The organism is Paraflavisolibacter caeni, assembly GCF_025628885.1.
GTDB classification, from domain to species: domain Bacteria; phylum Bacteroidota; class Bacteroidia; order Chitinophagales; family Chitinophagaceae; genus Flavisolibacter; species Flavisolibacter caeni.
This window is the reverse complement of the sequence record NZ_JAOTIF010000013.1, coordinates 1-57671: the sequence shown is the minus strand read 5'-3', so window position 1 is coordinate 57671 and position 57671 is coordinate 1. Positions and strand designations below refer to the sequence as shown.

General features: G+C 41.3%; 45 protein-coding genes and 1 pseudogene (1 of these 46 running past the window's edge). 24 read left to right on the top strand and 22 right to left on the bottom strand.

Going from position 1 to position 57671, the window contains the following annotated elements; translation table 11 throughout:
• The 3 genes from ilvD to OCK74_RS15630 form a co-directional block, all read right to left on the bottom strand.
• On the bottom strand, positions 1–1571 hold the 5' portion of the coding sequence (ilvD, locus tag OCK74_RS15640) for a dihydroxy-acid dehydratase (protein WP_279297994.1). It extends 142 nt beyond the left edge of the window; 1571 of the gene's 1713 nt are visible here — the first part of the coding sequence; its start codon is at positions 1569–1571; the stop codon falls past the left edge of the window.
• 114 nt (positions 1572–1685) lie between these two features.
• Complete coding sequence (leuB, locus tag OCK74_RS15635; RefSeq protein ID WP_279297993.1) at positions 1686–2801, bottom strand: 3-isopropylmalate dehydrogenase; 1116 nt, start codon at positions 2799–2801, stop codon at positions 1686–1688.
• Between the two features lie 160 nt (positions 2802–2961).
• Complete coding sequence (locus tag OCK74_RS15630) at positions 2962–4131, bottom strand: 2-isopropylmalate synthase (RefSeq protein ID WP_279297992.1); 1170 nt, start codon at positions 4129–4131, stop codon at positions 2962–2964.
• A 251-nt stretch (positions 4132–4382) separates the two neighbouring features.
• On the opposite strand from OCK74_RS15630, the gene OCK74_RS15625 reads away from it, so the two are divergent.
• The 5 genes from OCK74_RS15625 (at position 4383) to OCK74_RS15605 (ending at position 13383) form a co-directional block, all read left to right on the top strand.
• Positions 4383–5948, top strand: coding sequence for a hypothetical protein (locus tag OCK74_RS15625; RefSeq protein WP_279297991.1), 1566 nt, complete (start codon positions 4383–4385; stop codon positions 5946–5948).
• 113 nt (positions 5949–6061) lie between these two features.
• Positions 6062–8218: a S9 family peptidase gene (locus OCK74_RS15620; protein ID WP_279297990.1), complete on the top strand. Its 2157-nt coding sequence runs from the start codon at positions 6062–6064 to the stop codon at positions 8216–8218.
• A gap of 184 nt (positions 8219–8402) precedes the next feature.
• Positions 8403–9290: an alpha/beta hydrolase gene (locus tag OCK74_RS15615; RefSeq protein ID WP_279297989.1), complete on the top strand. Its 888-nt coding sequence runs from the start codon at positions 8403–8405 to the stop codon at positions 9288–9290.
• 43 nt (positions 9291–9333) lie between these two features.
• Positions 9334–10935 carry an arylsulfatase gene (locus OCK74_RS15610; RefSeq protein ID WP_279297988.1) on the top strand — a complete coding sequence of 534 codons (1602 nt, stop codon included), beginning with the start codon at positions 9334–9336 and terminating at the stop codon, positions 10933–10935.
• A gap of 183 nt (positions 10936–11118) precedes the next feature.
• Positions 11119–13383: a PAS domain S-box protein gene (locus tag OCK74_RS15605; RefSeq protein ID WP_279297987.1), complete on the top strand. Its 2265-nt coding sequence runs from the start codon at positions 11119–11121 to the stop codon at positions 13381–13383.
• On the opposite strand, the gene OCK74_RS15600 is transcribed toward OCK74_RS15605, so the two are convergent.
• Positions 13380–13928, bottom strand: coding sequence for a DUF6702 family protein (locus OCK74_RS15600; protein WP_279297986.1), 549 nt, complete (start codon positions 13926–13928; stop codon positions 13380–13382). The two genes, OCK74_RS15605 and OCK74_RS15600, sit on opposite strands and share 4 nt — an antisense overlap.
• Before the next feature lie 79 nt (positions 13929–14007).
• On the opposite strand from OCK74_RS15600, the gene OCK74_RS15595 reads away from it, so the two are divergent.
• The 4 genes from OCK74_RS15595 (at position 14008) to corA (ending at position 18977) form a co-directional block, all read left to right on the top strand.
• Positions 14008–14580, top strand: coding sequence for a HupE/UreJ family protein (locus OCK74_RS15595; RefSeq protein ID WP_279297985.1), 573 nt, complete (start codon positions 14008–14010; stop codon positions 14578–14580).
• A gap of 33 nt (positions 14581–14613) precedes the next feature.
• The gene (locus OCK74_RS15590) at positions 14614–16989 is read left to right on the top strand and encodes a M1 family metallopeptidase (RefSeq protein ID WP_279297984.1); all 2376 of its coding nucleotides are present in this window, start codon (positions 14614–14616) and stop codon (positions 16987–16989) included.
• Between the two features lie 187 nt (positions 16990–17176).
• On the top strand, positions 17177–17725 hold the full coding sequence (locus OCK74_RS15585; RefSeq protein WP_279297983.1) for a hypothetical protein: 549 nt from the start codon (positions 17177–17179) through the stop codon (positions 17723–17725).
• A 274-nt stretch (positions 17726–17999) separates the two neighbouring features.
• On the top strand, positions 18000–18977 hold the full coding sequence (gene corA, locus OCK74_RS15580) for a magnesium/cobalt transporter CorA (protein WP_279297982.1): 978 nt from the start codon (positions 18000–18002) through the stop codon (positions 18975–18977).
• 7 nt (positions 18978–18984) lie between these two features.
• On the opposite strand, the gene OCK74_RS15575 is transcribed toward corA, so the two are convergent.
• Both OCK74_RS15575 and OCK74_RS15570 read right to left on the bottom strand, forming a co-directional pair.
• Positions 18985–19872, bottom strand: a complete 888-nt coding sequence (locus OCK74_RS15575; RefSeq protein WP_279297981.1) for an EamA family transporter — start codon at positions 19870–19872, stop codon at positions 18985–18987.
• 97 nt (positions 19873–19969) lie between these two features.
• The gene (locus OCK74_RS15570; protein WP_279297980.1) at positions 19970–21229 is read right to left on the bottom strand and encodes an aminotransferase class I/II-fold pyridoxal phosphate-dependent enzyme; all 1260 of its coding nucleotides are present in this window, start codon (positions 21227–21229) and stop codon (positions 19970–19972) included.
• A gap of 249 nt (positions 21230–21478) precedes the next feature.
• Between OCK74_RS15570 and OCK74_RS15565 the strand changes: the two genes are divergently transcribed.
• The 3 genes from OCK74_RS15565 to OCK74_RS15555 all read left to right on the top strand — a co-directional run bounded on the left by OCK74_RS15565 (position 21479) and on the right by OCK74_RS15555 (position 25844).
• Positions 21479–22078 carry a hypothetical protein gene (locus tag OCK74_RS15565; RefSeq protein ID WP_279297979.1) on the top strand — a complete coding sequence of 200 codons (600 nt, stop codon included), beginning with the start codon at positions 21479–21481 and terminating at the stop codon, positions 22076–22078.
• A 107-nt stretch (positions 22079–22185) separates the two neighbouring features.
• Entirely contained in the window at positions 22186–25446 is a 3261-nt protein-coding gene (locus OCK74_RS15560; RefSeq protein ID WP_279297978.1) for a PAS domain-containing protein, read from the top strand.
• Positions 25443–25844: a response regulator gene (locus OCK74_RS15555; RefSeq protein WP_279297977.1), complete on the top strand. Its 402-nt coding sequence runs from the start codon at positions 25443–25445 to the stop codon at positions 25842–25844. The genes OCK74_RS15560 and OCK74_RS15555 overlap by 4 nt, the downstream gene beginning before the upstream one ends.
• Here the strand turns inward: OCK74_RS15555 and OCK74_RS15550 are convergent.
• Positions 25836–26834, bottom strand: a complete 999-nt coding sequence (locus OCK74_RS15550) for a LuxE/PaaK family acyltransferase (protein WP_279297976.1) — start codon at positions 26832–26834, stop codon at positions 25836–25838. The genes OCK74_RS15555 and OCK74_RS15550 overlap by 9 nt on opposite strands.
• A 54-nt stretch (positions 26835–26888) precedes the next feature.
• Here OCK74_RS15550 and OCK74_RS15545 point away from each other — a divergent pair, with 54 nt between their 5' ends.
• The 5 genes from OCK74_RS15545 (at position 26889) to OCK74_RS15525 (ending at position 31554) form a co-directional block, all read left to right on the top strand.
• A complete protein-coding gene (locus OCK74_RS15545; protein WP_279297975.1) occupies positions 26889–27353 on the top strand; it encodes a hypothetical protein in 465 nt (154 codons plus the stop codon).
• A gap of 15 nt (positions 27354–27368) precedes the next feature.
• Complete coding sequence (locus OCK74_RS15540; protein ID WP_279297974.1) at positions 27369–28223, top strand: UbiA family prenyltransferase; 855 nt, start codon at positions 27369–27371, stop codon at positions 28221–28223.
• A 97-nt stretch (positions 28224–28320) separates the two neighbouring features.
• Positions 28321–29445 carry a M42 family metallopeptidase gene (locus OCK74_RS15535; protein WP_279297973.1) on the top strand — a complete coding sequence of 375 codons (1125 nt, stop codon included), beginning with the start codon at positions 28321–28323 and terminating at the stop codon, positions 29443–29445.
• 114 nt (positions 29446–29559) lie between these two features.
• A complete protein-coding gene (locus OCK74_RS15530; protein ID WP_279297972.1) occupies positions 29560–30447 on the top strand; it encodes an alpha/beta hydrolase in 888 nt (295 codons plus the stop codon).
• Between the two features lie 180 nt (positions 30448–30627).
• Positions 30628–31554 carry a c-type cytochrome gene (locus tag OCK74_RS15525; RefSeq protein ID WP_279297971.1) on the top strand — a complete coding sequence of 309 codons (927 nt, stop codon included), beginning with the start codon at positions 30628–30630 and terminating at the stop codon, positions 31552–31554.
• A gap of 43 nt (positions 31555–31597) precedes the next feature.
• Here the strand turns inward: OCK74_RS15525 and OCK74_RS15520 are convergent, their stop codons facing one another.
• Entirely contained in the window at positions 31598–32026 is a 429-nt protein-coding gene (locus OCK74_RS15520; protein ID WP_279297970.1) for a cytochrome d ubiquinol oxidase subunit II, read from the bottom strand.
• A 99-nt stretch (positions 32027–32125) separates the two neighbouring features.
• Between OCK74_RS15520 and OCK74_RS15515 the strand changes: the two genes are divergently transcribed.
• A complete protein-coding gene (locus OCK74_RS15515) occupies positions 32126–32641 on the top strand; it encodes a DUF2911 domain-containing protein (protein WP_279297969.1) in 516 nt (171 codons plus the stop codon).
• Between the two features lie 75 nt (positions 32642–32716).
• Positions 32717–34090 (top strand): aldehyde dehydrogenase family protein, encoded by a 1374-nt coding sequence (locus OCK74_RS15510; protein ID WP_279297968.1) that lies wholly within the window; start codon positions 32717–32719, stop codon positions 34088–34090.
• 8 nt (positions 34091–34098) lie between these two features.
• On the opposite strand, the gene OCK74_RS15505 is transcribed toward OCK74_RS15510, so the two are convergent.
• Entirely contained in the window at positions 34099–34695 is a 597-nt protein-coding gene (locus OCK74_RS15505) for a GNAT family N-acetyltransferase (protein ID WP_279297967.1), read from the bottom strand.
• A gap of 446 nt (positions 34696–35141) precedes the next feature.
• Here OCK74_RS15505 and OCK74_RS15500 point away from each other — a divergent pair, with 446 nt between their 5' ends.
• Positions 35142–38687: a trifunctional glycosyltransferase/class I SAM-dependent methyltransferase/polysaccharide deacetylase gene (locus OCK74_RS15500; RefSeq protein WP_279297966.1), complete on the top strand. Its 3546-nt coding sequence runs from the start codon at positions 35142–35144 to the stop codon at positions 38685–38687.
• 39 nt (positions 38688–38726) lie between these two features.
• On the opposite strand, the gene OCK74_RS15495 is transcribed toward OCK74_RS15500, so the two are convergent.
• Together OCK74_RS15495 and OCK74_RS15490 are read right to left on the bottom strand one after the other, a co-directional pair.
• Positions 38727–39242, bottom strand: a complete 516-nt coding sequence (locus tag OCK74_RS15495; RefSeq protein WP_279297965.1) for a GNAT family N-acetyltransferase — start codon at positions 39240–39242, stop codon at positions 38727–38729.
• 153 nt (positions 39243–39395) lie between these two features.
• Positions 39396–39605 carry a hypothetical protein gene (locus OCK74_RS15490; protein ID WP_279297964.1) on the bottom strand — a complete coding sequence of 70 codons (210 nt, stop codon included), beginning with the start codon at positions 39603–39605 and terminating at the stop codon, positions 39396–39398.
• Between the two features lie 100 nt (positions 39606–39705).
• On the opposite strand from OCK74_RS15490, the gene OCK74_RS15485 reads away from it, so the two are divergent.
• The 3 genes from OCK74_RS15485 to OCK74_RS15475 are packed head-to-tail and all read left to right on the top strand — an operon-like array spanning position 39706 to position 42856.
• Entirely contained in the window at positions 39706–40782 is a 1077-nt protein-coding gene (locus OCK74_RS15485; RefSeq protein WP_279297963.1) for a YihY/virulence factor BrkB family protein, read from the top strand.
• A 39-nt stretch (positions 40783–40821) separates the two neighbouring features.
• Positions 40822–42261, top strand: coding sequence for a glycine--tRNA ligase (locus tag OCK74_RS15480; protein ID WP_279297962.1), 1440 nt, complete (start codon positions 40822–40824; stop codon positions 42259–42261).
• A 55-nt stretch (positions 42262–42316) separates the two neighbouring features.
• Complete coding sequence (locus OCK74_RS15475; protein WP_279297961.1) at positions 42317–42856, top strand: hypothetical protein; 540 nt, start codon at positions 42317–42319, stop codon at positions 42854–42856.
• A 65-nt stretch (positions 42857–42921) separates the two neighbouring features.
• Here OCK74_RS15475 and OCK74_RS15470 read toward each other — a convergent pair whose 3' ends face one another.
• Positions 42922–43662 carry a ferredoxin--NADP reductase gene (locus OCK74_RS15470; RefSeq protein WP_279297960.1) on the bottom strand — a complete coding sequence of 247 codons (741 nt, stop codon included), beginning with the start codon at positions 43660–43662 and terminating at the stop codon, positions 42922–42924.
• Positions 43663–44685: 1023 nt separating this feature from the next.
• On the opposite strand from OCK74_RS15470, the gene OCK74_RS15465 reads away from it, so the two are divergent.
• A complete protein-coding gene (locus OCK74_RS15465) occupies positions 44686–47385 on the top strand; it encodes an Ig-like domain-containing protein (RefSeq protein ID WP_279297959.1) in 2700 nt (899 codons plus the stop codon).
• A gap of 89 nt (positions 47386–47474) precedes the next feature.
• Here the strand turns inward: OCK74_RS15465 and OCK74_RS15460 are convergent, their stop codons facing one another.
• From OCK74_RS15460 to OCK74_RS15415, 10 genes and pseudogenes are all read right to left on the bottom strand, one after another.
• Positions 47475–47966, bottom strand: a complete 492-nt coding sequence (locus OCK74_RS15460; RefSeq protein ID WP_279297958.1) for an RrF2 family transcriptional regulator — start codon at positions 47964–47966, stop codon at positions 47475–47477.
• Positions 47967–48029: 63 nt separating this feature from the next.
• Positions 48030–48341, bottom strand: a complete 312-nt coding sequence (locus OCK74_RS15455; protein ID WP_279297957.1) for an iron-sulfur cluster assembly protein — start codon at positions 48339–48341, stop codon at positions 48030–48032.
• A gap of 114 nt (positions 48342–48455) precedes the next feature.
• A complete protein-coding gene (locus tag OCK74_RS15450; RefSeq protein ID WP_279297956.1) occupies positions 48456–48896 on the bottom strand; it encodes a SufE family protein in 441 nt (146 codons plus the stop codon).
• Positions 48896–50140: an aminotransferase class V-fold PLP-dependent enzyme gene (locus OCK74_RS15445; protein WP_279297955.1), complete on the bottom strand. Its 1245-nt coding sequence runs from the start codon at positions 50138–50140 to the stop codon at positions 48896–48898. The genes OCK74_RS15450 and OCK74_RS15445 overlap by 1 nt, the downstream gene beginning before the upstream one ends.
• An 18-nt stretch (positions 50141–50158) precedes the next feature.
• Complete coding sequence (gene sufD / locus OCK74_RS15440) at positions 50159–51460, bottom strand: Fe-S cluster assembly protein SufD (protein WP_279297954.1); 1302 nt, start codon at positions 51458–51460, stop codon at positions 50159–50161.
• 63 nt (positions 51461–51523) lie between these two features.
• Complete coding sequence (gene sufC, locus OCK74_RS15435; protein WP_279297953.1) at positions 51524–52288, bottom strand: Fe-S cluster assembly ATPase SufC; 765 nt, start codon at positions 52286–52288, stop codon at positions 51524–51526.
• A 134-nt stretch (positions 52289–52422) separates the two neighbouring features.
• Positions 52423–53868: a Fe-S cluster assembly protein SufB gene (gene sufB, locus OCK74_RS15430; RefSeq protein ID WP_279297952.1), complete on the bottom strand. Its 1446-nt coding sequence runs from the start codon at positions 53866–53868 to the stop codon at positions 52423–52425.
• 1278 nt (positions 53869–55146) lie between these two features.
• The gene (locus tag OCK74_RS15425; protein WP_279297951.1) at positions 55147–55995 is read right to left on the bottom strand and encodes an endonuclease/exonuclease/phosphatase family protein; all 849 of its coding nucleotides are present in this window, start codon (positions 55993–55995) and stop codon (positions 55147–55149) included.
• Between the two features lie 79 nt (positions 55996–56074).
• On the bottom strand, positions 56075–57070 hold the full coding sequence (locus tag OCK74_RS15420; protein ID WP_279297950.1) for an ROK family protein: 996 nt from the start codon (positions 57068–57070) through the stop codon (positions 56075–56077).
• Between the two features lie 53 nt (positions 57071–57123).
• Positions 57124–57671: pseudogene (locus OCK74_RS15415) on the bottom strand (MFS transporter); the annotation flags it as partial.

The following is a 57671-nucleotide window of genomic DNA, read 5'->3' as shown; positions in this document are numbered from 1 at the left end:
CGCCGGGCTATTTCTTCATCAGCCACTTTGAGGATGATGGTATTGTTAACTGCATCGAGTTCAATCACATCTTCATCTTGTACAAAGGCAATCAAACCGCCTTCGAAAGCTTCCGGCGCAATGTGTCCGACGACGAATCCATGTGTACCGCCGCTGAAACGTCCGTCAGTAATCAAAGCAACTGATTTGCCTAAACCTGCACCAATGATTGCGGAAGTCGGTTTCAACATTTCAGGCATACCAGGACCGCCTTTAGGACCGACGTAGCGGATGACGACAACATCACCTGGTTTTACTTTTCCGCTGCTGATACCTGCAATCAGTTCAAATTCTCCGTCAAATACACGGGCAGGACCTTCAAAGCGTTCTCCTTCTTTACCACTGATTTTTGCAACACTGCCTTCTTCTGCAAGGTTGCCATAAAGGATTTGTAAATGGCCTGTTTTCTTGATTGCTCTTTCCAAAGGATGGATGATGTTTTGGTTTTCAAAATCCAGGTCTGGAACATTCGCTAAGTTTTCGGCTAGCGTCTTGCCGGTAACTGTCAAACAATCGCCATGTAACAGGCCATTTTGCAGGAGATACTTCATTACAGCAGGAATACCACCATGTGTGTGCAGATCCTGCATTAAATATTTTCCACTGGGCTTAAAGTCAGCCAGCACCGGTATCCTGTCACTGATTGCCTGGAAGTCGTCTTGTGTAAGATCGATATCCACGCTTTTTGCCATAGCCAAAAGGTGCAATACCGCATTGGTAGAGCCTCCGGTTGCCATGATCACCACGATAGCATTTTCAAATGCCTTACGGGTCATGATGTCTTTAGGCTTGATATCTTTTTCAAGCAGAACGCGAATTGCTTTTCCTGCTTCCTGGCACTCTTGTTTCTTTTCTTCACTGGTCGCAGGGTTGGAAGAAGAATAAGGTAAGCTCATCCCCAAAGCTTCAATAGCTGCAGCCATGGTATTAGCAGTATACATACCACCACAGGCTCCGGCTCCGGGACAGGCTCCTTTAACAACACATCTGAAGTCTTCTTCTGTAATAGTTCCTGCTATTTTTTGGCCTAATGCTTCAAAAGCAGATACAATATTCAGGTCTTGTCCGTTGTAATGGCCAGGGGCAATTGTTCCTCCATAAACCATTATAGAAGGACGGTTCAGCCTGCCCATTGCGATTAGAGATCCGGGCATGTTTTTGTCACATCCCGGCAATGCGATCAGGCCATCATAATATTGGGCACCACAAACAGTTTCAATGGAATCAGCAATTACATCACGGCTCACCAGCGAATAGCGCATGCCGTCAGTGCCGTTGCTCATGCCGTCACTAACGCCTATAGTGTTGAAGATCAATCCAACCAGTTCATTATCCCAGACCGATTGTTTCACGATCTTTGCCAGGTCATTAAGGTGCATATTACAGGTATTGCCATCATAGCCCATACTTACCACACCAACCTGTGCTTTTTTCAGATCTTCATCAGTCAGACCGATGCCGTACAACATCGCTTGTGCTGCTGGCTGTGTTTCATCTTGCGTTAGTATTTTACTGTATTTGTTAAGTTCCATGCCTTATTATGTTCTGTTTATGTAAATTATCTTTTATTGAATAATTATAAATGACAAGCAACGCTCATTACTTTCAAACCCTTCCCTCAATTCGTCATTCGAATCACTCGTCACTCAAATGATGGTCGACTTTCTCAATTCAATATTGTTCCTGTTCACATCTGTTGTGATCTTATTTTGCACAAAGTCAGAGATGAGTTCACCTATGGTGGATGTGAAATAATAATTGACGGGATCAATATCTTTTGTAACAAAGCCATTTCCTAAAGCCCATGCTACACCTGAGCGTATAAGAGAGGCTTCCTCCGTTAACTGGAAATATTCCAACATCATGGCTGCGGAAAGAATTGAACCAATAGGATTTGCAATATCTTTTCCTGCTGCTTGCGGGTAAGAACCATGAATGGGTTCAAATAATGAAGTAGATACGCCTACTGAAGCTGATGGTAATAAACCAATAGATCCGCCAATAGTGGCTGCTACATCAGAAATAAAGTCACCTAACAGGTTTTCCGTTAAAATGACATCAAATTGTTTGGGGTTTATAATAATTTGCACAGCTGCATTATCTGCATACAAATATTCAACCTTCACATCTTTATACTGATGTGAAAGATCCTTCACTACTTTTCGCCAGAGTCGGGAAGTAGCCAGCACATTGGCTTTATCAATCAGCGTAAGTTTCTTTTTTCTTTGTTTCGCCGATTGAAAGGCCAGGTGTGCAATACGTTCTATTTCACTTCTGGTATAAATGCATAGATCAGAGGCTTCTGTGTAGGTTTCATTGATTTTCTTTTCGCCAAAGTAAATGCCTCCGGTCAGTTCCCGGTATACTACAAAATCAACATCTTCCAGATACTTACTTTTCAATGGCGATAAATGAAAAAGTGCTGGATCAGTACTTACCGGCCTGATGTTGGCAAATAACTGCAGTTCCTGGCGTAACTTCAATAAGCCTTGTTCGGGACGCACATCGGCAGTTGGGTCGTTGTCAAAGCGGGGGTGACCTATAGCTCCAAATAATATCGCATCACTTTTCTTGCAGATCTCCAATGTCTCACTGGGCAAAGGATTTCCTGTCTTTTCAATCGCTCCGGCACCCATCAGGCAGTAAGTATAATTGAACTGATGCCTGAATTGTTCAGCAATAGCATTCAGCACTCTGATTGCCTGTTGGGTTACTTCCGGTCCAATTCCATCTCCCAATATGACTGCTATATTTTTAACCATTGATCGCCGTAAATTAAGGATGGTGTCCCATCACTATTAAAGATTATTCTTTCATATCGTTTAGTTGCTGCTACGCTCAAATTTCTTAACGATATGCCCGATTATGCTCGCCTATTGCTTACTTTTTTGATTAAGGGTGAAGCCTGCCACAGGTATACTATTAAGCAACGGTTGCTTCTAATTGATATTGCTTGGCCATTTCCATCAGGTCTTCTTCTACTACTTCTTTTTTAGCATCTGCAATCTTCAGGAACATGCCGTACAATACATCAATATCATTGCGGTTAAATTGGAAACCAAGCTTTTGCAGGCGGTAAGCTAATGCACTGCGACCGCTGCGTGCAGTTAAAACAATTTTACTTTGTTCTGCACCCACTTCCTCAGGGTTGATGATTTCGTAGGTAATGGCATCCTTTAAAAAGCCATCCTGGTGAATGCCGGAAGAGTGTGAGAAAGCATTGGCCCCAACAATTGCTTTGTTAGGCTGAACCGGCATACGCATGGTTTCTGAAACAAGACGGCTGATCGGATTCAGCATTTTACTGTTCACATTAGTATATAGACCAAGACCCTTGTGTTGTTTTAGGATCATGACGACTTCTTCCAGGGCCGTATTACCAGCTCTTTCACCAAGACCGTTGATCGTGCACTCAATTTGGCGCGCTCCGTTGATAACTCCCGATATGGAATTCGCGGTAGCCAGGCCAAGATCATTATGACAGTGACATGAAATCACCGCTTTATCTATATTCTTTACATTATTAATTAAATATGCTATTTTTTCTCCATATTGATGAGGGAGACAATAGCCTGTCGTATCAGGAATATTTACCGTAGTAGCTCCGGCTGCAATCACTGCTTCAATCACCTGCGCCAGGTAATCGTTATCAGTTCTTCCGGCATCTTCAGCATAAAACTCAACATCATCGGTAAAGTTTCTGGCCCACTTTACACACTGGATAGCCCGCTGTAAAATATCTTCTCTTCTAGAATTAAACTTTCCTTTAATGTGATAATCGGAAGTTCCAATGCCAGTATGGATCCTTGGCCTTTGGGCTCCTTTAAGCGCTTCTCCAGCTACTTCAATATCTTTTTGTACTGCACGGCTGAGCCCGCAAACAGTAGCATTTTTGATTATGCCTGCAATTTTACTTACAGATTCAAAATCGCCGGGGCTGGAAATAGGAAAACCAGCTTCTATAATATCTACCCCTAGATGCTCCAACTGTAAAGCCAATTCAATCTTTTCAGATGTATTTAGTTTACAGCCAGGGACCTGCTCGCCATCTCTAAGTGTTGTGTCAAAAATAAATACTCTGTTATCAGCCATATATTAAAAAATTCATTAAATGATTTAAGTGCCTAAAGTGTCGGTCTGGTTAAAGCGGTGATTCTATAAAAAAGCAGGCTGTTCTAAAACGATTGCTTGCTAATAAATACAAAAACAGCCTGCCGGACTGTAAAGTAGTTTCATAAAAAAAGTTGGAGAAAACAAAATATCGGTTACTTTACGGTGGTAAAACAAGGTGTAAAATAGCTAAAATCCTTCATAGATAAGGGTTTCAAGAAAAAAGAATTACGATGCCTAACCGTTCCGCTGATGCTCTGTTTCAACTCGTCCATTCGCTCCAAAAGTGGGAAAAACGCAATTTTAAGCTCTATGTGAAAAAAACTTCTTCCAGTGAAGAGCTGAAATTCCTCCAACTTTTTGATGCTCTTGACAAGATGAGTGAATATGATGAGGCGGTTCTGTTAAAAAAGGCTCCTTCCATCACGAAACAACAGTTATCAAATATAAAAGCTCACTTATATAAGCAGATTCTTGGTAGTCTTAGGATGTTGGAAAATGAAACGGATATCGATATTCAATTGCATGAACAACTGGATTACGCCCATATTTTATATAAAAAAGGCCTGTACCACCAAAGTTTGAAACTTTTGGATAAAATAAAAGATACCGCTAAGTCTCACAATCAGATGAGCTTGCTCGTACAGGTAATTTTCCTGGAAAAAAAAATCGAGTCACTTCACATTACCCGTAGTATGCAGGACCGGGCTACCCAGCTGACTACCGAGGCTAATACGGTAAATGAGCGTTTGATCATGATCACTCGTCTTTCCAACCTGGCCCTCGAACTCTACAGCTGGTATATCCAACATGGGCATGCCCGCAATGAAAAAGATGAGGCGGATCTGATTAATTTCTTCCGGCAAAACCTGCCTGAAGGCGCCAAACATGGAACTGGCTTTTACGAGCGGATGTACCTTTACCAAAGCTATTGTTGGTATGCATTCATTCGCCATGATTTTTTAATGTATTACCGGAATTGCCAGAGGTGGGTAGATATTTTCCATGCCGAGCCTTTTATGATCGAGATTGACACCGCTAATTATATTAAAGGTATGCACAACCTCATCAGTGCTCATTTCGACCTTCAGAATTACCTGAAATTCGAAGAATCATTGAACCGTTTCGAGGAGTTTGCAGAAAGCAAGATCGTGACAGGGAATGAAAACAACCGCATACAAGTGTTCGTATACCTGAATATCGCCCGGATTAATAAGCATTTTATGGAAGGCACTTTTGAAGAAGGTCTGAAATTGGTGCCACAGATTGAAGAAAAGTTGTCAGAATATACGCTCTACCTCGACAGGCACCGCGTCCTGGTATTCTACTACAAATTTGCGTCGCTTTACTTTGGCGGTGGTTATTATGATAAGTCTATCGACTACCTGCAAAAAATCATTAACTGGAAGACCGACCTGCGCAGCGATCTCCAGTGTTATGCCCGTCTGTTGCACCTGATCGCACATTATGAACTCGGAAACTTTGATATTCTGGAATACCTGGCTAAATCAGTTTACCGTTTCATGGCTAAAATGGAAAACATGAGTAGGGTAGAAGAGGAGATCATGAAATTTCTTCGTCAATCTTTACAAACACCCAAACATCAGATTAAGACCGAACTGGAAAAACTGCTACACCGCTTAAAAAGCCTCGAAAGGAGCCGTTTTGAAACCCGTGCCTTCCTTTACCTGGACATTATTTCCTGGCTGGAAAGTAAACTACGCAACGTGGCCGTTCAGGATATAATCCGCGAAAAGTTCCTGAAAAAAAGCGGAGCTGACAGTGTAGACGCAAGTTGATAAATAACTACATCAATCAAATCCCTCACTCATCATTATAAAATCATAATTCATCATTTGTCATTCTGATAATTCGTAATTCCCTCCCTACATTTACTGCTTAAAAAGTATACATGAGGAATTTTTTTATTGTACTGTTTTTCATCCCCCTTCTAACGCTTGCTCAAAAGAAACAAATTACCCTGGAAGACATTTACAAAAATGGAACCTTCCGGAGTGAATACTTTAGTGGCTTTGCCGGCCAGCCAGAGGATAGCCTTTTTGATCCTTTGAACGTGACCGATGAAACCGGCAAGCGCCTGGAAACTACCGATTTCGAATTAAGTGCCGATAAAAAACGCATTCTTTTCTTCAATGGACGGGAATACATCTACCGCCGTTCATCTAAATCAACGGTTTATCTCTACGATGTTGCAACCAAAAAAGCAATCCGCCTGCACCAGGGCAAGATCCTGCATCCAACCTTTTCTCCTGATGGCAATAAGCTTGCTTATGTGTTCGAAAATAATTTGTATATCTATGACATCCTGACTGGCAAAACCACGGCGGTGACCACAGACGGTAAATGGAACTATATTATTAATGGTAATTGCGACTGGGTGTATGAGGAGGAGTTTTCCTTTACCCGTGCATTTGAATGGAGCTCCAATGGAACTTATCTGGCTTATTACAAGTTTGATGAAAGCAAGGTAAAGGAATACAACATGACTTTGTACAACAATGGTTATAATGTTGATTACCGTTACAAATATCCTAAGGCTGGCGAAGAAAACTCCAAAGTGGAAATCCATCTTTACAATGTGGCCAATGGTCAGGATGTAAAAGCTCAATACGAACAGGGCGATATCTATATTCCACGCATCAAATGGACTCAGAACGACAGTAAGCTGGTCATATTCTGGATGAACCGCCTCCAGAATAACCTGAAGCTTTTGCAGACTGATGCAGTAACAGGCTCAGTTAGCCCAATTTATGAGGAGACAAATAAATACTATGTTGATATTACAGATGATTGGTGGTTTCTGAAAGATGGCAGGAATTTCCTTTTTGCAAGCGAAATGAATGGTTACAATCAATTGTACCTCTATAGCCTGGATGGCAAAAGGAAAATACAATTGACCAAAATGAAATATGACGTTGCTGAAGTAAATGGGGTAGACGAAGCCAATAGGCTGGTTTATTATACCGTTGCATATCCTACCCCTATGGATCGCAACTTGTTTGTTTCTGACTTTGAAGGAAAATCCACCAGGCAACTGACTTCCGGTAGTGGCTGGCATAGGATTGAATTTAATGGTAAGTTCACTCAGTATTACGATTATTATTCAAATATTAATACGCCACAAACTGTAGCTCTGTTCAATATCACGCGCAAAAGCAATAGTATTTCTGTTGATAAAAGCAAGACTGTTAGTGAAAACGCTAAATTAAAAAGCGTTTTAGCGCAGTATGATCTTGGAGGAGGCGAATTCATCCGGATTCCTAATTCAAAAGGTGATACTTTAAATGGTTGGATGCTGAAACCTGCCGATTTTGACGCTTCAAGGAAGTATCCTGTTTTGTTTTGTAACTATGGTGGGCCCGGTTCCCAGCAGGTGGCCAATCGCTTTGGAGCTGTAAGCTTTTGGCATCAGCTTTTGGCGCAAAATGGTTTTATTGTCGTGAGCGTAGATAATACCGGCACTGGTTATCGTGGCGAGGAGTTTAAAAAGAAAACTTACCTGCATTTGGGAGATCTGGAGATCCAGGACCAGATAGATGCAGCTAAATACTTGGGTAAGCTTCCTTACATCGACAAAAATCGAATTGGGCATTGGGGATGGAGCTATGGAGGCTTTATGAGCTCGTTGGCTATTACCAAAGGCGCAGATGTTTTTAAAGCAGCAATTGCGGTAGCACCTGTTACATCATGGAGGCTCTACGACAATATTTATACAGAGCGCTTTATGCGCACGCCCCAGGAAAATCCCAAAGGATATGATGAGGGCTCTCCTCTAAACTACGTTGACAAGATCAAGGGCAAGTTCCTGATTATTCACGGTACTGGTGATGATAATGTGCACTTCCAAAACAGTGTACTCATGGTGGAAGCTATGATTCAGAAAAATATTGATTTTGAAAGCGGTTATTATCCAAATAAAGCCCATGGCATAGTAGGGGGCAACTCCACTTTGCATATCTACCGGAAAATGACCGAATGGTTGAAAGAAAACCTGAGAGATAACAACACTCCTGTAGGGCAGGTAGCTGATAGCAGGAGAGGATTTTAAAGTTTTAAATTGATCTGAAATTAGTTTACAAAGACCTATATGATTTCTGAAATTCATATAGGTCTTTTGCTTTATGCTAATGCCGTCTCTTAAAATAATAGTGATCTTTCTCAGATTATTAAAGTGCTTGGTTCTCCCTATTTTTACCTGCATGAAAAGGATTTCACTCTTAATTTCGATTTTTATGCTATCTCAGTTTGTCAGTGAAGCTCAGGATGAAAGAATACCCCTCTATCCAGCCAATGCGATCCCTAATTTTCAGAAAACTTCAGAAGTTGAAAAAAGAGATACTACAGGAACTCTGCGTATTAGCCTTGTGCAGCAACCAGACATCACTGTTTACTTGCCCACCAGAGGAATTGCCACTGGCCAGGCTGTAGTGATATGCCCGGGTGGCGGTTATGGCATACTTGCTTATGACAAAGAAGGGACCGACTTTGCCAAATGGCTCAATGCAAAAGGCATTGCAGGAATTATCCTCAAATACCGCTTACCAAATTCAAAAAGCAATTTGGTGCCCCACCAATCTCCCCTGCTCGATGCAAAAAGAGCCATTCGTTTGGTAAGAGCTAATGCTTCAAAATGGAACATCCATCCAAATAAAGTTGGCATCATGGGCTTTTCAGCCGGTGGTCATCTGGCTTCTACGCTTGGTACCCATTTCGATGCAGGCGACCCTTCTGCGAAAGATGCCGTTGAACGCATAAGTTCTCGACCCGATTTTATGATATTGGCTTACCCGGTGATCACCATGAGCAAACCCAATACACACGAAGGTTCAAGGAATAACCTGATTGGTACCAACCCAACCGAGGAAATGGTAAAATTATATTCCAATGAACTTCAGGTAACCAAAGAAACACCTCCAACCTTCATTGTGCATGCTACCGATGACAAAGGCGTGCCGGTAGAAAATTCTTTATCATTTTACCAGGCATTGAAAACAAATGGTGTCCCTGCTGAAATGCACCTTTATCCAAAAGGTGGACATGGCTTTGGACTTGCCACAGGTCAGGGTTATTTGGAAACATGGCCAGACCGTTTAGCAGACTGGCTGAAGTCAATCAAATAATTAGTCAATCAATTATTAATAATCTTTCTATTCAAATCATTTCATGGCCCGCTCATTTTTAATCATTTTCTTACATATTTTAACTGCTGTTTGTCTTGCGCAAGCACCTGTGCAGAAAAAGAAACCGAATATTATTATCATCCTGGCCGATGATATGGGTTATTCTGATATAGGTTGTTTTGGGTCGGAAATCCAGACGCCTCAATTGGATGGTTTAGCCAAAGAAGGTCTTCGAATGACCCAGTTTTACAATGCTGCTCGTTGCTGTCCTACCAGGGCTTCTTTGCTAACAGGCATATACCAGCATCAGGCCGGTGTGGGCCACATGGTAAATGAAAGACCGATTCCTGCTTACCAGGGATTTCTGAGCGAGAACTGTGTTACAATAGCTGAAGTTTTGAAAGAAAATGGTTATAAAACTTATATGGCAGGTAAATGGCACGTTGGCGAGAAGCGTCCACATTGGCCTCTCGACCGTGGCTTCGACCGCTATTTTGGTTTGATCAATGGAGCCAATAGTTATTTTGGCCTCCGTCCTTATCGTCCGAATCAAAAGCTGACAATTGCTTTGGACAATGAACCTGTCCAGCCAGGTGAAGGTTATTATGCTACAGATGCCTATACGGATTATGCCATGAAGTTCATGGATGAAAACAAAGGCAGTGGAAAACCTTTCTTTTTATACCTGGCGTTTCAGGCGCCACACTGGCCATTACATGCATTAAAAGATGATATTGCTAGGTATAAAGATCGCTACAAAGAAGGATGGGATAAGATCAGGGAAGAACGTTTCAATCGCATGAAAGAAATAGGTATTCTGGGTAATAACGCTAAACTATCTGAAAGAAATGAAAAAGTACCGGCATGGAACACGCTTGCTCAAACGGATAAGGATAGATGGGCAGATAAAATGGCTGTATATGCTGCCATGGTCGACCGCATGGATCAGAATATTGGGCGCCTCCGTAGGAAATTAGAAGAATTGGGAGAGGATAAAAACACAATGATCCTGTTCCTTTCCGACAATGGTGGAAGCTATGAGCGGGTGGGTGGCCCAGGATTTACGCCCGAAATTATTGCAGCCAACCAACTACCGGCCAGCGATTCATCATCATTTACAGCTTATGAATTTCCCGGCGCTAATGTGAGCAACACCCCCTTCCGGTATTTTAAAAGGTATGTATATGAAGGCGGCATTGCTACCCCCTTTATCGCTTATTTTCCCGGTCTGATAAAACAGGGAATAAATAGCAATCAATCTGCTCATATTACAGATATTATGGCAACCTGCCTTGATGTGGCCGGAGTATCCTATCCTAAAACTTATAAAGGCCATAACATTACGCCTGCCGAAGGAACTAGCCTGAAGCCTTTATTTGAAGGCAAAAATTGGAAACGCAAGGATGCAATCTTCTTTGAACATGAAGGAAATCGGGCTGTCCGCCTGGGTGATTGGAAAATAGTTTCAGAGTATCCAAGCAACAAATGGCAGCTGTACAACCTGAAAACGGACCGTTCGGAGATTACTGACTTAAGTGCTCAATTTCCAAAAAAAGTGGCTGAATTAGCTGCCCTTTACGATAAATGGGCCAAAAGGGCAGGGGTCGTTCCTTTTGCACAAATAGATACTGGTGCCAGGGATTAAGTTTTGGAGTTCATGCTTAGGTTTACTTTTTATTATTAAAACGCCTGCATTTCCATGGTTCCACGGTTATTTTCTAAATTTGCCATATTAGCCACCACAAATAGTCAATAAACGAACCATGTTAAATGCGGCCTGTTGCTTTAACAGCTTGTTCTTTTTACTTGCTGTTAAATTTCAATTTAAATGAAACGAACCACCGTTAATATTTTTGAAACAGCTAACGATGCCATCCTCATTATTGATTTGGAAGGCATCGTTCTTGACTGTAATAAAAGTGCTGAAAGGCTATATGGCTATAATAGTCTCCAAATCATTGGCAAGCCATTTACTTTTTTGTTACCTCAAAACCGTCATATTGAATTAGACCGCATTTTTAATTCTGTTTTATCTGAAAAATCAATTCAGCCATTTGAATCAGAAAGGATTACTTCCAATCATACCTTAATAAAAGTATCTACGGCTTTTTCTCCTATTCAGGATGAACATGGAAAAGTTACCGGCATATCTTGCATTGAAAGAAAGTTAATAAAAGGAGAAACGATAGCGAGTAAAGCACAGGAATTGCTGGAAACTGCACCTGATGCAATGGTCATCGTAAATGCAGAAGGCGCAATTGTATTTGCCAATACAAAAACCGAACAGTTATTTGGCTATCGGAAAGACGAATTGGAGGGACAGGAAATGGAAATTCTAATTCCCCAGCGCTTCGCTTCACATCATAAAGAACAAGTTAGAAGCTTTATCGACAATCACAGGTCAAGATCAATGGGACATGAGGTCGAGTTGTTTGGAAAAAGGAAAAATGGTACCGAATTCCCCGCAGAAATCAGCTTGAGTCCTCTAACAACCACTGAAGGCATCTTTGTTTCGGCTGCCATTCGCGACATAACCGAAAGAAAATTGGCTGATCAAAAAGTAAACGCGCTGTTGCAAAGTGCACGCGAAGGGGTTTATTTATATGATTCTAATTTGCAGCTAATCCTGGTGAATGAGCAGGGCCGGAAGTATGCCGAGATGAGATCAGGCGAAGCGCCTGAGATTGGTCAGTATTTTACTGAATTCACAAGGGAAGATGAGATTGAAAGTGTTCAGAAGATCTTACTTAAAGTATTGAGCGGTCAAACCTATGATATTGAACGGAACATTCCTTCTGAGGAGGGGTCTCTTTGGCTGCATTTGACATACAGCCCTGTAAAAGAAGATGGTTCCATTATAGGCGTATGTATTGTGGCGAGAGATGTTACAGACCTGGTACATACCCGCGAAAACTTGGTCACCGCCCGGCAGCGGGCCGAGCAAAGCGAACGCCTCCAGGAGCAGTTCCTGGCCAATATGAGCCACGAAATACGCACTCCTTTGAATGGTATCGTTGGTTTGAGCAACCTCTTGCTCAATACTCCTTTAAACGTTCAGCAGCAAGAGTTTTTGCATAGCATTCTCCATTCATCCGACAACCTTCTGTTCCTGATCAATGATATCCTTGACCTTTCCAAGATTAAGGCAGGCAAATTCCGCATAGAAAAGATTCCGATGGATGTCTTTAAAGTAATAGAACAGGAATCGGCTCCTTTTAAACTAAAAGCCCAGGAAAAAGATATGAGGTTTTCTGTCTTGATGGACCCAGGCATCCCAAGAGCTCTTTTGGGTGATCCCCATCGCCTGGTTCAGATATTGAACAACCTCTTAAGCAATGCGATCAAATTCACTGATAAAGGATTTATCAAATTAGAAGTGGAACTGGCAGATAAAATTGCAGGTAATGCGGTGTTGAATTTTATTGTCAGCGATAGTGGTATTGGCATCGATGAGCAATTAGTAGAACATGTATTCGAAAGTTTTGCACAGGAGGGGAGCGATACAGCAAGAAAATTTGGTGGCACAGGCCTTGGATTGGCGATAACAAAACGCTTAGTAGAATTGCAGGGAGGTTCTATCAATGTTAATAGCACTAAGGGAGTAGGCAGCAGTTTTACAGTGAGCATCCCTTATGAGTTGTCTAGCCAGAAAGTTGTAGAAAATAAAGATGAATCCTTTGCTCCATCAGTAAATAATGATAAGCCGGATTTTACCGGGAAACGTGTTTTAGTGGCAGAGGATAATGAAATAAACCAACAGGTGATCAGGCACTTGCTGAAAGTTTACGGTATTGAAGTAACCATAGTTGCAGATGGGAAAAAAGCAATTGAAACCCTGGAGGCTGATCCTGCTTTTGATCTGATCTTTCTAGATCTACGCATGCCAGTCATGGACGGATTTCAGGCGCTGTCATGGATAAGACAAAAATTAAAACTGTCTATACCAATTATAGTTTTAACAGCTTCTGTGCTAAGAGATGAAAGAGATCGTTGCCTGGAGGCTGGTGCCAATGACTACCAGGCTAAGCCATTTTCACGGCCGGTATTATTACAATGCTTGAAAAGGTTTCTACACGGAGATGTGAAATCCTAAAAACTAAAACTTGCTTTCTGATTAGGATAGTCAAGTTTATAACTTTGGCGCTTCCCATTTACTGTTACATGCATGATATTGATTTGCTGGTCCGTGAAATCATGTAAAATTGAATTTTCAACATCCAGTTTTTTTACTGAAGGAATTTGGACTGCTTCAAAATAACAAAATGCGGCCTCGTTATCTTTTTCATAACCTACATAGTTTAGTTTTAATACAATACCATCTGCTGATATTTTTAAATGCTTCTTGATATAATCAGCGATATAACTTCCATTTTCAGCCCGCTTTTTTTCATCAGAAAGGTCGATGGCCTTTTTATAGGTCTGTTTGAGAATTCCTTCCATATCATCTGCAAAGATCTTACAGCTGATTTCTAACGATTTTTCCTGCTTATTGTGTGAAATTTCTGTGACACTCACATAAAAAGGGTGATAAATGTCCTGTTTAGAAACTTGTCCGGTTGCTGCAACAGAATGACTTGGAAAGAAAGTTACTGTAAACAAAGACATTGAAATCAACCACTTATAAAGCAGAAGCGCCATCGATACTTAATTTTGTATAGTTACAAAAGTCTGCTTTATTTTGAACGCTTAAATTTTATGAAAGGTTAAAAGAGGTATAATGAGCGATTTCGGCTTTTATTTCAACTTGGGGTGGGAGCATATTATGAGTGTGGAAGCACTGGATCATATTTTATTCATCTTGGTTTTGGCTGCAATTTATGTGTTGGCAGACTGGAAACAGGTATTAGTATTGGTCACCGCATTCACTATTGGCCACTCACTTACCCTTGTCTTAAGCACACTAAACTTGCTACAGGTAAAAACAGGGTTGGTAGAGTTCCTGATTCCCTGTACTATTGTGTTTACAGCAATTGCTAACCTTTTTAAAAAAGGGTATTCACCGAAAACCATTCAGGTTAATTACTTACTGGCGTTGTTTTTCGGGCTGATCCATGGCCTGGGCTTTGCCAATACCTTGCGTTTTATGCTCGCTCGAGACCAAAATTTGGGTTGGTCGCTTTTGGGCTTTAACATAGGCCTGGAAGTCGGCCAGATAGCTATAGTGTTCATAATACTATTGCTAGCCTATTTGTTCATTAAATTGCTAAAAGTCCCTAGGCACGACTGGGTACTTTTTGTTTCTGCAGGCGTTTTTACCCTCGCATTAAAAATGGCAATTGAAAGAAGTTGACTTTGAGTCTTTACAATAAACAAACATCAAATAATGAGAAGAGTATTATTTATTGGCATCCTGCAAATTTTGACCGGCGGTTTTCTGATGGCTCAGAACGATCAGAACAATCCCGGATCTAATCATGCCAATAAGTTTGAGCAATTAGGTTCTATTCTGCCGACACCTAATGAATACCGTACCGCAAGTGGTGCACCTGGTCCTAAATATTGGCAGCAGCGTTGTGATTATGATATCAAAGCAGATCTGGATGAACAGGCGTTAAAGATTATAGGCAGCGAAACGGTGACTTATTATAACAATTCACCGAATACGCTTACCTATTTGTGGCTTCAATTAGATGAAAATCAGCATAGCTCTGTAAATAATGCCAATTACCAGACAAGCAGCTCTATGCCTGCTCAGGTAACCGTTCAGTCCTTACAAAGAATGGAAGAGGACAAAACAGACAACGGTAACGGAGTTAATATTACAAAATTGAAAGATGTTCTGGGTAAGCCTTTGACCTATATCATCAATAAAACGATGATGCGCGTTGAACTGCCTGTGCCCTTGAAGCCGGGACAAAAGTTTGCCTTTATGGTGGATTGGAATTATAAAATTACCGACCGCATGGCAAGAGGTGGACGTGGAGGTTACGAGTACTTTCCCGAAGAAGACAATTACCTGTTTACAATCACACAATGGTATCCAAGATTATGTGTCTACAGTGACTTCCAGGGATGGCAAAACCACCAGTTTGCTGGTCGTGGTGAGTTCGCCCTCACATTCGGCAACTTTAAAGTGCAAATGACCGTTCCTGCTGACCATGTTGTTGGTGCAACTGGTGAATGTCAAAACTATGCACAAGTACTTTCTCCTGCTCAATTAGCACGTTGGAAAACAGCGCAGACCGCTAAGGAACCTGTTGAAGTGGTAACACTCGCTGAGGCAAAGGAAAATGAAAAAGATAAGGCTAAAACCAAAAAGACCTGGATATTCCATGCGAATAATGTGCGGGATTTTGCCTGGACATCTAGCCGCAAGTTTGTATGGGATGCCATGCCTGCAATGGTGGAAGGTAAAAAGGTAATGTGTATGAGCTTCTATGGCAAAGAGGCTTATGGATTATATCGTAAATATTCAACTAAGGCAGTTGCTCATACAATTAAAACCTATTCCAAATTCACAATTCCTTACCCTTATCCTGTAGCGCAGAGCGTCGAAGCCTCAAATGGAATGGAATATCCTATGATCTGTTTTAACTATGGTCGTACAGAAAAAGATGGTACCTATAGTGAAGCGACTAAATATGGTATGATAGGAGTGATCATTCATGAAGTGGGACACAACTTCTTCCCAATGATCATCAACAGCGATGAGCGCCAGTGGACTTGGATGGATGAAGGCTTGAATACGTTTGTTGAATACCTGACAGAGGAACTCTGGGATAATAAGTTTCCTTCACGTCGTGGACCAGCCTGGTCCATTACGGACTATATGAAACTTCCTAAAGATCAGTTGGAGCCAATAATGACAAACTCAGAAAACATTGCCAACTTTGGCGCTAATGCATATGCAAAACCTGCTACAGGCTTGAATATTTTAAGAGAAACCATAATGGGACGCGAACTGTTTGATTATGCTTTCAAAGAATATGCGCGCCGGTGGGCCTTCAAACACCCAACACCTGCAGACCTTTTTCGCACCATGGAAGATGCTAGCGCAGAGGATCTCGACTGGTTCTGGAGAGGTTGGTTTTACAGTACAGATGCAGTTGACATTTCATTGGACTCTGTGAAATATGCCCGCATTGATTTTTCTGCTCAACCACCCAAAGACACAATGGTTTTGCAAAACCTGGCGAAACCACAGGTGCCTGCATTTGATGATATTTCTAAAATACGTAACCGGAATACTGATTCAATTAGGTTTTTAACAGATGTAGATACCAGCCTGCGTGATTTTTATTGGCGTTATGCCCGTGGGTATGAACCTTATGATAGCAGTAAATATGGTGTCGCTATGCCTTCTAATCTTGAAAAGGTGGATGAAGCTACAAAACAGAAGTATCAGAATGCTCACTTTTATGAACTGACATTCAGCAATAAAGGTGGTCTTGTAATGCCAATCATTATTGAATGGACTTATAAAGATGGTACGAAAGAGGTTGACCGTATTCCTGCCCAGGTATGGCGCTACAACGAAAATAAAGTAGTGAAGCTCTTTATGAAAGACAAAGAAGTTGCTGCAATCAAATTAGACCCAATGAGAGAGACTGCAGACATAAATGAAAGCAATAACTCCTGGGGTCAAGTTGTACCGGAGCCTTCCCGCTTCCAGGTGTTCAAACAAAAGCAGGGTGCTGCTCGCGGTCAGTCAACTGGTATCAATCCAATGCAAAAAGCCGAGACCAAAAAGGGGCTTTAACTGATTCGTGAGAATATCTTCCCGGTTAATAAATTAAAAAACCACTTCTGTTAATGAAGTGGTTTTTTAATGGATCATATGCTAGAATGAATAATTAATCGCAGATAATCGTAAAAACAACATTTACATCTTAAATATTTGGATTTGATTTATCTACGACTATTTTTGCGGCCTAATTTTACCCCTTATGCGAAAAACTTACATGTTTCTGGCTCTTGTGAGCGTTGTTTCTGCTATTGCTTTTTCTTCTTGTGAAAAGATCAAAGAAAAGATTTTCGATTCTTTTTCTGCTAATGGTGCCGACTATGAGTTTACGATTCCTATTATTGCAAATACGAATGAGGCAACCTTGAGTACCACCACCGTGAATTTCAATGTCGACAGTGCAATTAAAGCCAATACTAAAGGCTTTTTTGGTGTTGGCATTTTAAAGCAGATAAACCCTGAAGAAGTCACGCTCAACTTGCTGAATGCTAATGACTTAAATAACCTTGCAAACTTTGAAAGCTTCAAAGTGCAAGTAACCACACCTAGTAACAGCACTCCAACGGTGATTGCATCTATGACAAATCCTGATACATATGCCGCAACAACAAAATTGACTGTTGACAATTCCAAGGATTTGTTGGACCTGCTGAAAGCTTCTTCAATTACTTATAAGGTTATTGGTAAAGCCCGCCGTATCACTACGCAACCATTGAAAGCTCAATTAATTGTAAAACTGAAATTCAAATAAAAATTTGAAATAGATAAGGCGTACTGAAATGCATAGTAACGTCTTCTGATTGAACGAAAACCAATTCCATTTATTGTAAAAGGCTGTCTCTAATGATCGGGACAGCCTTTTCTGTTTCTGACTCTTCCCTGTTTACTTTTGGTGAGCGCTTTTGATGGGCATCAGCTAGTTAATATCTGAATACGGTGTAATATCTTTACTGTAAATTTTGGCATAAAAGCATCTGGCAAGCTAACGGGAACACAACTTATAAAACATCATAAATGTTTCTTTAATGAGTGCAGTTATCAATTGTGCAGCATACTCAAATGGAAGGAGGATAGCAAATGTCAAGATTACCGATATCAGCAAATTTTTGAAACAGGAGGATAAATTTGTTTGGATTGGATTGCATGAACCTGACGAAAATTTGCTTTCAGAGGCTCAACAGCAATTTGGGCTTCATGATCTCGCCATTGAAGATGCGCACAGGGCCCACCAGAGGCCAAAGATTGAAGTTTACGGCGATTCTCTCTTTATTGTGCTTCGCACGGTACAGTCAATACCTGGAAAAAGGGAGCTTTTATTTGGGGAAACTCACTTTTTTTTAGGTGCTAACTTCTTGGTTTCTGTTCGTCATGGTTCCACATTATCATATGGCGATGTAAGGTCACGTTGTGAAACTACCCCCCACTTGTTACATAAAGGAGCAAGTTTTGCCTTGTATGCAGTGATGGATGCCATTGTTGATCAATACTTCCCCGTAGTCAACGACCTGGAAGAGGAGCTTGAAAGGCTAGAAGAAGATGTCTTTGCTCAAAAACCTAGCCGCGAAATTATTACCAGTATTTATCAATTAAAACGTGAGTTGCTGGAGGTGAAGCGGGCTATCTCTCCTGTTATGGAAATATGCAACCGTTTGATGCGTTTTGATACACAACTGATTCCTGATGAAACCCGCCCATATTTTCGCGATGTTTTTGATCATACGGTCCGGATTAACGAAATGGTTGATAGCACACGGGAGTTGCTGACCAGTGTTCTGGAAGTTAGTTTTTCATTGATCTCAATAGCGCAAAACGATGTTTCAAAGAAGTTTGCCGGTTGGGCAGCCATATTGGGCGTGCCGACATTGGTTGCAGGCGTTTATGGAATGAACTTTTCTTTCATGCCTGAATTATCATGGCATTTTGGGTATCCTTTTGTTCTGGGTTCGACAATTTTAGTCTGTTTAATTCTATATTGGCGTTTTAAACGTGCAGACTGGTTGTGAGCGGATGTTATTTACTTTTCAGAAGAATGATTAGGATCGATCCTGCTATCATAATAGCAGAACCTAAAAGCTTTTGCCGGATATTGGTTTCCTGGAAAATCCTGTATCCCAGCAATACACTTACTATGGTCGATAGCTGGAATAGCGATAATGCATATCCTACCTCCATATGGTCAAACACGTAATTGGTTGTAAACTGCATTGTACCAATGCAAAAAACAAGATATAAGTACTTGCTTGCGTCCTGGAAAGTTATTCCCTTTTGCCTACTGGAAATTTTGACTCTGTAAAAAAGTAAAAGCAAAAAAGAAAAAAGAGTTCCAAACCAGCACCAGCTGATGAAAGATATAACTGTAGAAGAGGCAAGTATGACTTTCTTGATAAAAACAGCTTCTATTGCGGTCAGCACCATTGCCCATATCCGGTATTGGATTTCTTTTCTTTTCAATAGCCCCCACGAGAACCGGTCTTCTGTAGTGTCTAAAACATAGTAACTTCCATAAATGATCAATGCCATTCCTAAGGCCCCCCATAAATTTGGCAATTCTCCAAGCAGGAAGATGCCAACAATAATACCTACAACAGATTTATAAGAGTTAATAGGCCCTAGCACCGACAGGTCTCCATGTTCTAATGCCTTTACCAGGAAACCATTGCCAATGCCACCAGCCAAACCACCTAATAATGAATAGATCCAGAATTGAGAAGGCAACTCAGACCATTTGACATCTATCGCCAGGAAAATACACCCGGCACTTAAAATAAAGTAGGTTAAAAAGTTCACCACTAATGGATGATGGCCTTTCTTGGTAAGTTGTTTTTGAAAAACATTGCCCAGGGGATTGGATAATATCCTCAATAATACAGCTATGCTGGTCAATAGTATTGATGTCACAATGAATATGGAAACTTGTTAAACAAAAAAGCACCGCTATCATGGCAGTGCTTTTTTATATGGATTACTTTATTTTAGTTTTAGATCATTCACCATTCTATCTCGCCTCCGCCATATCCGGTATGGCTTCCACTTTATACGCACCAGCATCCAGCTTTTGTTTCGTCTCACTGAAAGCTGTTAAAGTTTGTTCAATATCAGCATCAGTATGGGCTGCAGTAGGAATCAAACGGTAGATAATATGTCCTTTTGGAATAACAGGGTATACTACAATCGAGCAGAAAATACCGTAGTTCTCCCTCAGGTCCATAACCATAGCAGTTGCTTCTTCAACACCGCCCTTCATATACACAGGAGTTACCATGGTATCGGTGTTTCCAATATCAAAACCACGCTTTTTCAACCCTGCCTGGAGTTTCAGTGCGTTGTACCAAAGTTTTTCACGCAGCTCTGGCATAGAGCGTAGCATTTCAAGACGTTTGAGGTTCCCAATCACAAAAGCCATTGGTAAACTCTTCGCAAAGATCTGGCTGCGGATGTTGTAACGTATATAATCGATAATGGTTCTGTCACCGGCGATAAATGCGCCTATAGATGCCATTGATTTGGCGAAAGTTGAAAAGTACAGGTCAATGCCATCTTGTACACCTTGCGCTTCACCTGCACCGGCTCCTGTTTTGCCCAGGGTGCCAAAACCATGCGCATCATCCACCAGGAGGCGGAAATCAAATTTATCTTTTAGAGCAACAATTTCTTTGAGCTTGCCTTGGTCGCCGGCCATGCCAAATACGCCTTCTGTAATCACTAGGATACCACCGGCTTTTTGCTTTTCGATCAAAGCAGTTGCACGCTGCATTTGCTTTTCGAAATCTTCAATATCATTGTGCTTGAATACATATCTGTGTCCGGCATGAAGACGCAAACCATCAATGATACAAGCATGGCACTCTGCATCATATACCACTACATCATGACGGCCACACAGTACATCAATGATGCTGACCATACCTTGGTAACCATAGTTGAGCAAAGCCGCATCTTCCTTGCTGACAAATTGGGCTAACTCTTCTTCCAGTTGCTCATGGTAGTTACTGTTACCACTCATCATGCGGGCTCCCATCGGGTAGGCAAGACCATATCCTTCTGCTCCCTCTGCATCAGCTTTCCTGACCTCAGGGTGATTAGCCAATCCTAGATAGTTGTTTAAGCTCCACACCACTACATCTTTACCTCTGAATTTCATTCGGCTGCCAATTTCGCCCTCAAGTTTGGGAAAAGCAAAATAGCCATGGGCACGCTCACGGTGCTGTCCAATCGGACCATAATTTTTAACAAGCCTTTCGAAAATATCTGCCATAAAAGTTTACGATTTACAATTTTTGATTTACGATTTATTAAAAATCCCGGTAATGGGAACCCTTTTAAATTATACTCAGTACCTTTTTTACCGCTGATTTCTGTTTAATTCTGTAAATCGGAGTGATTCTGTAAATATATGGTCGCAAAAATAGGCATTTCAAACCGATGAGAAGTCCTTAGTTTATCCTTAGTTTATCATATATATAATTACGGCACAACATTTTGTGTATAGGTATAAAACAATCGTATGAAAACTAGGGATAATAAAAAACCTGCTTCTTCCAGGATTCCTGAGAACGATCCTTCTAAAGCAATGGACAGTAAAAAGGAAGTGGAGCAGTCAAATGACAACAAGATAGACCAGGATTTCCCTGGATATCCTCATTATCCGGCCCGGGAGGATATTATGGATCAGAGAAATGATTATAAAAGAGAAGATTTGGATGTAGAAAATCTTCCCAATTCTCGAAATCTTACTGGGGTTAGTCAGCGGTTTGCTCCCGGGCGAAACAATGAACAAACCGGGGAACCCTCGGCGCCGGGCGTCTCTGGTGACGACGATTTAGGCATAAAGGAGGGCACAGAGGCAGACGTAGATGACGATGACCTGGCAATCCTGGATGCAATCGACAATGAGGTCAGAACTCCTGGTGAGATTGGAACGCCCCAAAATGTTTCAACAGATGACCTCAATTCAGATCTGGATATTCCTGGTACTGAATTGGACGATGAAAACGAACTCATTGGTGAAGAGGATGAAGAAAATAATTATTGGAGCCTGGGCAGTGATCGTAGGGGCTTTAACGAAGAAGACCCTTATTCAGGGCCCAAAAGGGATCAGGAATAATCTTCTGTAAGCATTGTTCTGTCAGTTTAGGAAACAAGTAATATCCGAACGCCTATTCTCAATTATTTTTAGGATATTTCCGTTTGTAAACTGATCGAAAGGAAACCATGAATTACGCAAGCCCTTCACTTGAACACCTCGTTTACCTGCCTCCTTTTGCACGCTTTATACTGGACAATAAGCTGCAGGAGTATGTAGACCTGCAAGTGAAATTGTGCCAGGAATTGGATATTCCTTTAATGAAACATGTGAGCCATTTGCCACATGAACAATTATTAGAAATTGTAAAAGAATCTTCTGTCGAGTTTCTTGGTTTTCTTGCCGAAGGCAATTCAAACCTACAGATTGGTACAATTGTCAATAGGTGGCTAAACAACCAATGGGTAAATAGTCAATTGCATCAGTTAGATCAAAATGATGTGACTACAGAAGATATTGCCAGGATAACTTATATATGGAAAAAAGGCTTTCTTCAGATAATTCCGGAGTATAGCCTGCATATAGAGCAAATATTGGCCCTTATCGATGAGATCGACTTTTTCTTTGCTCAATCTATAGCTGCATTCACACATACTTATACGGACATTTTCCGTAAAAAGCTTGAAGAGCAAACCAGGCTTTCCGAAAAAGTCAATTCAGAACGTCTCCTGTTATTGCAGCAGTTGCAGCAAACCAATAAGATGTACGAGCAAGCCCAGGCGCTCAATCATATAGGACATTATATATTTAATGTCCAGACGAAAACTTCTGAATTTACAGATGAACTGGCACGCATTTACGGATTGGACCCTTCCAGTTTTAAGATTGACAATGAATATTTCCAGATGCTGAGACACCCTGCTGATAGCTCGCGGGTAGAAGATGCAATTGAAAATTTGCTCAAAAAAGGAGAGCCAATTGATATAAACTATAGGATTATCCTTCCAGGTAAAATAGAAAAGATCCTTCATCTGCGGGGTGAGCCTGTTGTAAACAATCAGGGTGAAATTGAAAAGGTAATAGGAACAGTGCAGGATGTAACTTCTTTTCAATTACTCCTTCAAAAGTTGCAACATAATGAAGCGATCTATAAGCAAGCTGAAATGCTGACTAACTTCGGAAATTGGAGTTGGAATATAGAAACCGGTAAAGTGGAATGGACAGACCAACTCTATGAAATTTATGGACTGGAACCGCAAAGCGAGGAAGTTAATTTAAATCAATTTATTAAATTGGTACATCCTGATGATAGGGAAATGGTTAAAAAATCCATTGAAAAGCAATATGATGAGAAAAGCAGGAATTATAAGTTTAGAATTATCACCGATAACGGAGAAACTAAAATTATTCACTCTGTATCTCAATTGTTTACTGATGAGGCCGGACGACCAGCCTATATGATAGGAACCGATCAGGATGTTACCGAACAAGAAAGACTAATGGAGCAATTACGCATCAGTAACAAATTGCACGAACTGGCACAGGCACTAAGTCATGTTGGTCATTTCGTATATGATTATAATAAGAGAACTGTTGAGTTAACCCCGGAAATAGGACGTATCTACGAACTGGAGCCCGGAAGAAATACTATCAGTTTTGAAGAGATCAGGAGCTTCAGGCATCCTGACGATATCAAAGCTGTCGACGAATTATTGAAGGCTGCATCAGTTAATAATGGAACCGTTGATTACCAATACCGCATCATAGTTCATGATAAGTTAAAAACAGTTCATCTCCGGGGTGAAATGATTACGGATGGCGCAGGTTCTCCTTTGAGAATGATCGGAACCATTCAGGATATCACCCGGCAGAAGAAAGTTGAACAACAATTGGTGGAACAGCAAAACTTTATCCAGAAGATCGCAGATGCCGCTCCATCAGTGATCGTTGTTTTTAGTATAACAACAAAAGAGATATTGTTCGTAAATCAGGGCTTTAAAAGTATCTTGGGCTATGATCCGGAGACATTGAAAAGCGAAGGCGCTTCCATGTTGTGGAGGATCATTCATCCGGACGATCTGCAGGATATGACGGAAAAGAGTTATCAGGCCCTACACGATGCCAACATGCATGGAAAAGAAGGTGAAAATAAAACGGTAGAATTCACTTTCCGTGTACGGCATTGCTCGGGCAACCTACTATGGATGCACTCTTATGGTACAGTTTTTAGCCGGAACAATGACGACAAGGTAGATAGCCTGATTTATGTCTCCTATGATATAACAGATAGTGTACAAGCTGGTCACAAATTGGCAGAACAGGAACATTTCATCCAGCAGCTTGCAGATGCGTCGCCAACAGTTTTGTACCTGTACGATGTCGAAGAGGATTGCTTTGTTTATGTGAATAAGGAAATCTATTTCATCTTGGAGTATACCGTGGAAGAAGCCCTTGAAATGAAAGGTGATCTCATTTCCAAACTTTATCATCCTGCCGATATAATGCTGTTGCCGGAGAGAAAAGGCAGTTCCACGGTATTCCAGCACAATAGCTCTATGATTCAGTTTGAATGCAGAATGAAAAAAAGATCTGGCAACTGGTGTTGGATGTTGGTACGTGAGGTGGTATTTAAAACAGGGCAGGATGGAAGACCCGTACAAATATTAGGAGCTGCCCTGGATATTAACCGTCGCAAAGAGGTGGAAAGAGACCTCGTACAAAAATCTATGCAGTTGGAGCAATCCAATTCCAGCTTGGAAGAGTTTGCCTATGTCGCTTCCCATGATTTAAAAGAACCACTGAGAAAGATTTCAACTTTTGGTGACCGCCTGATCGCACTACAACGGCAAGACGCCAATCCTGATGAAAAATTGTTCCTGAATAAAATTGTAGATGCTTCTCAAAGAATGCAAACCATGATTAATGATATTCTTTCAATATCGATGATCTCAGGCAACAAAGCATTTCAGAATTATAGCCTGAAGTCGATATTGGACGAAACATTGCAAACCCTGGAATACAAGATTGAACAGAAAAATGCGATCATTACTTCCGACCACCTGCCCGAAGCAAGCATCATACCGGCACAGTTCAGGCAATTGTTCCAGAACCTTTTAAGCAATTCCTTAAAGTTCATGAGAGAGGGGGTCCAACCTCGCATCAACATTACACACAAGTTTTTGAAACCCGACGAATTAGGAGATTATAGCCTGCAACCGTCAACCCAATACCTGAAAATTGAATTCGAAGACAATGGAATTGGTTTTGAAAATGAATATTCAGGAAAGATCTTCCAGATATTTCACCGGCTACATGGACGTGCGGAATATGAAGGCTCTGGAATAGGACTGGCGATTTGTAAAAAAATTGTCGAACACCACGGAGGTGTAATATTCGCTGCAGGTCGTCCTGAAGAAGGTGCAGTTTTTACTATAATTTTGCCTGCATGAGCACCGTTTATTCCGTCCTGATTGTTGATGATGATGCAGATGATCGTGAAATAATTCGCGACGCTTTCCAGGCTAACTATAACAGTACCGATTTTATATTTATTGAGAATGGCGAAAAGTTGATGGAATATCTGGAAAATTGTGAAACCCTTCCTGCTCTGATTATGTTAGATCTGAACATGCCTGGCAAAGATGGAAGAGAAGCGCTGAAAGAGCTAAAGATGCATTCAGACTTCCGGCAAATTCCAACCATCGTTTTTACCACATCATCCTCTAATAAAGACAGGCAGATGTCTTACGACTTGGGTGCAAATTGCTTTATTACCAAGCCCGATACATTTAATAAATTGGTTGAAATTACTCGGTCAATCGGCAAGTTATGGTTATCCTCAAATTGAATTTGATATTGCCAAAAGACTGCACCCCCTGATATCACTATTGTCCATTCTGCCCAAAACCTCAAAAGTACCACCAGGATGAAGCCGGCCAACATCGTCTGTGGCAATAAAACAGCATGAGTAAATATTGGCGAGGTCAATGATATTGATGGCTCCTGATACCTGTTTTTGAGTATCTGTAATGATCGTCAACGGGTCATCTTCTTCCCGGACTATGACTTTCATCCAGGACGGTGTATGAAAAAGTCCATCGCTGAATGAGTAGGCTTGGGACAATAGTTCGGTCATGCCATATTCTGAATGGATCTGGTCTACGCCGAAGGCTTGCTTCAACAGGTCATGTACTTCCGGTCGTAGCAATTCTTTTTTCCTGCCTTTCATGCCTCCTGTTTCCATAATGATGGTGTTACTCAACTTCAGGGGAAAAGCTGCAGCAAAATCAAGTAGGGCATAAGTCACTCCGATTAGCAGTGTCTTCTGGCCAGAAGCCTGCAGTTGCTGCAATGTTTGAAAAAGTTCTTCGAAATTGTATAAATAAAACCCACTTAGGGAATGCTTACTGGTTGCAATCATGTGCTGCACCATATATACAAGAGATGAAGAACTGCGCTCGAGGTAAGATGGCAATAAGCCTAAAATACAATAATCTTTCACCGGCCCATAGAACTGTTCAAATGCAGTCATAAAACTTTCTTCGTAGAGTTTTTCGTCTTTTACCAGGTGCCGGCTGGTTGCCATACCTGTAGTGCCACTGCTCTCAAATATTGCCTGGGGCTCGAAAGTAGTGGTTATAACTGGAAACTGCTTGAAAAAAGAAATGGGCAGAAAGGGTATTTGATCAATAGCGTTTACCTTAGCGGCATCACAATTTAATGCATCAGCATAACGTTTATAGACCGCATTATGTGCATATTGAAATCGAAAAAGCTCCAAAGCTTTTTGTGAAAAGTTGAGGTTCGGTTTGAAAATGCCACTGTTAGGTAAATACATAAAGTTGGAAATGAACGCAATGTATTAAATTTGTTTACTCCATAAATGTTGAGAATGAAGATTACTTATAGCGCCTTAGCATTACTTTTAGTTCTATTGGCTTGTTCAAAAAACGAATTTGAAACCAAACCTAAAATTTCGATCAAATCTGTTAGCTCAGAATTTATTCCCTTGGGAGGTAGTCTGGGTGTTCGTCTTGAATTTAAGGACAAAGAAGGTGATGTTGATGATTCGCTGATCGTGATCAGAGAAAGATTGAATATGAACTCATTCGCCCCTCCTTATCAGTTGAAATATGATATTCCGGAATTTCCGGATAAATCAAAAGGCGAATTCGAAGTCCTTTTACCCTATGCTACCGGGCTGGTACTGGGGTTGAACCCAATCGATATACCTGGCAGTGATAAAAATGAAAATGATACTTTGCGCTTAAAGTTTGTTGTAAAAGATAGAGCGAAAAATGTCAGCGATACTGCGATCATTGATAGGATAATTGTGAGCAGGAACATTACTCCTTAATAAAAGTCTTTTCTTTTGGTTCGGGTTCTAAAAGCATCATTCGATTTTTTTGTTTTCAGCAGCTTATACATTGCGTTCTGCGCAGTGATCATGGTTTGGCAGTCGTTCTACATTTTTCATCTGCCTGTACACTACGACTTCATATTTTTTGTGTTTGCAGGTTCACTCTGCAGCTACAGTTTCCATTGGTATTTGACCCCGGCTGCTTTTGGAGGGTCTTACAGAACCAATTGGTCAGTGCGCAACAAATGGCTCCATCTCTCTTTGTTCCTCGTTAGCCTGGTAGCATCAGTTTATTACGTTTGGCAATTAAGAGAACACTGGCAATGGCTATTGGCAACAGCCTTTATTACTTTCCTATACTCTGCACCTAAGATGCCTTTCCAGCCTTCACTGTTTTTAAGAAGGATTGCCATTGCAAAAACAATATTTCTTGCCTATGCATGGACACACATAACAGCCTTCCTGCCCCTGGAATTATATGATCATAGCTGGTCGAACAGCCAGCTTACATTTGTCGTCAACCGCTTCTACCTGATTTATCCGATCTGTATCTTGTTTGACTACCGGGACAGGGAAGAAGACCGCAAAGCCGGCATCAGGAGCATGATCACCCAATTCGACGAAAGGGGGGTAGATATTGTCTTCTGGGGATCCATGATCGCCTTTTTTATGACAGGAATACTAATGTACTTTCAGGGAATTTCTCTTCCTTATGCTACTGCCTTGATCATTCCGGGCATTCTTGTCGCCATTCTTTATCAGCCCTCAAAACGCAACATCTCCGACTATTTCTACTACTTTATATTAGATGGCTTAATGATGCTCTCCGCCCTATTACTCCCATTGGCGAAGTATTTCTCCTCATAACATTTTTCCCTAAATTCGTCATTCGCAACTTGTCCGCCTCTGGCGGATTCGAAACATTCGTCATTCCTAAATTACATTTGAAGAATAAATTGGAACTATGGCAAAAGCAGTGAAAAAAACAAAGGAAGCAAAAGCGAAATCTATTTTATCCAATGAAGCCCTGCAGTTCTTAAAAAACTATATCAATAACCCATCTCCGGTAGGCTTCGAATCCTCAGGGCAGCAAATGTGGCTCGATTACATCAGGCCCTTTATTGATGAAGAAATGACCGACCCTTATGGTACAGCTGTAGGCATTATCAATCCTGGTCAGCCATTCAGGGTAGTAATTGAAGCCCATGCCGATGAGATCAGCTGGTTTGTGAATTATATCAACAATGATGGTTTGATCTATCTGAAGCGAAATGGAGGCGTGGACCACCAGATAGCACCAGGCCAGAGAGTGATCATCCACGGAAAAAAAGGCCCTGTAAAAGCCGTATTCGGATGGCCTGCTATTCATACCCGTATCAATAATCCTGAAAAAGAGCAGGCCCCTAAAGTGGAAAACTTGTTTTTGGATTGTGGTGCAAGATCTAAGAAAGAAATAGAAGACCTGGGAATTTTTGTAGGCAATGTGGTTACTTACCAGGAAGGCTTTGATGAACTGGCTAATAATTATTTTATTGGCCGTGCATTCGATAACCGCATTGGTGGCTTTATGATCGCAGAAGTGGCCCGCCAGCTGAAAGCCAACAAAAAGAAACTTCCCTACAGTTTATATATAGTTAATGCTGTTCAGGAAGAAATAGGCCTTCGTGGCGCCGAAATGATTGCCCGCCGCATCAAACCCAATGTGGCCATCATTACCGACGTAACACACGATACCTCCACACCAATGATCAATAAAAACATTGAAGGGGAAACTTCCTGCGGAAAAGGACCTTCTTTATCCTTAGGTCCTGCAGTTCATAATAAACTACTCCAGCTGGTGCAGGATGTGGCCGAACATAAGTCTATTCCTGTGCAGCTAAGAGCTGTATCCCGTAGTACCGGCACAGATACCGACTCATTTGCTTATGCCAACGACGGTTGTCCCTCTGTGTTAATTTCCATTCCACTCCGTTATATGCACACAACAGTAGAGATGTTGCACCGGAATGACATTGAACAAACCATTCAGCTCATGTACGAAACACTGCTGACAATTACTCCTAAAACAAATCTTAGCTACTTTAGCTAAGATTTGGTTGAAATATATACGCTCTCAAAAGGCAAAGCTTCGTACCGGGATAAACATCGGCCTGAGCTTTGCCTTTGCTACAATAATATTTCATTCACCCACAAGCCCATTACGATGATTCAGGACTCTATTCAACTGCCCGACGGGAGAGCACTTGATTACAACATTTTCGGCCCATCGGATGGGCGGCCGGTTTTGTATTTTCATGGCACGCCCAGTTCTCGGCTCGAGCCTTTACTGCCATCTGTTTATGGGATAGATATGATTGCCCTTTTGCAAAAGCATCACTTACAATTATTATCTATTGACCGCCCGGGCATGGGTTTTTCAACTTTGCACCCCGAAGGCACATTTCTATCTTTTGCTGATGATGCTGCCGAATTACTCAGGCATAAAAATATCAGGCAATGCCCTGTCTTATGCTGGTCGGGTGGCGGTCCTTATGCACTGGCAATAGCGCACAAATACCCTGAGCTGATACCGGCTGTCTTTATGATAGCAGGCTTTACCATCCCTTTAAGCACACCTGGTCTTTTCGAAGAAATGAAAAGGAATAAATATTATTTCGCAAGCGCCTCTAATACACCCCTTATTTTAGAAGGCATATTAAATTATCTGGCAAAAAAAGAAATTACCCGGTCTTTTCCTCAATGGATAGCAGGTACGCCTGAAGTAGATTATGAATACCTGAAAGATCCAAAACATTTAATGCAGGTGGCATCTATAACACTACAGGAAGCTTGCCGTTATGGGAGTACTGGTGCTGTAAAAGAAGCTGCCGGTTATTTCAACGACTACGGCTTTTCTTTGACCGGTATCACGCAACCTGTCTTCTATTGGTGGGGATCTGAAGATGTCGAAATCATCAATCAACACCCCCATGCCATAGAACAACAAATACCTCACCATGCAATTTATTATAAAGAAGGTGAAGGACATGTCTCAATCTATATCCGTTACATTGAGGACGTGTTGGAAAAAATTGCAGACAGTCTAAGTTAACTGCCGAACCTTTAAACTCGTTAATATCAGCCGTAAGTCATTTTACAGAGTCTTCAGTATTTTATGGCATAATTGTGGTGCTTGTTCCACTGGTACACATCACGCTACTGATGCATAACTACTGGACCATTTCAGATCCAATCGCACTATAATCCATCCACGAGTCATAATGTTATCGCTATGGCTTTATTTAGAAAACCACAGAAGAAATTAATAGTTGCAGGCTTTTTGACTTTGTTGATTTGCGGTTGCAATATGTATTTCAAAACTACCACTGATCAATTTACAGTGACTCAAAAAACTGACTCGTTTGAAAGAGGGAAAAATCTGGTATTCAATATTTGCGGTGGTTGCCACTATGATCGTACTATAAACAAATTTGTCGGCAAACATTTGAATGACCTGCCCAAAATTGCCGGCACGCTTTATTCCGCCAACCTTACCCATTCCACAACCCATGGGATTCCGCCGCAATACACCGATGCCGAATTATTTTATCTTCTTAAAACCGGTATCAGCAAGACTGGAAAATTCATGCCCTACATGATGCGGCCTATGATGGCGGATGAAGACGTTAATGATATAATTCTTTACCTGCGATCAAACGATTCGAGCCTGGAGGCAGCAGATACCACGGTGGGTAAAACCCATATCAATTTAATCGGTAAGATCGGTCTGCGGCATCTGGCCAGCCCTCAGCCTTATAACAAAGGAGTTCCCAGACCTGACGAAAACAGTCCGGTGGCTTATGGCCGTTACCTGGTAGCGGTTATTGGCTGTTATCATTGTCACTCCCAAAAAGCAAGAACGCTGAATTATTTGGATGCGGAAAAGACAAAAGGATTTTTAGTAGGAGGCATGAAATTAAAAGGCCCGTCTGGAAAAAAACTGTATGGACCTAATCTAACGCCCGATAAGCAAACGGGAATCGGAAATTTTAGTGAAGAAGATTTTCGAAAGGCTGTCACTGAAGGAATAAGACCTACGGGGAAAAAACTCAGCCCTCCCATGCCTAAGTTTACTCATTTAACCGAAAACCAGGTTCATGCACTCTATTCTTATTTACAAAGTTTGCCGCCTGTGCATCATGAAGTCAAAAGGCAATAAGTAATGAGTATGTAAGAGGTCTCATGGCAAATACTCCTCCGTTTTAAATAGCAGCTATCCTCTTCACCGCCTTCTTCTGTGCCATGTAAAATAAACTCACCATCATCCATCCTACCCAAAATAAATAGGCCCCAAGATGAAACCGTTCACCCAGCAACCTGTGGGAAAGGTCATGCCTGAAATCATTATATGTGAAATAAAGCCCAGTCAGGGCTAATAATATGCATATAATATGGATCAAGTTGGCCCTTCCTCTTGCTGCTTTCCTTTGAACAGTTCCTTGTATCAAAAACAATAAAAATAAAACACCAAATACAGCCAGGGCACCTTGCCACCATACTTTCAGGAACTGGTACTCCCTGTAAAACATGGAAATGCCAGCCTTGCCAACCCATGATGCTTTGGATAAAAGATAACCTGATATCAATGACAATATAGCTATTAAAAAAAGTAGGAAGGGGGCGCGTTTCATATAAGTACTTTTTACGACAAGATAAGAAGATTATGGATCGGTATATCTCTCAATGGAAATTCGTAACATTGATGTATAAATATTTCAAATTTCATCAAAATGAAAAACGTATTTTCAACCCTTTTCCTTTTTTCCTTAGGAATTCTCTTTTCTCTTTCTGCATGTGCACAGGATCAGCAAAACCGCCCTAGTCCTGCAGCCAAATCAACAGGCAAGGCAGGCGGTGCCAACATTACGATTGCTTACAGCAGTCCAGCTGTTAAAGGCCGCACTATATGGGGTGAATTAGTGCCTTATGGCAAAGTGTGGCGCGCTGGTGCTAATGAAGCCACCACTTTCGAAACCGATAAGGATGTTAAAGTGGAAGGGAAAACTCTGCCTGCAGGCAAGTATGCATTCTTTGTAATTCCCAATGAAAAAGAATGGACCGTTATCTTCAACAAAACCGCAAGCCAGTGGGGTGCTTTTAAATATGACGAAAAACAGGACGCCCTGCGGGTTGCAGTGAAACCTGAAAAGTCAAAAGAATTCAACGAGCGTTTGAAATACGTAGTTGAAAAAGATGGTATTGAGTTAATGTGGGAAAACCTGGAAGTGCCCGTACATGTTAAATAGTCTCAGAAAGTTTATAGTTTGGGGTTTGGAGGAACCTAAACCAAACTCCAAACTATAAACTCCAAACTTGTCTCCATGTCCTACCTTCCTCAACTTCAAAAGATCCAGCAGTTTTTTGATAGTGGAGCAACGCGCAGCTATGAATTCAGAATGCAACAGCTGCAACGCTTTAAAGACGCTCTGTATAAATATGAGCAGGATATTTATAATGCCCTCTATGTCGACCTTAAAAAGAACAAAGAAGAATGCTGGGTTACAGAGATCGGCTTTATAGTTTCTGAAATCAATTATGCCCTGGGAAATCTGAAAAGGTGGATGAAACCACAAAAAACAGGAACAAATCTTTTGAACTTTCCCAGCAAAAGCTTTGTAATAAATGAACCCCTGGGTGTAGTGCTCGTCATCGGTCCTTGGAATTATCCTTTACAGTTAGTACTCACTCCATTGATTGGTGTGATAGCTGCCGGTAATTGTGCAGTAGTAAAACCTAGTGAATTTGCTCCTGCTGCCGCTGCTATTATAAAAAAGATACTTCAAGATGCTTTCCCCTCAGATTTTGTTTCAGTGATAGAAGGAGAGGGGCACCTTGTCGTACCTGGATTAATGAACAACTTCCGTTTCGGCCATGTATTTTATACTGGCAATACAAAGGTGGGCAAGATGATTTATCAAATGGCGGCACAGCAGTTGGTTCCTGTAACTCTGGAACTGGGAGGCAAAAGCCCGTGCATAATCGAGCCAGATGCAAACATTGATATGGCAGCACGTCGTATAGCAGTGCCTAAATTTTCCAATGCAGGTCAAATGTGTGTGGCGCCGGATTACGTGCTGGTGCACGAAAGCATAAAAGAGGAGTTTATTGTGAAATTGAAAAATGCTATTGATGCATTTTACAATGCCGATAATGTCCGTGAATATAACTATGGAAAAATCATCAACAAAAAACAGTTCAACCGTTTATTGACCTATCTCGTTGAAGGAACGGTTATATATGGTGGTTCCTATAATGAAGCCAGTCTGTATTTACAACCTACATTACTCACGAATGTTTCTGTAGAATCTAAGGTGATGCAGGAAGAGATCTTTGGACCTGTGTTGCCAATACTGACATGGAGCAATGATGAAGATGTGTACAGGATCATTGAACGCAATAATGATCCGCTGGCTCTTTACATTTTTACCTCAAGTGATGCGAAAGCTGACAAGTGGATGAAAACAATTTCTTTTGGCGGAGGATGCATCAACAATGCGAGCTGGCAATTAACCAATTATCACCTTCCTTTTGGCGGCCGTGGCAATAGCGGCATAGGAGCTTATCATGGCAAGTATTCCTTCGAAACCTTTAGTCATAAAAAGGCCATCATGAAAACTCCGACTTGGTTCGACCCTGCTTTGAAATACCCTCCCTTCAAAGGAAAGTTGAATTGGTTCAAAAAGATCATTAGGTAAGCGATGGTTTAGTCGCTAACCCTCTTTCCTACAATTTTTAAACTTCTTTCAATTCCATCCAGGTTAGCTATGTTGGGAAGCATAGCCCAGTCTTCAAAACCCAGTTGGTAAAATAATTGAAGGCTAGGCTCATTGTGCGCGAAAATGAAACCGAGAAGTGTTTTGATCTGGAGACCTGCACATTGATCCATCGCATATTGTAACGCTTGCTTGCCAATGCCTTTACGCTGGTGTGCAGCATCAATATAAATGCTGATTTCAGCAGTAGCAATGTACGCTATACGGCCATAAAAGTCTTGGAAGCTGACCCATCCCAACATTTCCGATTGATCATCTTCAATTACCCATAACGGGCGTCTTTCAGGCGTATGTTCATAAAACCAGTCCATCCTGCTTTTGACAGAAACTGGCTCCAGGTCAGCCGTAACCATCCGGCCAGGTATTGTTGCATTGTATATAGAAACAATTCCGGGTAAGTCATTTAAGTGAGCATCACGAAAATTCAGTTTCATGCTGCAAAATAAACGCCTTACCCGGAAAGAATTCAATTTAAGCTCAAACACCACCTCGCCGCCATCAATAACGATATTATTCGATCTAAACATTACCTAAGTTCTATTCTTAAATCGTGGTTATCATCTACATGTCTTTACCACTTCTGCATCATTCATGTTTATGAAATTTTTTATTACTATAAGTAAAAGGGCTGGATAGAAATCCTGCCCAGTTCAATCTAATATTCTATAAAAACCACACCTATATACGCAAATGCTGTTCCAAAGTGTTTTAATAAGTTGTAAACCATAATATTGTAAAAACTTCAATCTCAAAATCCGAAAATTGAGATGGCTTACTATAGAGCTTGTGGATTAATATACACATAAAAAAAATATTGACTTTGGACCAGGCATGGTCACAAATTTTATAAATATTCACAAGAATAGGCCTTCTTTTTGCTTGTTGCAAACAATGATCAATTAATTTAATCTGTTTCCATCTGGATGCATTATTAGCTTTTCATTTTAAATTTTTTATAAAACCATTCGAACCTATGATAAGTGAGCAAGGAAATGTGCAAGATGTAATTGAAAAAAGGCCAATCAAAGTATCTATAATCATTCCTTCTTATAATTCTGCATCAACAATAGCCGAAACAATACATTCTGTACAGAACCAAACTTTTAACGGATGGGAAGTCATTGTTGTAGATGATGGTTCAACAGATGAAACACGATCAATTATAAACAATTTGGTAGGAAAAGATAGCAGAATAAGCATTATAACACAATCTAATCAAGGGGTTTGTTCTGCACGTAACACAGGCATAACAAGAGCTCAATTTGATTGGCTGCTTTTTCTCGATTCAGATGATTGGATTGCTGACAATTACCTGGAGCGAATGACGAATGTTTTAAATGCTCATTCAGAGATAGATGGTGTACATTGTGGATGGACACGCGTTACCCCAGCAGGAGAGCTGGTAAGAGAAATGTATGGATCTGCATTGCATGATCTTTTCCCAGTTTTGGCCATGCATTGTCCTTTTGCTATCCATGCTTGTATCATTCGTAAATCACTGGTAGAAACCGCTGGCGGATTCGATACTTCTTTAAAGACATGTGAGGATTGGGATTTATGGTTGAAAATTGCACGTATAGGGGCAAGATTTGAACTGGTGAAGGAAGTAATGGCTTTCTATAGAATGCGCAGGCATTCTTTATCGAGTAATGCTACGCGATTTTTTAGGGATGCTATGCGTGTATTAACCCAGGCGCATTTTCCTGATGATCGCTTAAAAGGTGTGAACTTGCTTTATCCGAATGGTGAATCTCCAGAACTTCTACCCGTCAGTAAATTTTACATTACAATCTGGATCGCAGGTTATTTGATGGGTGAAGGACAAGATGCCAAACATTTACTATCGGCTTTGACATCAGAAAAAGCCCCTTCATTAGAACCCTATTGGGTAGCCGATAGTATTTTTGATGCTGCGATCGTTCCTAACTGTCAGACTCTTTCCCAATGGAACTTACTTTATCCTCAATTTGAACCGGCTATAGACGAGTTTCTTTCAGCTTTGGAAATTCAAAGTGAATGTCTGGGATTGGCTAAGAGAAGCAAGCTGAACCTGGTAAAAATGATTTTACAAGGAACGCAAATTAGCGGAGCTTTTTCTATTGGCCCATATTATACAACATTTATAGAAATAACAGAACCTATTGAAGATATATATGTTGAAAATAAAGGACTTGAACGGCTATACTGTGTGTTGAGAATGGAAGGGCAGCTACTGGGTACAATTGAATTACCTATTTGTGATGGAGTTGTTTCGGCTTATGTTTTAAAAGATGCAACTGCTAACCAATATCATTGGCCCATTCTGGGTCGATTCTTTGAAAATACTGTCTATTGTAAATCTTATCCTCAAAATACAAATGAAAGCAAATCATTTGAGGAGATACATAATACCATTGGTTGGACAACTTTCATGCAACAATTATGGAATCGGCCAGACTGGGATATAAACAAGTTTTATGATTCAGGCGTAAAAGAAACGTCTATAAAGCAAGTAAACGAAGCTGATGTAGAAGTTGTTGAAATCAGTCAGGAATTACCTGATATATTAACTACAACAGAAAATCATCATTTAATATTTTCAGTTGGAGGTGTGAATGCTGGCATCATCAGCATTCCAGTAAAAGACAACCTCATAAGAGCATCAGAGATCAGGGTAGCTATAAATGTTAATTCAGGCCTGGAATTATGTCGCGTTTGCGTACGAGAAGCATTGATTGGCAAGACACTTAAAGATCCTACACCTTTAGTTCAACGTCTGAGGCATGCATTTAATGCAAATAAAAGTCAAACTGTTTCCACTCAAAACAACATTTTTTCTATTACAGACAACAAGTTGATTACTGCTAACTCAATGCTATTAGGTCGAAGAGCAGGTCAAATGAATTTGAGTATTTCACGCCGGGCAGCTTTACCCTCCGCTACAGCAGCTCCCATAAGTGAAATGGCAAAGGCGTTCAATGAACCAGTCATTCAACTGCCTGCTAACCTGAATCAAGCAGATTATGTAATGTATGCACCAGAGTTCGTTGCACAATTGCAAGATGCACAGTGGAGTAATGCATTGGAAAACGAAGTAAAAGAAGTGAATGTTTATGGCCGGCAACATTTTGAAACGCTCTTTTCAAAACAAAAAGACCCTTGGAAGTATACTCATCCTTACGAGCAAACAAAATATGAATTTACTTTGTCACTATTGCCCAGGCAAAAAATTGATAAAGCATTGGAAATAGCTTGTGCAGAAGGGCACTTTACCGAACAATTGGCCCCACTTGTAAATAATTTAACTGCTGCCGATATTTCGAAAGTGGCATTGGAAAGGACCGCACATCGTTGTGAGCGCTTTGAACATATTAGCTACCAAAATCTTGATTTAGTAAAAGATAATTTACCGGGTCAATTTGAGCTGATTGTTTGCAGTGAAGTTCTGTATTATGTTGGAGATTTGAACAAGCTGAGAAGCGTCGCTAAAAAAATTGCTAATGCACTATTGCCCAAGGGGTATTTAGTCATGGCACATGCGCATCAGGTCATTGACGAACCCAAGAAACCTGGTTTTGATTGGGGCCTTTCGTTTGGTGCCAAGGTAATTGGTGAAACTTTTGCAAAAATCCATTCATTACGATTAGTAAAGGAAATACGCACTCCGCTTTACCGGGTTCAATTGTTTCAAAAAACAAAGCCCAATATATTTTCCTTGCTGCCAATAAATAAACCTTCTATTCAATTTCTCGATCAGCCAACACCAATTCCTGAAGATGTAATGGATTCTGTGAGGTGGAATGGGGGAATTCCATCTGGTACTACAGTCATCTCAAAGCTGTCAACAGAGAAACTGCCTATTTTGATGTATCATCGTGTGGCACCACACGGTTCCCAGGAAATGAGCAGGTACCGGGTTTCTCCTGGAGACTTTGAAGAACATTTAAAATTTTTAAAAGAAAGTGGCTACTATAGTGTCACTTTAGAAGATTGGACAACTGCAGTTACAATGAAACGTCCTTTACCAGGCTTGGCTGTCATATTTACTTTTGATGATGGTTACAAAGACTTCTATGAATATGCTTGGCCATTATTAAAAAAATACGGCTTCACTGCAACAGTGTTTTTGGTTTCAGGGCAGGTTGGTCAGCAAAATGCTTGGGATGAAGTATATGGTGAGAAATTGCCACTTATGGGCTGGGAGGAAATCATTGAACTACAGCAGCAAGGAGTGGAGTTTGGTTCACATGCAGCTACACATCAACCCCTTACTTCTTTAACACCTACCCAGATTGTGGAGGAAGGCATAAGATCCCGAACTAGCTTGCAAAATGAATTACAAAGACCGGTTCAACTAATTGCGTATCCATATGGTGATACAGACACTGTTGTGGCCCATCTTTTGGGAGCCTGTGGTTACACAATAGGAGTTACCACGGAAAATAGATTAAGCAGTTTTAATGATGATCCGATGCGTCTTCCAAGAATTGAAGTGGAAGGTCATTTTAAATTGGAAGAATTTATAGCAAAGTTAAGTTGAGTACATTCCAATTCTTAGCAACAGCTAAATAAACAAAAGCTATACCTTCTTGCTCATAAGCCAGTCATGTTGAACATCATCTCCCAAAACAAATAGCGTCTCATCAAACTTCTCAAAGCCCCAATAGTTGTAAAAGTCTAGAGCGCGCTGATTTTTTTCCCATACAGATAGCCATACAGCAGGTATATTCTTTTGTCTTGCAATATCGAAGATAGTTGACATCAGCAACTTGCCAACACCTTTACCAATCATATGATGTACAACATAAAGCCTTGCAATTTCAAGTGCTGGTATAATGCCTAAAGATCTTGGTTCTGTGTTTTCTCTAAGCTTGGCATAACCGACTACTTCATGGTCATTTTGAGCAAGTAAGAAAGTGTTGCCAGGTGCGCCAACCTCTAGCATCAATTTGCCTTTTGTAAATTGCTGGTTCAGGAACTTATCCATGTTCTCTTTGGTGTTCTGAGCAGCAAAAGCTTCATAAAAGGTCTGATGACTGAGGTCCGCTATAAGTTTTGAATCCTCTGTAGTTGCATATCGAATGTGAAAACTCATGAGATGCAATTTATTAAACTAAGCGAAGAAATCTTCGATAAAACTAAAAGCACCGCATAGTTCATGCGGTGCTTTTGCAATTGATGTTGGCTTACCAACTTGTCTGGTGTGTCGTCATAGGTTAAAACAACGACCGTGTCTATGCTTCTGTTTTTAGTCTTTACTGGAAGTGTCTGCTGTGTCAGATCCATAATCTGTTGTCGGTTCAGCTCCTGTATTGATTGTATCTGGTATATTGCCATTCACATTCTCAACACCCCTGTACTCGGTTGTTGTAGTGTCGGTGCCAGAAGTTTCACTGCCCTTCCCATTGTTGTTACAGCTTGCTCCTAAAAGTAGGATTGCAAGCAACAGACGATTCATAAAGCATGTTTGATTCCTTAAACCTCCAATAATTCTGCCAAACCCAGATCTCCACACCTTTTCTGGCTGCTTTTTTGTTGAAGCAGACAAAAAAGCATTTATGGCAAGAATTTCAATAAAAGGGATCTGGAGTGTTTTGAAACAGTCTTTCAAAGGCTTTGGGGATGATAAGGTAACCAAGTTAAGTGCCTCGCTTGCTTATTATACAGTCTTTTCTTTGGGCCCGCTGATGATCGTGATCATTTTCCTGGCCAGTATCTTCTTTGGACGAGAAGCTATAGAAGGCTCTATTTATGCACAAATGCAGAGCTTTGTGGGTAAAGAAGCCGCCCTTGAATTACAGCAAATTATTAAAAACGCATCCATTAGCAGTAAAGGTACCATTGCTGCGATCATAGGGTTTGCAACCCTGCTAATTGGTGCTACTTCTGTATTTGCTGAGATTCAGGACTCCATAAATAGTATTTGGGGCTTGAAGCCAAAGCCAAATAAAGCAGGTTGGCTGTTATTGATCAAAAACAGGTTACTTTCATTTTCAGTGATTGCCAGTCTGGGCTTTATATTGCTCGTTTCCCTGGCTGTTACTGCAGTAATTGAAGCGTTGATGAAACGCCTTCAGATGATGTTCCCGGATGTTACAGTAATAATTGTTTATGTTGTGAACCTGGTAGTCTCCTTTACTGTCATTACACTACTTTTTCTGGTTATTTTCAAAGTGCTGCCAGATGCGAAGATGAAGTGGAAAGACATGCTCGCAGGGGCTATTACAACTGCAATACTTTTCATGCTTGGTAAATTCGCTATCTCCTTTTACATAGGACAGAGCGATGTAGGTAGTACCTATGGAGCCGCCGGTTCACTGGTCATTTTATTGTTGTGGGTATATTATTCTTCTTTCATCCTTTATTTCGGTGCCGAGTTTACACTGGCTTATTCAAAACAGTTTGGAGGAGCTATAAAACCAAACGAATACGCGGTCTGGGAAAAAGAGCCTGCTGTACCGGGTGCTAAAGCTGAATTTGAGCCAGGGGAAATTGAGCAAATTGAACGGAACAATTCCCCATATTATGAAAGTTATGAACCTGTCCGGCCTAAGAAAAAAAGTAGCAAACCGGGCCTGTTTACAATATTCTCAGGTCTCTTGTTATATTTTGTTAGTTCATCTGGGAAGAAGTAAGGAGCCTCAAACTCCTAAATCCTTACTTTTGCGCCCAATATGGCAACGGATACAAATAAATTTCAGGCGCTTATTTCACACGCCAAAGAATACGGCTTCATCTTCCCATCTAGTGAAATCTATGATGGATTAGGTGCCGTTTACGATTACGGCCAATGGGGCAGCGAGTTGAAAAAAAATATTAAAGACTACTGGTGGAAAAGTATGACCCAGATGTATGAAAATATTGTGGGTATCGACGCCGCCATTTTTATGCATCCTACCACCTGGAAAGCCAGTGGACACGTAGACAACTTCAGCGACCCTATGATCGACAACAAGGATAGCAATAAACGCTACCGCGTTGACCACCTCATTGAGGCTAAAGCCGATGACCTGGAAAAAGGTGGCCATGCTGATCAGGCCGAAGTATTGCTGAAAGAGATGGATACCTTGCTGGCAGCATCAGACTTTGATGGCCTGAAACGGTTGATCGAAACTTATAAGATCTCCTGCTCTGTGAGTGGCACTAGCAACTGGACCGATGTGCGTCAGTTCAACCTGATGTTCTCTACCCAGATGGGCAGCGTGAGCGATGAAGCAAATGAAATTTACCTGAGACCAGAAACCGCACAGGGCATTTTTGTCAACTTCCTGAATGTTCAGAAAACAGGTAGGATGAAGATTCCTTTTGGTATTGCACAAATAGGGAAGGCTTTCCGTAATGAAATTGTAGCTCGCCAGTTCATTTTCCGTATGCGCGAGTTTGAGCAAATGGAAATGCAGTTCTTTATCCGCCCTGGCACTCAGAAAGAATGGTATGAGTACTGGAAGGAGGAGCGCATGAAATGGCACCTGAGCCTGGGCATTCCAGCCGAACGCTACCGTTTCCATGACCACGTGAAACTGGCGCACTATGCAGACGCCGCCTGCGATATTGAATACAACTTCCCGATTGGCTTTAAAGAAGTGGAAGGTATTCACTCCCGTACAGACTTCGACTTGCGCAACCACCAGGAATACAGCAAAAAGAAAATGCAGTATTTCGATAGCGAGATTAATCAGAATTACATTCCATATGTAATTGAAACCTCTATTGGTGTGGACAGAACTGTGATGATGGTAATGAGCGAGGCTTATGAAGAACAGGATTTGAGTACGGCGGAAAAGAAGGATAGCCGCGTTTTACTGAAACTCCCGGCTAAACTGGCTCCTGTAAAGCTGGCCATCCTGCCGCTGGTGAAAAAAGACGGATTACCTGACATCGCTCGCGCCATCATGGATGAATGCAAACCGCATTTCCGTTGTTTTTACGAAGAGAAAGATACCATTGGTAAACGCTACCGCCGTATGGACGCGATTGGAACGCCTTTCTGCGTAACTGTGGATCACCAAACTAAAGAAGACAACACAGTGACCATTCGTTACCGCGATACCATGCAGCAGGAACGCGTAAACATTTCCGAATTAAAGAATATTGTAATGCAGCAGCTTTCTTAACATTTAATTTGAAGCATGGTTGCGGCAGAGCATGTCCTACCCTAAAAAAACTATTATGAAGAAAACTCTTCTCTTAGCTCTATTATTTGTTGCGATTTCGGCTAGTGCCCAAAATGAAACAGGTTCATCTTCCGTTATCCCGGGACGTACTTCCTTTTTTGCTGAAGTAGGTGGACCGGGTATCTTATTTTCGGCTAACATTGATACCCGCTTTAAGCCTGGTCATCTGGGCTGGGGCGGCAGGATAGGTCTGGGCTTTGTAACCGCAGATGAAAATAAAGATGACGGAAGCGGTTATCCATACTATGAGCCAGCTTCTGTAGTAACTGTACCAGTGCAGGTGAACTACATATTCGGTAAAAGTTCTTCGCCACATACATTTGAAGCCGGTGCTGGTTTTACTTATATGGGCAGGAAATTAGAGATCCTGAATTTTTATGACGATAGGACATCTAATTTTTTCGGAACAGCCTCCTTCATGTACCGTCGTCAGCCTGTTAATGGTGGATTCACTTGGAGAATAGGTTTCACACCATTGATTGCAAAAGGTTATATCCAGCCTTTGGGCGCCGCAAGCGTAGGTTATAATTTTTAAAAGAAGTGTTTTTGACTTCAATAATTAAAATCCCCAACCTTTTGGTTGGGGATTTTAATTAGTTACTATCCATACAACTCCTGGTGTATGGCCTTTCTATCATATCCAATTTTAAGCAACCGTTCCTTAGCTTCATCGATCATTTCTTTCCATCCACAGAGGTAAAAAAGGGCAGGAGGGAGATCAGGGGAGCCGTTCTTTTTTTCCTCAACCAGGTTTTCATAAATGGCATGAACATATCCGCAGCTGCCTTCCCATTTTTCCCTTGAAAGGGTAGGGATGTAGTTGAAATGCGCTACTTCCTGTTCCATCCTCCTCATTTCCTCCAGGTATAAAAGATCTTGTTGTGTGCGGGTACCAAAAACAAGGTAAATGTCCCGGTGGGGGGTATTGTGGTTTTTAAGGTCATGGATCATACTTCGGAAGGGCGCAATGCCAGTACCGGTACAAATCATGTAAATGTCCTGTTCAATAACTTCCGGCAGTACAAAGATACCTTGCGGTCCTCGCAACGTTAATTCCGACCCTTCATGCACCTCATGAAATAGATAATGGGTGCCCGCACCACCTTCCAGTAAAACGATCAGCAACTCAAATACATTCGTACCATCCGGCCAGGAGGCAATAGAATAACTGCGCCATCGCTTATTAGGCTTCTCATGAATGGGGAGGTCTAGGGTAACAAATTGCCCAGGTTGAAAATCGAATGTGGAAAGTTCAGGTACTTGGATCCAGAATCTCTTGGTATTGATGGTTTCGTTTTCAATTCTGGTCACGATACCCTTGCGCCAGGGTTGTAGTGCCATAGTTCGGTTTTGTACAAATTACGATTTAAAAAGGACATTCCGGTAGTAATATAAGAACCGCAGTACATCTGTTTTCCAGCTATTTTATGGCCGTTTCTCAACCAATTTTCTGGTCATCTTGCCATTTCAAGGAAGTAAAAAAATTACAGTCGGTTCTTTTAAGTCAGGAGGTTTTTATCCTTTCCGCTAAACATATAATAAATTCTAAAAATTACATGATGAAATTTAATGATTGGCATAGATGTTGTCCCAAATACTGAAACTTTTAAAAAACTTATCTAAATATTTTTTTGTCGGACGGTTTAGGCTAAGGGACCAGCATTCTTGCTGGTCCTTCTCTTTATATTGGTATATTATATAATTCTTCGTTTGTTTCAATACCAAAATCTTATTCCCATAAATTTTGAATGGGATAGTGAAACTTCTGTTTACTGTATGTAAAATCGATTTACTGAATTTTCCTGTTATTTACGGTCAATGATAGTGAATCAGAGCAAAATTTCGTTTATGCATCCAAGTAATTTAATATCAAATAATTATCCTGAAATATTATATTGAGATGTTGATGTATAATATAAAGAATTTTAATTGAAAAAAAATAAATATTTAAAATAGAATTGTATATATATTTAAACTGATCTTTTTCTTGCCATCTAATTAGCCAACTCTCTATCACATACATTTCACACCTTATGAATGCTTGATCTAACCTAATAGAGTAATAACGCTCTGATTTTTTCACACCTTCTTTTCTACTGGTACCTCTATGAATAAACGTAAATAAACCTAAGAAGGACATGCATAGGGACTCGTGTGTTTTTTATCCCACTAAGAATTCAACTATGCAGGTTAACAACTATTGCCACAATTTAATTGCTGGTAAAAAAAAGGCTTATTTAATACAGTTTTATTCAATGATGAAACTGGGGCACTCTCCACCCGGAATGGCAAATCTTTATGTCATTTTTTTATTAATGATCTCATCCGGCTTTTTCACTCCATTCATCAACAAATGCTTTCAAAATGAGTAAGAATACAAACCTCAAATATTTTATCCTGCTTATTATTCCTTTTTTAATGGCTGTAAATATATATGGGCAAGCAGTTGTTTCAGGAAATGCACCCGTAAATCCTCCGGTAGGTGGGTTTCGGTTAGACGGTGATTTAAAAGCAAATACACCTGCCAATACTGGTGACTGGCTGCCCAATACAGTGGCTGGAGCGACAGGGGGATCTGTTTTGACTGCTGCTGGTGTACCTATTGTAAATACGACAACTTATCATCGCACGGATTTATATACCAATGGTGATAATATTTTTGAAGGTGGCTTGAAAAAAGATCATGACCTGAATTCTTATAGATGGAAATCGGGAAATCCAACTCCTTCAAAATGTGATATTAATAATTTTCTGATGCACATTTCTGATGATGCAAATGGCGATACCTGGATTACTTTGGCAGGAGACAGGGAGTCAACGAGCGGAAACAGCTTTATTTCTATTGCATTGCTCCAGAAAATGATGACAAAAGAAACAGATGGCTCATTTAAAAGTCAGGCTCCAAGTTCAACTGGGGGCCGTACCGTCGGTGATGTACAGATATCAGCTGAATTTACCGGTGGTGGCTCTAACCCGAATCTTTATTTAGAAGAATGGAGAAACGTTGGGGGTGTTTACAAATGGGTGACATTTTCGATAACGCCTATGCCTGCTTTTGGCGCTACAAATAGTGCTGTGATCTCAGGCATGCCTTATGACGTATTTGGTGGCACATCCTATAGTATTAATTCATTTATTGAAGTTTCTGTCAATATATCTGAAATTTACAGGAATACGGCCACGCCATGCGTAGGATCTATATCTACTATGTTTGTAATGACCAAGTCTTCCCAATCCGTAACTGCTGATCTGGCCGACTTTGTTGATCCTCTTCAAGTGAATTTAGATATCAATGTGGGTAAACCAACGGCTTCCGGCGCAACCTATTGCGTTGATCAAACGATTCAAAACCTGACCGTTACTGGTGAATCAGGGGCAACCTTTAAATGGTATAGCGATGAAGCTCTTACTAATTTGTTATATACAGGGAGTTCCTTTGCAACTGGGGTTAGCAATGCGGCCGCTTCGACCAATAATTATTATGTTACCCAAACTTTGAAGGGATGCCAAAGTCAGGCAACTCCTGTTACCTTAAAGATCAATCCTAATCCGTCAGCAAATGCCGGAACAGCACCAACTGCACAATGTCAGGATCCAACAAATGGCAACACTTTCAACTTAAGTGGCTCTGGAACTAATGGCAATCCATCTTGGGCCGTACAAAACAACCCGAATGGCTTAACCGTTGCTATTACCAATGGAGATACCTATACTCCATCAGTTAAGGTCAGTGGTGGTACTGGCAGTGTTACACTCCGCTTAACGGTGGCTAGTACTTCCACACCTTCATGTGGCAATGCTACCAACGATGTAACAGTTGTAGTCAATCCTAATCCTACAGCAAATGCAGAAGCCGCTCCTGCTGTTCAATGTCAGGATCCAACAAATGGTAATACCTTCAGCTTAAGTGGTTCAGGATCCAATGGCAACCCATCTTGGGCCATACAGAGCAATCCAAATAACCTCACAGTGGATCCTATAATAAATGGGAATACCTTCAGCCCTTCCGTCAAAGTAAGTGGTGGAAGTGGTAGTGTAACATTGAGATTGACTGTTAACAGCAATGCTACACCTTCATGCAGTAATACAACTAGTGACGTAACTGTTGTTGTAAATTCCAAACCGACGGCAAACGCAGGTTCAACGCCTGCTGATCAATGTTATAATACTAATGGCAATACGTTTAACTTGACAGGAACAGGTACGAATGGAACTCCTTTATGGGATGTGAAAAGCAATCCAAATAACTTCACAGTCAATATAACAAATGGAAATACATTGACGCCATCTGTTAAACTGAGTGGTAACACAAATGGTGGTAGCGTGACCCTAAGATTAACTGTGACTAGTAATGCTACACCTTCCTGTGGTTTTGCACAAAGTGAGGTAACATTAACGGTAAAAGCCCAGATAATTGGTCCTGATGCTGATATTCTTCCGATCATATGTACTGATGCAGGCTTCAAGTTAAAGATAAAAGACCCGGATCCCAACACCATCTATACAGTTACTCAACCATGTAATAGCGCATACAGTTCAAGCATCCCGGCCGGAGCTGGTGAAAAGGTTTTTGAAAATCTGAAATTTGCTGCTGGCTACAGAATTATAGCTACTAAGAATGGTTGCGATGCTGCGCCAAGTATATGTGGTGGTGAGCCATGCACTGATATTTGCCAAACAAACGCACCGCTAACTCAGGTCCTCAGTCAGCAAGGAAACGCATCAAGCATTAAAGGAAATGAAATTGCATCAACATTTAAAAGTACTGAGGTTGAAACTGTAAATGCTAGGATTGAAGCTGCAAAGACCAAAGTATTGGCTGCTCCAAATCCATTCTACAACAAGATCAAGTTCACTTTGGTATCTGAAGTTTCCGGGCAAGGGTCTTTGGAAATATACAACATGCTGGGTCAGAAAGTAAAGACTGTCTTCCAGGGTTATGTACAGAAAGGACAAGTGCAAAACATTGAATACAATGTTCCTGGTGCACAACGTTCTAATCTGATTTACATCTTCAAGGTGGGAGACCAACAAGTAACAGGAAAACTGATAGGACTTAAATAGATAGGCTAACCCAGGCTAAGCACTTGTAAATAAGAAGCCATCTCATTTGAGATGGCTTCTTTATAAATCAAACAAGTGACACACTCGTATTACACTTGTAAAAACTTGTCTTCCGTAGACTTTACATTCTGTTGTAAAATAGTTTCCAAAATCCCTGAGGAGTGTCCATCCGGGGTAATTAATTCGTGAAGTGAGAGCTTATTGAGTAATTGGTCTACTGTATACTGGATCATTTGCCATAAGGAGCGGGCAGAGCATTCAACAGAATTAGTACACAACTTGCCAATGCCTACATGAAGGTTACAGAACTCACTATCATAAAGAGCTCCGCCTAATGCCTTCAGCACATGGTTGATATTGATCTCTTTTGGGGGCCTGGAAAGAACATAACCTCCCTTGTACCCAGGCGTACTGTTAATGAAGCCTTCCATCCGCAAAATGCGGGTGAGCTTGGCCACATAGTGACTACTCAATTCTTCTGCTTCGCTCAGTTGGGGAATGCTCATGCCATCTTTATCCTGGCAGCGGGCAATTCGTATTAATATCCGTAGCCCATATTCCTCTTGTGCGGTTATTTTCATGCGTTGATTATCTGTTTTCGTCAATGGTTTCCCCGTATATATCGGGGAGGTTCAAACTCTTGGTTACATAAATCCTAATTCCAGTTGTGCCGCTTCCGACATCATGCTTTTGTTCCATGTAGGAGTCCAGGTAACAGCTACGTGTACATCATTCACACCTTCTATCTCCCTGACCTTTTGATCTACTTCCACCGGTATAGTTTGTGCAGCAGGACAACTCGGTGCTGTCAATGTCATAACAATCTGCACATTGTTGATGGGCAGAATAGAAATTTCATAGATCAGCCCCAGTTCATAAATGCTTACAGGAATTTCAGGGTCAAAGATTGTCTGCAATTTCTCTATTACTTTTTCCTTCAATTCTTCATTATTCATATTTCGCAACAATTAATATAAGTAATCAATAATTAAAAATCAATAATCATCAATCTCTTCACTCCAAACCTCAAACTCCCAACTTCAAACTCCAAATCTGTCATCTATCATCACTCACACCACCGCGTTCTTCACCTTATACGCCAACGCATAGTTCTTCATCTGCTTTACCATCGACAATAAACCATTAGAACGAGTTTGCGCAAGGTGCGAAGTCATGCCAATCTGGTTAATGAAATCAAGTTTAGCGTTGATGATTTCATCAGGTGTATGACCCGATAAAACCCTGATCAGCATGCTGATTAAACCCTTTACGATCACAGCATCACTCTCTGCTTTAAAGTAAACACGGCCATCCTTGTAATCTGCAACCAGCCAAACAGTCGACTGGCAGCCTCTTACTTTGTTCTCGTCTTTTTTATGTTCATTTTCCAGTGGCGGTAATCTCTTGCCCAGGTCAATAATGTATTCATACTTATCATCCCAGGTATCGAAAAGTGAGAATTCTTCTACAATCTCATTCTCTATTTCTAGTATCGGCTTATTATTGTTCATCAGGATAATAATTTAATGGCTTTTTGAAGACCAATTGCCAATTCATCTATTTCTTCTTTCGTATTGTATAAGGCAAATGAAGCCCTGGTGGTACCTGGTATGCCAAAGCGATCCATTAAAGGTTGTGCACAGTGGTGACCGGTACGTACAGCAATACCACGATTGTCAAGTAAAATTCCAAGGTCCTGTGGATGCACATTTTCTACCACGAACGATAATACACTGATCTTTTCTTTGGCCCTGCCAATGATCCTGATACCTTCAATCGCATCCAGTTGCTCTGTTGCATAGGACAGCAACTCATTTTCATGCTGTCTGATATTTTCCTTACCCAGTGCTTCTGTATAATCAAAAGCGGTCTTTAATGCCACGGCATCAGCAACGTTTGGAGTGCCTGCTTCAAACTTGTAAGGTAGATCATTATACGAAAACGACTGAAATGAAACTTCCTTGATCATTTCTCCACCACCTTGAAAAGGATGCATGCTCAGGAGCAGGTCCCTTTTCCCATACAAGGCACCAATGCCTGTAGGTCCATACAATTTATGGCCAGAGAAAGCAAAGAAGTCGCAATCAAGGTCAGTGACATCTATGTCTAAGTGCACTGTGGACTGGGCGCCATCCACTAAAACAATGGCGCCAGCCTCATGTGCTATTTTGATGATTTCTTTTACAGGGTTGATCGTTCCCAGTGCATTAGATACATGAACTACAGAAACTAGCTTTGTCCGCTTTGTGATGAGTTTTTTATATTCATCCATCAGCAGTTCCCCATCATCATTGATTGGGATCACTTTCAAAACAGCTCCCTTTTCCTCACACAACATAAGCCAGGGAACAATATTGGAGTGGTGTTCCATAGTAGAGATAATGATCTCATCTCCGGCTTTGATGTTTTGCCTGCCCCAGGTATATGCTACTAGGTTGATAGATTCTGTAGTACCCTTGGTAAAAATGATTTCCTCTCTCGATGATGCATTCAAAAACCTTTGGATGGCATCACGCGTCAATTCAAAAGCAGCAGTAGCTTCTTCCGCCAGCGTATGAATACCACGGTGAATATTGGCATTGATGTCGGTATAATAACGCGTTAATGCATCCAATACCACCTGGGGCTTTTGAGAAGTAGCTGCATTGTCAAGGTAAATCAGTCTTTTGCCTTTTACTTCCCGGCTTAATACGGGAAATTGCCGGCGAATGGCTGCTACATCATATATCTGTTGTATGGGGGCAGTTTGTATCATCTTTAAAGTTTTTATAGTCTACACCATTTCGTATCCAAGTCTTTCCGAAATCAGCTCATCTACATAATCCCTGATCACAGGCAGGTTGATGTGTTCCAGTACATTATCAGCAAAAGCATGCAGCATCAGTGAGCGGGCAGTCTTTTCGCTGATACCTCTCGAACGTAAATAGAACATAGCTTCTTCATCAAGACTACCTACTGTACAACCATGCGAACACTTCACATCATCTGCAAAAATCTCAAGCTGTGGCTTGGCATTGATGCTGGCTGAGTCAGAAAGCAATATGTTTTTGTTCGACTGGTAAGCATTGGTCTTTTGTGCATCAGGCTCAACGAAGATCTTTCCGTTGAAAACACCTGTGGCATTGCCATCCATAATGCCTTTGTACAACTCATTGCTGAAACAGTTCGGTTGCACATTGTCTACAACAGTATGATTGTCTACATGTGTGTCACCCTTCATCAGGTACAAGCCGTACAAATGTGACTCACAATGATCTGCATCCAATATTACATTCAGGTTGTTGCGCACAATACTTCCATCCAAAGAAATGGTAACAGTATGTGTATAGCTTTTGCCGATCTGCCTGATATGCGTAGTGCTCACCTGGCTATGACCAGCATCGTTTTGTATTTTGTAATACTCTGCATGTGCATCTTTTTCAACAACCATTTCCAGTACCTGGTTGGTGAAGCTTTCTTGTTCACCCATTGTTGAAAATGTTTCAACAAGCTTCATTTGTGCGTTCACGCCAACATAGATCAGGCTGCGTGGTTGCGACAGGATAGGCGCAAATCGTGCATCAGTGATGTTGTAGATGTAAACAGGATGTTCAACGATCTTCCCTTTACTGACATGAATGAATACACCTCCATGCACAAACGCAGTATTCAGAGCATTGATACCATCTTTCTGGTAACGGGCACTGTGACCAAGGTGCGTGGAAACGATTTCTTTATATTCATTTGCTGCAGCTTCTTCCAAAGGCAATACAGTAAGGTCTTTGGAGAATATCTTGGAAAGCTCGAAAGAAAAAATACCATTCACGAAAACCAGTTCATTGGCTTCTTCGTGGCCAGGTAAACGTACAGCATCTACTTCTGCTTTGGTTATAGAAACATCCGCTACGAATGGTACCTTGAATTCTTTATTGAACACACCGCTGATGCGGGTATATTTCCATTCTTCATGCTTTAAGCCAGGAATACCCATCTTGCTGAAAGCATTGAATGCATTTTGGCGAACCGTGCCCAGGCTGCTTTTATGATCAGCCTGTTGCAACTGCTCGAAATATTCTTTAAAAAGTTCTATAGTCATCTAATAAGGTTTTAAAACTGAAAGAAAATGGACTGCTCGACTATGACTGATTCGTCATTCAAATTACGCTTCTTCAACAGCGTCCACTACACTCTTAATAAAGTCGTATCCTCTTTCTTCCAGCTCAAGTGCCAATTCTTTAGTACCAGACTTCACAATACGTCCATTGTACAGTACGTGTACAAAATCAGGAACGATATAATCCAAAAGACGCTGATAGTGAGTTACTAACAATACCGCGTTGTCTTTAGAGCGCAGCTTGTTCACACCATTGGCTACAATGCGGATAGCATCGATATCCAAACCAGAGTCAGTTTCATCCAAAATAGCCAGCTTTGGTTCTAGCATCGCCATTTGGAAGATCTCGTTACGTTTTTTCTCACCACCAGAGAAACCTTCATTCAAAGGACGGCTCAAAAGTGACTGGTCTATTTCCATCATGGCCATCTTTTCTTTCATCAGTCGTAGGAAAGCTACAGCATCCAGAGACTCTTGCCCACGGTACTTGCGTACTTCGTTTACAGCAGTTTTAATAAAGTTGGTTGTGCTCAGACCTGGAATTTCTACTGGGTACTGGAACGCAAGAAACAAACCTTCCCCGGCTCTAGCCTCAGGTGACAATTCCAAAAGGTCTTTGCCATCAAAATCAACGGAACCATCTAATACTTCATAATCTGCTCTTCCGGCCAGTACAGATGCCAAAGTGCTTTTACCAGAACCATTAGGTCCCATAATAGCATGTACTTCACCCGGTTTGATGTCTAGATTAATTCCTTTTAAAATCTTTTTTTCTTCAATGCCTGCATGCAGGTTTCTTATCGATAACATGTTTTATTTGTTGATTATTGATTGTATTAATTATGAATCGGTGCCAGTTCCTTGTCCTGTTACCGGTAACTGGCAACCGGCAACCCCATTTTTAAATTCCCAAACCTCAAGATTCCGAAATCCGAAATCTTGGTTTATCCTACACTTCCTTCAAGACTGATTGCCAGCAGTTTTTGAGCTTCTACTGCAAACTCCATAGGCAATTGGTTCATTACTTCCTTAGCGAAGCCATTGATGATCAATGCTACTGCAGTCTCAGTATCGATACCACGCTGGTTGCAGTAGAAGATCTGGTCTTCACCAATTTTAGAAGTAGTCGCCTCATGCTCAGCTACAGATGTGCTGTTCTTGACTTCAATATATGGGAAGGTGTGTGCACCACATTTATCACCCAATAGGAGGGAGTCACACTGGGAGAAGTTACGGGCATTGGTTGCCTTTTTGCCCATGTGCACTAAACCACGGTAGCTATTGTTGCTGAATCCTGCAGAGATACCTTTTGAAACGATGCGGCTGCGGGTATTTTTACCGATATGCTGCATTTTGGTACCAGTATCTGCTTGTTGGTGGTTGTTCGTAACAGCTACAGAATAAAACTCACCAACCGAGTTGTCTCCTTTCAGGATCACACTGGGATATTTCCAGGTAATTGCTGAGCCGGTTTCAACCTGTGTCCAGGAAATCTTGGAACCAACGCCTTGGCAAATACCACGTTTAGTTACGAAATTGTATATACCTCCATTTCCTTCTTTATCACCAGGATACCAGTTTTGAACTGTGGAGTATTTAATTTCAGCCTTGTCCATTGCAATCAGTTCTACAACGGCAGCATGCAGCTGGTTTTCATCACGCATAGGAGCTGTACAGCCTTCCAGGTAGCTTACATAGCTGCCTTCTTCTGCAACGATCAGCGTCCTTTCAAATTGGCCTGTATTTTCAGCATTGATACGGAAATAGGTAGAAAGCTCCATCGGGCAGCGAACGCCTTTTGGAATATAACAAAACGATCCATCACTGAATACTGCAGAGTTCAAAGCTGCAAAATAATTGTCTGTCATAGGAACTACAGAGCCTATATACTTCTTTACAAGCTCAGGGTGGTCTTGTACAGCTTCCGACATGGAGCAGAAGATAATGCCCTGTTCAGCCAGTTGCTCTTTAAAAGTGGTAGCAATGGAAACACTGTCAATTACCGCATCTACAGCCACACCACTCAGGCGTTTTTGCTCATCCAGTGAAATACCCAACTTTTCGAAAGTACGCCTCAGCTCAGGATCTACTTCATCCATGCTGTTGAGCTTTACTTTCTGTTTGGGAGCAGAATAATAAATAATATCCTGGTAATTTATCGCAGGATACTTTACATTTGCCCAGTTTGGTTCTTTTAAGGTCAGCCAGTAGCGGTAGGCTTTAAGTCTCCACTCTAGCATCCACTGGGGTTCATTCTTTTTGGCAGAAATAAAGCGAACAATGTCCTCGCTCAATCCTTTAGGCGCCTCATCTGCTTCAATATGAGTAACGAAACCATATTTGTAGTCAGAAAGTACCGTTTGCTCTATAGTTGATAGTCCTTCATTCATAACAACATCAAATTTTTTAGCCTTGTTATTCGCGCAAAGGTAAGGCTCAATTTGTACAAAAAAGTATAAATAGTGATATTAGTTTTCTCAATGGCTAATAGTTAACATTTATTAAACCGTTAAAAAAACATTTGTAAACCTTTTTGCCCAACTTGAAACAAAATTCCTTGGCAAAATACTCTGCCAAAAGACTAAAAAATCTTGAACTTAGACAATCTTTAACTATAGAGCAGGTAATCCTCCTAACTGGAAAATAACCTTTATTTCACATATCTCAAAAACCCCAATCGAAACCTTACTACCACCAAACCTGGCCTAATAATTTGCATTTGAATTATTTTTAATTTATTCGTCATTCCCTCTGTTCCCGCTTCATTTCCCTTTGCAGCAATTCACTAGAGGTCTTATAGTAATCTTATAGGAAACTTACAGTAAAGTTATAGTAAACATATAGTAGAGTTATAGTAAACATGCTCCGTACATCCTAACTACATCCTCCTCGACCACTCCTATACTACTCCGGATCAACCCCGTATCTATCAACCCCGTATCTAAAGTATACCTACGCCCTACTATCCCCTTATCTATCCCACCCAACCATACCTTCAGGGTAGATCAAGTATAGCTGAAGCATACCTGAAGCATACTTCAAGCACGAAACAGATTTTGCCCCCTAATCCCTTAACTCATCCCTGAACAATACTTACCCCATGCTGAATGGATGCCTACTCCCTACTTACTCCGTACCAACTCCGTACTTAAGCCGTACCATAGCCGTATCTAAGCCGATGCTACCTCGACCATCCTTCGATCATCCTTCGACTATCCTTCGACCATCTTTCGACTATGCTTCGATCTGAATTGAGCAAATGCTCATAAATAAGGGGAAAACAACCTACAGGCAGAACGCCCTAAAAAGCCCTGAACGGAGGCAAGGGAACTGAGTCTAAAGATACAAAACCAACCCCACCCTCCAAGTTTTGCCCCCCAACTCCAAACTTCAAACTCCAAACTTCAATACCCCATACGTCATTCCCTCCATCCCTCAGTCCGCATCCAACCAGGGCCATGTGCGCGGTTGCTCTCCACCTCAGGCGGACTGGGGGGTGATCTCCAACAAAAAAAGGCCACTCTTCCGAGCGGCCTTCAATATCCTTTTTATCCTTTTATGAACTCATCATCTCACCGGTACCTCAAACTTCCTTACTGACTTTTCCTGTATGTTAATATCCTATTCCGCCTGATCTCCATAATCCTTCAAAATCTGGTTCAAGTTGCTTATCGCAACGATATAGTTGAAAAAACTGGACGATGATCGGAAGCATAGGAATCTTCACCTACAAAATAGGAGAGGACCTTCCATGAATGATTCCGGTCTGTTAAAATATAGTCGATAGTTTTTTCCGGAAGATCAGAAGGGTCTGTAGGTAAACAAGGTCTGCAAAGAGATTTGAATGTCTTTGTGAAATCACTCATCTCTTTGCTGTTTAAAGTGTCATTAAAATCCCCTCCCAAAACAACCGGCAGCGTTTCATTTTTTAAAACCTCACTGATTTTATTGTACTGAAGAATCCTGTTTTCCGGACTTACATAATCCATGTGTGTGCAGGCTATTCTAAGTTTTAGCCTGTTTTCCAGGGTGGCAGTTGCTGTTAACAAAGCCCTTTGTTCGGATTGTATGGATTCCTTTTTGGGGAGCAAATAAACCTTTGGATCTGTTAATTGGAATCGGGAAAGAATGGCAATGCCATATTCACCACCGCCAAAATCAAGTGCTTTACCAAAGTAATAATTCATCCCCAATTGCTTAGCAATAGCCTCTGCCTGGTTGATGTCTTTTCCTGAGCGTGACGTATGAACATCAATTTCTTGGAGAAAAACAATGTCTGGTGATGCAGATGCAATAACCTTTGTAACAGCTGCCAGATCGATTGTTCCAGCTTGGGCTTTTGATGGGGGATTGCAGTGGTGAACATTATAGGTCATTACTTTTAATTCAACGGGTGCACCAGGTTTTCTTTGTTTTGAACTTTCTGTTGTGCTGGTCTTTAAGACCCCGGAGCATCCTGCTAACGAAATAAACAGTACAAGACTCAGCTTGTATAAATTCAGTTGGAATTTTTTCATATTGTAATTGTTTTGGAAAAAAGAGCCGGCCAGGAATGGCCAGCTCGCTTTAACTATTAACTATTAGCGCCTAAACTTTTTACTGGATTAATTTTTCCTGCTTCAAATTTGAAAGACTCATTTTCCCCTCCCAAACCAGGGCACTGGCGCCCAGGATGGCTGCATCAGCTTCCTTGAGCTCACTAAAGAGCAGTTTCACTTTATTTTGGAAGATGGGCAGCAGGTTGCGTTCCATATGTTCCTTAACAGGTTTCATCAGGAGGTCTCCTGCTTTGATCACTCCACCAAACAGGATGACGGCTTCCGGAGAGGAAAACATCACAAAATTGGATAGTGCTTCACCCAGGATCTCCCCTGTGTAGTCAAATACATGCTGAGCCAGTTCATCACCCTGGAGAGCGCATTCGCAGATCAGCTTTGAAGTGATCTCCTCTTCTTTGTAGCCTCTCAAAAGAGATGGCTTAGTCCAGGTTTCTAGAAATATCTTTGCTGTTAAGGCAATACCTGTAGCGGAAACATAGGTCTCCAATGATCCATCATAGCCAGTTGACCAGTGCTTTCGGCCTCTGCGCGCAATGGTATGCCCCAGTTCTCCGGCAAAACCATCATGACCATACACCAATTGTCCGTTGTTCACAATGCCACTGCCTACTCCTGTTCCCAAGGTAATGACAATAAAGTCTTTCATTCCTCTTGCTGCACCATACATCATTTCGCCCATGGCTGCAGCATTGGCATCATTGGTCAGCCAACAAGGTAAATTGGAAATCCCACTAACAAGATCAACTAACGGTACTACCTTATTCCACGGCAGGTTCGGTGCATAGTCCACGGTTCCTGTATAATAATTACCATTGGGCGCGCCTATACCAATGCCTTTAATTTGATCAATTCCGATCTCATTTATTATCGGTTGTAAGGCACAATGTAATGCCTCTACAAATTCTTCTGCGGTCGGGTATTGGTTTGTCGGAATACTGCCTTTATAAGCAATTTTTCCAAGGCGATTGACAACTCCATATTTTGTAGAGGTACCGCCTATATCCACACCAATAGCATAGGGTTGGTTGTTCATAACTTTTCAGTTAAAAAGATATTTAATATTGTTTAGTGTCATGCTAATATGGTTTAGTGCCCGCCGGCTGCTGGCACATCATAATCGATACCTTTTCTTTTCAAAATGGCCTTGGCCCTGAGGGCATAGAAGGCCAGGTAGGCAAAACAGGCCACCCCTACCAGGTAAGACATCTGAATGCCCAGATAAGCATCCGAGGCCAGATACCCCTGCACCAGGCTCACTACCCCGCCCCCCATGATCATCATGATCAGGAAGGAAGCCCCCTCATTGGTGTGCTTACCCAAACCCGCAATGGCCAAAGTAAAGATGCAGGGCCAGAGCGTGGAACAAAACAGCCCCACCGAAATAAAGGCATACACACTCACCATCCCCTCCGAAAGCATGCCGATCAAAAGAGCGGTAATGCCCAGCAGGGAAAAGAGCAACAGCTGCCTAGCCGGGTTGCCCTTACTTAAGAGGTCCCCTATAATGAGGGCCAGGATCACCCCTGCATAGAGGTAAAAAGGCGTGATATCATGGCTGGCCAGCTTGTTGATCAACAGGAACACCCCAAAGGCCAAATAAGGCATCACAAACCTTAGGATGGATTGCAGGGACC

What these genes read in the sequence shown, in the direction of transcription:
- OCK74_RS15475 (WP_279297961.1), top strand. Translation starts at nt 42,317, where the DNA reads ATGAAGAAAACTCTTCTCTTAGCTCTATTATTTGTTGCGATTTCGGCT.
- OCK74_RS15535 (WP_279297973.1), top strand. Translation starts at nt 28,321, where the DNA reads ATGGCAAAAGCAGTGAAAAAAACAAAGGAAGCAAAAGCGAAATCTATT.
- sufC (WP_279297953.1), bottom strand. Translation starts at nt 52,288, where the DNA reads ATGTTATCGATAAGAAACCTGCATGCAGGCATTGAAGAAAAAAAGATT.
- OCK74_RS15560 (WP_279297978.1), top strand. Translation starts at nt 22,186, where the DNA reads ATGAATTACGCAAGCCCTTCACTTGAACACCTCGTTTACCTGCCTCCT.
- OCK74_RS15600 (WP_279297986.1), bottom strand. Translation starts at nt 13,928, where the DNA reads ATGGCGCTTCTGCTTTATAAGTGGTTGATTTCAATGTCTTTGTTTACA.
- OCK74_RS15590 (WP_279297984.1), top strand. Translation starts at nt 14,614, where the DNA reads ATGAGAAGAGTATTATTTATTGGCATCCTGCAAATTTTGACCGGCGGT.
- OCK74_RS15525 (WP_279297971.1), top strand. Translation starts at nt 30,628, where the DNA reads ATGGCTTTATTTAGAAAACCACAGAAGAAATTAATAGTTGCAGGCTTT.
- OCK74_RS15610 (WP_279297988.1), top strand. Translation starts at nt 9,334, where the DNA reads ATGGCCCGCTCATTTTTAATCATTTTCTTACATATTTTAACTGCTGTT.
- OCK74_RS15425 (WP_279297951.1), bottom strand. Translation starts at nt 55,995, where the DNA reads ATGAAAAAATTCCAACTGAATTTATACAAGCTGAGTCTTGTACTGTTT.
- OCK74_RS15445 (WP_279297955.1), bottom strand. Translation starts at nt 50,140, where the DNA reads ATGATACAAACTGCCCCCATACAACAGATATATGATGTAGCAGCCATT.
- OCK74_RS15510 (WP_279297968.1), top strand. Translation starts at nt 32,717, where the DNA reads ATGTCCTACCTTCCTCAACTTCAAAAGATCCAGCAGTTTTTTGATAGT.
- OCK74_RS15585 (WP_279297983.1), top strand. Translation starts at nt 17,177, where the DNA reads ATGCGAAAAACTTACATGTTTCTGGCTCTTGTGAGCGTTGTTTCTGCT.
- OCK74_RS15555 (WP_279297977.1), top strand. Translation starts at nt 25,443, where the DNA reads ATGAGCACCGTTTATTCCGTCCTGATTGTTGATGATGATGCAGATGAT.
- OCK74_RS15570 (WP_279297980.1), bottom strand. Translation starts at nt 21,229, where the DNA reads ATGGCAGATATTTTCGAAAGGCTTGTTAAAAATTATGGTCCGATTGGA.
- OCK74_RS15495 (WP_279297965.1), bottom strand. Translation starts at nt 39,242, where the DNA reads ATGAGTTTTCACATTCGATATGCAACTACAGAGGATTCAAAACTTATA.
- OCK74_RS15505 (WP_279297967.1), bottom strand. Translation starts at nt 34,695, where the DNA reads ATGTTTAGATCGAATAATATCGTTATTGATGGCGGCGAGGTGGTGTTT.
- OCK74_RS15455 (WP_279297957.1), bottom strand. Translation starts at nt 48,341, where the DNA reads ATGAATAATGAAGAATTGAAGGAAAAAGTAATAGAGAAATTGCAGACA.
- OCK74_RS15620 (WP_279297990.1), top strand. Translation starts at nt 6,062, where the DNA reads ATGAGGAATTTTTTTATTGTACTGTTTTTCATCCCCCTTCTAACGCTT.
- OCK74_RS15470 (WP_279297960.1), bottom strand. Translation starts at nt 43,662, where the DNA reads ATGGCACTACAACCCTGGCGCAAGGGTATCGTGACCAGAATTGAAAAC.
- OCK74_RS15520 (WP_279297970.1), bottom strand. Translation starts at nt 32,026, where the DNA reads ATGAAACGCGCCCCCTTCCTACTTTTTTTAATAGCTATATTGTCATTG.
- leuB (WP_279297993.1), bottom strand. Translation starts at nt 2,801, where the DNA reads ATGGTTAAAAATATAGCAGTCATATTGGGAGATGGAATTGGACCGGAA.
- OCK74_RS15460 (WP_279297958.1), bottom strand. Translation starts at nt 47,966, where the DNA reads ATGAAAATAACCGCACAAGAGGAATATGGGCTACGGATATTAATACGA.
- OCK74_RS15565 (WP_279297979.1), top strand. Translation starts at nt 21,479, where the DNA reads ATGAAAACTAGGGATAATAAAAAACCTGCTTCTTCCAGGATTCCTGAG.
- OCK74_RS15480 (WP_279297962.1), top strand. Translation starts at nt 40,822, where the DNA reads ATGGCAACGGATACAAATAAATTTCAGGCGCTTATTTCACACGCCAAA.
- OCK74_RS15550 (WP_279297976.1), bottom strand. Translation starts at nt 26,834, where the DNA reads ATGTATTTACCTAACAGTGGCATTTTCAAACCGAACCTCAACTTTTCA.
- OCK74_RS15605 (WP_279297987.1), top strand. Translation starts at nt 11,119, where the DNA reads ATGAAACGAACCACCGTTAATATTTTTGAAACAGCTAACGATGCCATC.
- sufB (WP_279297952.1), bottom strand. Translation starts at nt 53,868, where the DNA reads ATGAATGAAGGACTATCAACTATAGAGCAAACGGTACTTTCTGACTAC.
- OCK74_RS15490 (WP_279297964.1), bottom strand. Translation starts at nt 39,605, where the DNA reads ATGAATCGTCTGTTGCTTGCAATCCTACTTTTAGGAGCAAGCTGTAAC.
- OCK74_RS15515 (WP_279297969.1), top strand. Translation starts at nt 32,126, where the DNA reads ATGAAAAACGTATTTTCAACCCTTTTCCTTTTTTCCTTAGGAATTCTC.
- OCK74_RS15465 (WP_279297959.1), top strand. Translation starts at nt 44,686, where the DNA reads ATGAGTAAGAATACAAACCTCAAATATTTTATCCTGCTTATTATTCCT.
- OCK74_RS15500 (WP_279297966.1), top strand. Translation starts at nt 35,142, where the DNA reads ATGATAAGTGAGCAAGGAAATGTGCAAGATGTAATTGAAAAAAGGCCA.
- corA (WP_279297982.1), top strand. Translation starts at nt 18,000, where the DNA reads ATGAGTGCAGTTATCAATTGTGCAGCATACTCAAATGGAAGGAGGATA.
- OCK74_RS15420 (WP_279297950.1), bottom strand. Translation starts at nt 57,070, where the DNA reads ATGAACAACCAACCCTATGCTATTGGTGTGGATATAGGCGGTACCTCT.
- OCK74_RS15485 (WP_279297963.1), top strand. Translation starts at nt 39,706, where the DNA reads ATGGCAAGAATTTCAATAAAAGGGATCTGGAGTGTTTTGAAACAGTCT.
- OCK74_RS15630 (WP_279297992.1), bottom strand. Translation starts at nt 4,131, where the DNA reads ATGGCTGATAACAGAGTATTTATTTTTGACACAACACTTAGAGATGGC.
- OCK74_RS15545 (WP_279297975.1), top strand. Translation starts at nt 26,889, where the DNA reads ATGAAGATTACTTATAGCGCCTTAGCATTACTTTTAGTTCTATTGGCT.
- OCK74_RS15615 (WP_279297989.1), top strand. Translation starts at nt 8,403, where the DNA reads ATGCTATCTCAGTTTGTCAGTGAAGCTCAGGATGAAAGAATACCCCTC.
- OCK74_RS15530 (WP_279297972.1), top strand. Translation starts at nt 29,560, where the DNA reads ATGATTCAGGACTCTATTCAACTGCCCGACGGGAGAGCACTTGATTAC.
- OCK74_RS15625 (WP_279297991.1), top strand. Translation starts at nt 4,383, where the DNA reads ATGCCTAACCGTTCCGCTGATGCTCTGTTTCAACTCGTCCATTCGCTC.
- sufD (WP_279297954.1), bottom strand. Translation starts at nt 51,460, where the DNA reads ATGACTATAGAACTTTTTAAAGAATATTTCGAGCAGTTGCAACAGGCT.
- OCK74_RS15595 (WP_279297985.1), top strand. Translation starts at nt 14,008, where the DNA reads ATGAGCGATTTCGGCTTTTATTTCAACTTGGGGTGGGAGCATATTATG.
- OCK74_RS15450 (WP_279297956.1), bottom strand. Translation starts at nt 48,896, where the DNA reads ATGAACAATAATAAGCCGATACTAGAAATAGAGAATGAGATTGTAGAA.